Origin of the sequence: Pontibacter sp. HSC-14F20 (assembly GCF_019599265.1) — a bacterium.
Lineage (GTDB): Bacteria > Bacteroidota > Bacteroidia > Cytophagales > Hymenobacteraceae > Pontibacter.
Window position 1 is genome coordinate 1 of sequence record NZ_JAHZTC010000018.1, and the last position, 57,671, is coordinate 57,671.

51 protein-coding genes and 1 riboswitch (1 of these 52 running past the window's edge) are annotated in these 57,671 nt (G+C 49.8%); of the genes, 28 read left to right on the forward strand and 23 right to left on the reverse strand.

Annotation, left to right across the window (positions count from 1 at the left end; genetic code table 11):
• The 4 genes from K3G39_RS16070 to K3G39_RS16085 form a co-directional block, all read left to right on the forward strand.
• Positions 1-1,123, forward strand: a 1,123-nt coding sequence (locus K3G39_RS16070; protein ID WP_220627203.1) for a T9SS type A sorting domain-containing protein, incomplete at its 5' end; no start/stop codon positions are given.
• A 347-nt stretch (positions 1,124-1,470) separates the two neighbouring features.
• Positions 1,471-2,427 carry a hypothetical protein gene (locus K3G39_RS16075; RefSeq protein ID WP_220627204.1) on the forward strand — a complete coding sequence of 319 codons (957 nt, stop codon included), beginning with the start codon at positions 1,471-1,473 and terminating at the stop codon, positions 2,425-2,427.
• A 117-nt stretch (positions 2,428-2,544) separates the two neighbouring features.
• Positions 2,545-3,066 (forward strand): AAA family ATPase, encoded by a 522-nt coding sequence (locus K3G39_RS16080; protein WP_220627205.1) that lies wholly within the window; start codon positions 2,545-2,547, stop codon positions 3,064-3,066.
• 14 nt (positions 3,067-3,080) lie between these two features.
• On the forward strand, positions 3,081-3,956 hold the full coding sequence (locus K3G39_RS16085) for an aldose 1-epimerase family protein (protein WP_220627206.1): 876 nt from the start codon (positions 3,081-3,083) through the stop codon (positions 3,954-3,956).
• Positions 3,957-4,030: 74 nt separating this feature from the next.
• Here the strand turns inward: K3G39_RS16085 and K3G39_RS16090 are convergent, their stop codons facing one another.
• Positions 4,031-4,279: a hypothetical protein gene (locus K3G39_RS16090; RefSeq protein WP_076669363.1), complete on the reverse strand. Its 249-nt coding sequence runs from the start codon at positions 4,277-4,279 to the stop codon at positions 4,031-4,033.
• 232 nt (positions 4,280-4,511) lie between these two features.
• Positions 4,512-4,609: riboswitch (TPP riboswitch) on the forward strand.
• A gap of 62 nt (positions 4,610-4,671) precedes the next feature.
• Between K3G39_RS16090 and K3G39_RS16095 the strand changes: the two genes are divergently transcribed.
• Together K3G39_RS16095 and K3G39_RS16100 are read left to right on the forward strand one after the other, a co-directional pair.
• Positions 4,672-7,149 (forward strand): TonB-dependent receptor, encoded by a 2,478-nt coding sequence (locus K3G39_RS16095; protein WP_220627207.1) that lies wholly within the window; start codon positions 4,672-4,674, stop codon positions 7,147-7,149.
• A gap of 172 nt (positions 7,150-7,321) precedes the next feature.
• The gene (locus tag K3G39_RS16100; RefSeq protein WP_220627208.1) at positions 7,322-8,500 is read left to right on the forward strand and encodes an acyl-CoA dehydrogenase family protein; all 1,179 of its coding nucleotides are present in this window, start codon (positions 7,322-7,324) and stop codon (positions 8,498-8,500) included.
• 212 nt (positions 8,501-8,712) lie between these two features.
• On the opposite strand, the gene K3G39_RS16105 is transcribed toward K3G39_RS16100, so the two are convergent.
• Positions 8,713-9,219 (reverse strand): phospholipase D-like domain-containing protein, encoded by a 507-nt coding sequence (locus tag K3G39_RS16105; protein ID WP_220627209.1) that lies wholly within the window; start codon positions 9,217-9,219, stop codon positions 8,713-8,715.
• Positions 9,220-9,430: 211 nt separating this feature from the next.
• Here K3G39_RS16105 and ruvB point away from each other — a divergent pair, with 211 nt between their 5' ends.
• Positions 9,431-10,474: a Holliday junction branch migration DNA helicase RuvB gene (gene ruvB / locus K3G39_RS16110; protein WP_220627210.1), complete on the forward strand. Its 1,044-nt coding sequence runs from the start codon at positions 9,431-9,433 to the stop codon at positions 10,472-10,474.
• Between the two features lie 249 nt (positions 10,475-10,723).
• Here ruvB and K3G39_RS16115 read toward each other — a convergent pair whose 3' ends face one another.
• Entirely contained in the window at positions 10,724-11,170 is a 447-nt protein-coding gene (locus K3G39_RS16115) for a RidA family protein (RefSeq protein WP_220627211.1), read from the reverse strand.
• 270 nt (positions 11,171-11,440) lie between these two features.
• Here K3G39_RS16115 and queG point away from each other — a divergent pair, with 270 nt between their 5' ends.
• A complete protein-coding gene (queG, locus tag K3G39_RS16120; protein ID WP_220627212.1) occupies positions 11,441-12,388 on the forward strand; it encodes a tRNA epoxyqueuosine(34) reductase QueG in 948 nt (315 codons plus the stop codon).
• Here queG and K3G39_RS16125 read toward each other — a convergent pair.
• On the reverse strand, positions 12,379-12,570 hold the full coding sequence (locus K3G39_RS16125; protein WP_220627213.1) for a hypothetical protein: 192 nt from the start codon (positions 12,568-12,570) through the stop codon (positions 12,379-12,381). The two genes, queG and K3G39_RS16125, sit on opposite strands and share 10 nt — an antisense overlap.
• 289 nt (positions 12,571-12,859) lie before the next feature.
• Between K3G39_RS16125 and K3G39_RS16130 the strand changes: the two genes are divergently transcribed.
• From K3G39_RS16130 to K3G39_RS16145, 4 genes are all read left to right on the forward strand, one after another.
• Positions 12,860-14,299 (forward strand): BatD family protein, encoded by a 1,440-nt coding sequence (locus K3G39_RS16130; RefSeq protein ID WP_220627214.1) that lies wholly within the window; start codon positions 12,860-12,862, stop codon positions 14,297-14,299.
• Complete coding sequence (gene aroC / locus K3G39_RS16135; protein ID WP_220627215.1) at positions 14,296-15,381, forward strand: chorismate synthase; 1,086 nt, start codon at positions 14,296-14,298, stop codon at positions 15,379-15,381. Before K3G39_RS16130 ends, aroC begins: the two co-directional genes overlap by 4 nt.
• Before the next feature lie 89 nt (positions 15,382-15,470).
• Complete coding sequence (locus tag K3G39_RS16140) at positions 15,471-15,806, forward strand: hypothetical protein (RefSeq protein WP_220627216.1); 336 nt, start codon at positions 15,471-15,473, stop codon at positions 15,804-15,806.
• Positions 15,807-16,186: 380 nt separating this feature from the next.
• The gene (locus tag K3G39_RS16145; protein WP_220627217.1) at positions 16,187-16,933 is read left to right on the forward strand and encodes a hypothetical protein; all 747 of its coding nucleotides are present in this window, start codon (positions 16,187-16,189) and stop codon (positions 16,931-16,933) included.
• A 25-nt stretch (positions 16,934-16,958) separates the two neighbouring features.
• Here K3G39_RS16145 and K3G39_RS16150 read toward each other — a convergent pair whose 3' ends face one another.
• Positions 16,959-18,461: a potassium/proton antiporter gene (locus K3G39_RS16150; protein WP_220627218.1), complete on the reverse strand. Its 1,503-nt coding sequence runs from the start codon at positions 18,459-18,461 to the stop codon at positions 16,959-16,961.
• A 251-nt stretch (positions 18,462-18,712) separates the two neighbouring features.
• Entirely contained in the window at positions 18,713-20,104 is a 1,392-nt protein-coding gene (locus K3G39_RS16155) for a sodium:proton antiporter (RefSeq protein WP_220627219.1), read from the reverse strand.
• Between the two features lie 263 nt (positions 20,105-20,367).
• Between K3G39_RS16155 and K3G39_RS16160 the strand changes: the two genes are divergently transcribed.
• Positions 20,368-20,982: a NifU family protein gene (locus tag K3G39_RS16160; RefSeq protein WP_220627220.1), complete on the forward strand. Its 615-nt coding sequence runs from the start codon at positions 20,368-20,370 to the stop codon at positions 20,980-20,982.
• Positions 20,983-21,134: 152 nt separating this feature from the next.
• Here the strand turns inward: K3G39_RS16160 and secDF are convergent, their stop codons facing one another.
• The 7 genes from secDF to K3G39_RS16195 all read right to left on the reverse strand — a co-directional run bounded on the left by secDF (position 21,135) and on the right by K3G39_RS16195 (position 27,769).
• Positions 21,135-24,161, reverse strand: coding sequence for a protein translocase subunit SecDF (gene secDF, locus K3G39_RS16165; protein WP_220627221.1), 3,027 nt, complete (start codon positions 24,159-24,161; stop codon positions 21,135-21,137).
• A gap of 171 nt (positions 24,162-24,332) precedes the next feature.
• On the reverse strand, positions 24,333-24,704 hold the full coding sequence (locus K3G39_RS16170) for an RNA methyltransferase (protein WP_255594417.1): 372 nt from the start codon (positions 24,702-24,704) through the stop codon (positions 24,333-24,335).
• A gap of 43 nt (positions 24,705-24,747) precedes the next feature.
• Positions 24,748-25,440: a TrkA family potassium uptake protein gene (locus K3G39_RS16175; protein ID WP_220627222.1), complete on the reverse strand. Its 693-nt coding sequence runs from the start codon at positions 25,438-25,440 to the stop codon at positions 24,748-24,750.
• A 2-nt stretch (positions 25,441-25,442) separates the two neighbouring features.
• The gene (udk, locus tag K3G39_RS16180; RefSeq protein ID WP_220627223.1) at positions 25,443-26,057 is read right to left on the reverse strand and encodes a uridine kinase; all 615 of its coding nucleotides are present in this window, start codon (positions 26,055-26,057) and stop codon (positions 25,443-25,445) included.
• Between the two features lie 85 nt (positions 26,058-26,142).
• The gene (locus K3G39_RS16185; protein ID WP_220627224.1) at positions 26,143-26,721 is read right to left on the reverse strand and encodes a non-canonical purine NTP diphosphatase; all 579 of its coding nucleotides are present in this window, start codon (positions 26,719-26,721) and stop codon (positions 26,143-26,145) included.
• A gap of 145 nt (positions 26,722-26,866) precedes the next feature.
• Positions 26,867-27,205: a hypothetical protein gene (locus K3G39_RS16190; protein ID WP_220627225.1), complete on the reverse strand. Its 339-nt coding sequence runs from the start codon at positions 27,203-27,205 to the stop codon at positions 26,867-26,869.
• A 54-nt stretch (positions 27,206-27,259) separates the two neighbouring features.
• On the reverse strand, positions 27,260-27,769 hold the full coding sequence (locus K3G39_RS16195) for a phosphoribosyltransferase family protein (RefSeq protein ID WP_220627226.1): 510 nt from the start codon (positions 27,767-27,769) through the stop codon (positions 27,260-27,262).
• Positions 27,770-27,945: 176 nt separating this feature from the next.
• Here K3G39_RS16195 and K3G39_RS16200 point away from each other — a divergent pair, with 176 nt between their 5' ends.
• The 4 genes from K3G39_RS16200 to hemC all read left to right on the forward strand — a co-directional run bounded on the left by K3G39_RS16200 (position 27,946) and on the right by hemC (position 31,771).
• On the forward strand, positions 27,946-28,191 hold the full coding sequence (locus K3G39_RS16200; RefSeq protein ID WP_101444000.1) for a type B 50S ribosomal protein L31: 246 nt from the start codon (positions 27,946-27,948) through the stop codon (positions 28,189-28,191).
• A gap of 175 nt (positions 28,192-28,366) precedes the next feature.
• Positions 28,367-29,572: a GlmU family protein gene (locus K3G39_RS16205; RefSeq protein ID WP_220627227.1), complete on the forward strand. Its 1,206-nt coding sequence runs from the start codon at positions 28,367-28,369 to the stop codon at positions 29,570-29,572.
• Positions 29,573-29,680: 108 nt separating this feature from the next.
• The gene (locus tag K3G39_RS16210; protein WP_220627228.1) at positions 29,681-30,808 is read left to right on the forward strand and encodes a DNA polymerase III subunit delta; all 1,128 of its coding nucleotides are present in this window, start codon (positions 29,681-29,683) and stop codon (positions 30,806-30,808) included.
• Between the two features lie 9 nt (positions 30,809-30,817).
• Positions 30,818-31,771 carry a hydroxymethylbilane synthase gene (gene hemC / locus K3G39_RS16215; protein WP_220627229.1) on the forward strand — a complete coding sequence of 318 codons (954 nt, stop codon included), beginning with the start codon at positions 30,818-30,820 and terminating at the stop codon, positions 31,769-31,771.
• A 101-nt stretch (positions 31,772-31,872) separates the two neighbouring features.
• On the opposite strand, the gene K3G39_RS16220 is transcribed toward hemC, so the two are convergent.
• Positions 31,873-33,432, reverse strand: a complete 1,560-nt coding sequence (locus K3G39_RS16220) for a sodium:alanine symporter family protein (protein ID WP_220627230.1) — start codon at positions 33,430-33,432, stop codon at positions 31,873-31,875.
• Positions 33,433-33,725: 293 nt separating this feature from the next.
• On the opposite strand from K3G39_RS16220, the gene K3G39_RS16225 reads away from it, so the two are divergent.
• From K3G39_RS16225 to K3G39_RS16240, 4 genes are all read left to right on the forward strand, one after another.
• Positions 33,726-34,364, forward strand: coding sequence for a peptidylprolyl isomerase (locus K3G39_RS16225; protein ID WP_220627231.1), 639 nt, complete (start codon positions 33,726-33,728; stop codon positions 34,362-34,364).
• A gap of 174 nt (positions 34,365-34,538) precedes the next feature.
• Positions 34,539-35,447 carry an SDR family oxidoreductase gene (locus tag K3G39_RS16230; protein WP_220627232.1) on the forward strand — a complete coding sequence of 303 codons (909 nt, stop codon included), beginning with the start codon at positions 34,539-34,541 and terminating at the stop codon, positions 35,445-35,447.
• A gap of 121 nt (positions 35,448-35,568) precedes the next feature.
• The gene (locus K3G39_RS16235) at positions 35,569-37,224 is read left to right on the forward strand and encodes a sodium-dependent transporter (protein ID WP_220627233.1); all 1,656 of its coding nucleotides are present in this window, start codon (positions 35,569-35,571) and stop codon (positions 37,222-37,224) included.
• A gap of 322 nt (positions 37,225-37,546) precedes the next feature.
• The gene (locus K3G39_RS16240) at positions 37,547-38,359 is read left to right on the forward strand and encodes a helix-hairpin-helix domain-containing protein (RefSeq protein WP_255594418.1); all 813 of its coding nucleotides are present in this window, start codon (positions 37,547-37,549) and stop codon (positions 38,357-38,359) included.
• Positions 38,360-38,369: 10 nt separating this feature from the next.
• Here K3G39_RS16240 and K3G39_RS16245 read toward each other — a convergent pair whose 3' ends face one another.
• The 3 genes from K3G39_RS16245 to K3G39_RS16255 form a co-directional block, all read right to left on the reverse strand.
• Positions 38,370-38,852, reverse strand: a complete 483-nt coding sequence (locus tag K3G39_RS16245; protein WP_220627234.1) for an NUDIX hydrolase — start codon at positions 38,850-38,852, stop codon at positions 38,370-38,372.
• An 18-nt stretch (positions 38,853-38,870) separates the two neighbouring features.
• Positions 38,871-39,956 carry a S9 family peptidase gene (locus K3G39_RS16250; RefSeq protein ID WP_220627235.1) on the reverse strand — a complete coding sequence of 362 codons (1,086 nt, stop codon included), beginning with the start codon at positions 39,954-39,956 and terminating at the stop codon, positions 38,871-38,873.
• Positions 39,957-40,171: 215 nt separating this feature from the next.
• Positions 40,172-40,903, reverse strand: coding sequence for a hypothetical protein (locus tag K3G39_RS16255; protein WP_220627236.1), 732 nt, complete (start codon positions 40,901-40,903; stop codon positions 40,172-40,174).
• A gap of 218 nt (positions 40,904-41,121) precedes the next feature.
• Between K3G39_RS16255 and K3G39_RS16260 the strand changes: the two genes are divergently transcribed.
• The 3 genes from K3G39_RS16260 (at position 41,122) to K3G39_RS16270 (ending at position 47,187) form a co-directional block, all read left to right on the forward strand.
• Positions 41,122-45,075: an AAA domain-containing protein gene (locus K3G39_RS16260; RefSeq protein WP_220627237.1), complete on the forward strand. Its 3,954-nt coding sequence runs from the start codon at positions 41,122-41,124 to the stop codon at positions 45,073-45,075.
• Between the two features lie 267 nt (positions 45,076-45,342).
• Positions 45,343-46,200 carry a hypothetical protein gene (locus tag K3G39_RS16265; protein WP_220627238.1) on the forward strand — a complete coding sequence of 286 codons (858 nt, stop codon included), beginning with the start codon at positions 45,343-45,345 and terminating at the stop codon, positions 46,198-46,200.
• Positions 46,201-46,317: 117 nt separating this feature from the next.
• Entirely contained in the window at positions 46,318-47,187 is an 870-nt protein-coding gene (locus K3G39_RS16270; protein WP_220627239.1) for an SDR family oxidoreductase, read from the forward strand.
• An 81-nt stretch (positions 47,188-47,268) separates the two neighbouring features.
• Here K3G39_RS16270 and K3G39_RS16275 read toward each other — a convergent pair whose 3' ends face one another.
• Positions 47,269-49,239, reverse strand: coding sequence for a hypothetical protein (locus K3G39_RS16275; RefSeq protein WP_255594419.1), 1,971 nt, complete (start codon positions 49,237-49,239; stop codon positions 47,269-47,271).
• A gap of 384 nt (positions 49,240-49,623) precedes the next feature.
• Between K3G39_RS16275 and K3G39_RS16280 the strand changes: the two genes are divergently transcribed.
• Positions 49,624-49,815: a cold-shock protein gene (locus K3G39_RS16280; protein ID WP_116541469.1), complete on the forward strand. Its 192-nt coding sequence runs from the start codon at positions 49,624-49,626 to the stop codon at positions 49,813-49,815.
• A gap of 72 nt (positions 49,816-49,887) precedes the next feature.
• Here K3G39_RS16280 and K3G39_RS16285 read toward each other — a convergent pair whose 3' ends face one another.
• From K3G39_RS16285 to ricT, 3 genes are all read right to left on the reverse strand, one after another.
• Positions 49,888-50,916, reverse strand: a complete 1,029-nt coding sequence (locus K3G39_RS16285) for an endonuclease/exonuclease/phosphatase family protein (protein WP_255594420.1) — start codon at positions 50,914-50,916, stop codon at positions 49,888-49,890.
• A 276-nt stretch (positions 50,917-51,192) separates the two neighbouring features.
• Positions 51,193-51,669, reverse strand: coding sequence for a gliding motility lipoprotein GldH (locus tag K3G39_RS16290; RefSeq protein WP_220627241.1), 477 nt, complete (start codon positions 51,667-51,669; stop codon positions 51,193-51,195).
• The gene (gene ricT / locus K3G39_RS16295; protein WP_255594421.1) at positions 51,662-53,137 is read right to left on the reverse strand and encodes a regulatory iron-sulfur-containing complex subunit RicT; all 1,476 of its coding nucleotides are present in this window, start codon (positions 53,135-53,137) and stop codon (positions 51,662-51,664) included. The genes K3G39_RS16290 and ricT overlap by 8 nt, the downstream gene beginning before the upstream one ends.
• Positions 53,138-53,499: 362 nt before the next feature.
• Here ricT and K3G39_RS16300 point away from each other — a divergent pair, with 362 nt between their 5' ends.
• Positions 53,500-54,915: a lipopolysaccharide biosynthesis protein gene (locus K3G39_RS16300; RefSeq protein WP_220627243.1), complete on the forward strand. Its 1,416-nt coding sequence runs from the start codon at positions 53,500-53,502 to the stop codon at positions 54,913-54,915.
• A gap of 95 nt (positions 54,916-55,010) precedes the next feature.
• On the opposite strand, the gene K3G39_RS16305 is transcribed toward K3G39_RS16300, so the two are convergent.
• Complete coding sequence (locus K3G39_RS16305; protein ID WP_220627244.1) at positions 55,011-56,174, reverse strand: zinc-dependent alcohol dehydrogenase; 1,164 nt, start codon at positions 56,172-56,174, stop codon at positions 55,011-55,013.
• Between the two features lie 143 nt (positions 56,175-56,317).
• Here K3G39_RS16305 and K3G39_RS16310 point away from each other — a divergent pair, with 143 nt between their 5' ends.
• Complete coding sequence (locus K3G39_RS16310) at positions 56,318-57,196, forward strand: GNAT family N-acetyltransferase (RefSeq protein ID WP_220627245.1); 879 nt, start codon at positions 56,318-56,320, stop codon at positions 57,194-57,196.
• 84 nt (positions 57,197-57,280) lie between these two features.
• Positions 57,281-57,610: a multidrug efflux SMR transporter gene (locus tag K3G39_RS16315; RefSeq protein WP_220627246.1), complete on the forward strand. Its 330-nt coding sequence runs from the start codon at positions 57,281-57,283 to the stop codon at positions 57,608-57,610.
• On the opposite strand, the gene K3G39_RS16320 is transcribed toward K3G39_RS16315, so the two are convergent.
• Positions 57,607-57,671: the end of a hypothetical protein gene (locus K3G39_RS16320; RefSeq protein WP_220627247.1), read on the reverse strand. Its footprint extends 775 nt past the window's final position; only the last 65 of its 840 coding nucleotides appear in the window; the start codon falls outside the window, past its right edge; the stop codon is at positions 57,607-57,609. The genes K3G39_RS16315 and K3G39_RS16320 overlap by 4 nt on opposite strands.

Here is a 57,671-nt window from a genome sequence, read left to right on the forward strand (position 1 = left end):
CGCGACGGGCGTCTTCACGGGCGTATCGGCGGGCAATGGCCTGGCCTGGTCGGTTGCCGACGCCAACGACTGCCCTGCCACTGGCACGATCGACGTCGAATCTCCGAGCGCCATCGTGGCCAGCGCGACAGCAGTAAATCCGACTTGCGAGAATCTTAATGGAGGATCTATTTCTGGTACAATTACAGGTGGGACAGCTCCATACAGAGTAAGTGTCGATGGGTTTGTTAATTATGTTACAAGCAGCGAAGGGAATTATTCTATTCTAAATCTTACTGCTGGTAACTATACTGTGACTGTAAGAGATGCTAACTATGTTAGCTCCGGTGGTTGCGAAGCGCAAGCACCTGCTGTAACATTGACAGCACCTAGTTGCGGAGATTTCACCGGCTGTACTTTAGGTTTCTGGAAAAACTGGCCACAAGCATGGGGTTGCGGATATATTCCTTATGATAACAAAAAACAGAAAATATCTGCATCTAAATTCTTCGTTGATGCCTTCTCTGTTATTACTGATAGAAGGGGCTTGAATAAAAATTTAACTATGATGCAGGCACTTGGACTTGGTGGTGGGGATTATTATAACCTTGCTCGTCAGGCTGTGAGTGCTCTTTTGAATGCGTGTCATCAAAATGTTACCTACGATTACAGCAAAGCTGAAATACAAGCAGCAGTTGTAAGTATGTTTAACTATGGATATGCAACACTAGACGGAATTTACTACTCAAGTGCTGGAGCGTTAGCAGTTGAATTTGATAGAGCTAATAATCAGAATTGTCCTCTTAACAATTCAAATTATGACCCTGGAAGCAATTTTACTGCAACATCTACTAGTACCCTCCAAGGACCAGACCTTGCTAACTCTCACGAACTCCGTGCTTATCCAACTCCATTCACTGACAAAGCGGTGATTGAGTTCACAGTAGCACAGGACGAAAACTTCAGTATGCGACTCTACGACATGCGCGGTGCGCTGGTAAGAGAGCTGAAGTCTGGTGAGGCGAAAGCCGGTATAGTGAACACCGTAGAGGTAGATGGTGGCGGACTGCCGGAAGGTCTGTATATCGCCCGCATGGTGTGTGACTCTGGTACGAAAACGGTTAAACTACTTAAAAAAGAATAACAGCAGGAGGCTGTTAAATAAGGCTGCCGCTAGTGGGGAAACCTGCTGGCGGCAGCTTTTTTATGTATTGGAATGAGATAAATCAAGTCTTTCCATCCTCTCACGTTCTTTCTTAGTTCTTATTACAAAGCCATTCACCCTGGGAATACATTTATTCACCCCTACGTTTATATATAATACAAAATAATATTTAATATATCATATATAATTAATTCCTTGCGCACACCATCTGGCATACGATTGAAAGAAGATTCAACAAAAAATTCAATTACTTCTGCTGTTGAAATTTTCCTCTTTATCAGCTACTCCAATTAACAACCAATACTAACTATAACCCTTAAAAATTTATGAAGAAAGTTTTCAATTACTCGTTTCTGATTTTCCTTTTTGCTTTTGTGGCTTTTGCCTGTTCCAAAGAAAGCGACGAAGTAAACCCCACTGCTTCCCTTGGCAGCGAATCTGTAAGTGAATACCAGGCAACCCTCGGTTGTTATGGTGTTGGTTGTATGAACTATTCTGGTGGCGTTTGGTCCTTTTCGTTAAAAGGCGGCAGTGCTCCCTATGGTCTGAGCCATCTCAACCTGGAACTGTTAGACTGTGATGGAAATCCGTTATACTTAGTTAGTGGAAGTGTTACGAGTGCTAAAATCGTCGTGGCAGGTAAGACTTATGTAGCTGGCACACTCGATACATATGGTAATGGCTTTGTGCTTGAGTACTCTGACGGAAGCTGTACTGCCCCGGGTGTGGTAGAAACAGGTATAGTGAAATTCGAGATGAAAGGCGGTCTGGACGACATCCTGAAAGCGAACAATGCTGTCTTTTCATTCTCGGTTGCTAACGGCGCGCTCCTTAGTGGTGCGAACATACTGGTAAAAACAGGCGGCCCTCGTGAGCAGCAATGTAACAGAGATAGTATAGGTACTTGTGAAGACTACTGTGAACCTGTTGAAGTTTGCTCTTTCTCACAAGGCCGTTATTTCAACAAAGGCAACAAAGGCAAAAACTGGCCAATGGGAGTAGATCATGTCTATGTTGGTACTCGCAAACTGAAAAAAGGAGTAGATACGTTGCCCGCCACTACTGCTGAGGCCAAAGCGCTCTTCCAGGCAGGTGCTTTGGTGTTGAGCGCCATGGAGCAGGGAATCGGCTGGAACGAATATTTAGCCATGCTGCCGGAGCCTGTACGTAATGCCTATGCCTGCATCGCGACCTACTATACAAATGGTTCGACTACCTGCAATCTGCAAACTGCAGCAAGCACCATCGGTAACTGGATTGACGAAAATCACTGCGAAGAATAACGCCGTCAACCAGATTAAAGAAATGAACAGTCGCCGGAGGGTTATCCTCCCGGCGGCTGTTTTTTGTAGCAGGCCCTGTGATGGCGACTTTCAGCATAATTGCCCTACCTTTGCGATATGCTGAAAGTCGCCATCACAGGGCCTGAATCTACGGGCAAATCTACGCTGTCGCAGCAATTGGCCGCGCACTACAACACGGTTTGGGTGCCGGAGTACGCCCGCACCTACATCGAAACCCTCGAAAGACCTTATACCTTGCAGGATCTGGAGCTGATTGCCAGAGAGCAACTGGCATTGGAAGCGCAGATGGAAGGGCAGGCAGAGCGTATACTCTTCTCGGATACCGACCTGCTGGTGATCAAGATATGGAGTGAACATGCCTTTGGTGAGTACCCCGACTGGGTATTGCAAAAACTAAAGCAACAGGACTACAACCTTTACCTGCTCATGGGCGTTGATTTGCCGTGGGAGCCTGATCCGCAGCGAGAGCATCCGCACCTGCGCCAGTACTTTTATGACTGGTATAAGCGGGAACTGGAGGAACTGAAGGTGCCCTATCTGGAGGTCAGCGGACAGCACGAAGACCGGTTTGATAAGGCCACTAAGTACATCGATGATTTGCTCCGGCAACATACCTAAAACTATACCTAGCCATGCTATACTATTTGCAGAATTATAACTTTAAGGTGGGCGTCGAGAGCAAAGGCGCTGAGTTGCAACACTTCGTTAAGCTCGATGAGGGCCTGGAGTTTATCTGGCAGGCCGACCCGCAGATATGGGGCAGTCATGCGCCTAACCTTTTTCCGATCGTAGGGGAGTTGCCCGATGGGACCTATACCTACGAAGATGAGATCTTTGCCCTGAAACGCCACGGATTTGCGCGGCACAAGGAATTTAAGCTCATAGAGGAGGAGGAGGACAAGCTGGTGTTTGAACTAGAGGACGATGAAGAAACCCTGCAGGTATACCCGTTCAAGTTCAGGCTACTGGTTGCTTACAAGCTCGAAAACAACAAGCTGTCAGTTACTTACCAGGTCCTCAACCGCGACAAGAAAGGAATGTATTTTTCCATTGGTGGCCATCCTGGGTTCAATGTCCCGTTTTATGGAGGCGAGCAGTACGAAGACTATTTCATTGAATTTGAGAAGGAAGAGACCCTGCATCGCTACCTGCTCACGGATGCGGGCTTGCAAAGCGGTGACACGGCGAAGGTGCTGGAGCACGATCGGGTACTGCCCTTAAAACACAGTTATTTTGAGAAAGACGCACTGGTGTTCAAGCACTTAAATTCTGATAAACTGTCGTTGGGTAGCCGTACCAACCAGCGGCGCATAGAAATAACTTTTCCGGGGTTTCCATACCTGGGCATCTGGGCGAAGCCGGGGCCGTCGCCTTATGTATGCATTGAGCCCTGGTGCGGTATAGCTGGTCGCGACGGTGAATCCGGCGAACTCGAAAAAAAGGAAGGCATCAACCTGCTCAGTCCAATGCAGGTGTTCGAGCGCACCTTTACCTTAGAAGTACTTTAGCAGAAATAATGCTCTTAAATCAAAAAGTCCCCTGGTCGATTATTCGGCAGGGGACTTTTTGATTTAAGAGCATTTCATTGCAGGGAAGGCTCCGGAAACTTGGGAACCTTGATGCGTCTCAGGTCATAATGCGGTTCATAATCATTGATAGGCAATGATATGCCGGGTGGCAGGTCCAGATCTGGCAGATCGTCGCCAAGTGGCTCGCCTCCATCGTCATCGTTATCAGTAGAGGAAGACCCTCTGAATTTTTTGCGTGGAGCGAAAGCGTAGTATGCCAGTATCGTTAGCAGTGCTAAGGTATACAGTAAGCTGATCATCATCACATTTCTTCTTAAACTCTAAAATTGGTTCAGCCGGCCTATTTTCCTGGCAAATCCTACTTATTATGCATGGATGCTTGAAAACGTGCCTCGTATTGTTTTCAACGTAGTTTGCCCGCCTGTGGTTATCGGCTTTTGTTAAAATAAAATTGTACTTAACTGCTTGATATAGTGGTTTGGCCATAAATTGCCCCTGCTGGTTTTGTTTTGATCAAAAAACGGGTCTACCTTTACAGCAGTTTAGGGGTGCCTTATAACAACGGGCTGAGATCATACCCATTGAACCTGATCCGGATAATGCCGGCGAAGGGAAAAACGCGGGGAAACTATGTAGCAGGCTGCCGGCCCCAGGCAGGTCTGTATGTTTCAACTTATTCTTTTTTTACACCTCCATGAAAAAATTACTGATTGTGATGGCAGTCGTTGTATTGTTGCCATTGCAGCTGCTTGCTCAGTTCAATCTGAGCGGCTACGTAACCGATGCTGCCCAAAACGAAGCGCTGGCGGGAGCCACCGTCGTACTTTCCGGCAGCAACCAAGCCACCGTGTCCGGTCCGGATGGCTACTTCCAATTCAAGAACCTTTCTGACGGCAGCTATACCTTGCACGTATCCTACCTGGGCTACAGCCAACTGAGCAGACAAATACAACTCAGCGCCGACACCGAACTGCGGCTAGCTTTGCAGCCAACCAGTGTGAGCACCGGCGAAGTACTCGTATCATCTACCCGGGCCAACGAACGGACCGGCACTACTTTCACGAACGTGACGCGCGAAGAAATAGCCGAACGCAACTTTGGGCAAGACCTGCCATACCTGTTGGAGCAGACGCCGTCGGTGGTGGTAAACTCTGATGCTGGCGCAGGCGTGGGCTATACCGGTATCCGCATTCGTGGCTCCGACATTACCCGCATTAACGTGACCGTGAACGGTATACCTGTAAACGACTCCGAAAGCCACGGTACTTTCTTTGTGAACATGCCGGATTTTGCCTCCTCTGTAGAAGATATGCAGGTGCAGCGCGGGGTGGGCACGTCCACCAACGGAGCAGGTGCCTTTGGAGCGAGTATAAACATTCAAACTCAGAAAGTGCGCCGTGAAGCCTACGCCGAAACCGACAACAGCTACGGCTCTTTCAACACGTGGAAGAACAATGTGCGCTTCGGCACGGGCCTGATCAACGGAAAATTTGCTTTTGATGGCCGCCTGTCGCACATCAAGTCAGATGGGTATATCGACCGTGCTTTCTCTGACCTGAAATCCATGTACTTCTCAGGGGGCTACTACGGCGATAAAACAACCGTGAAGTTCGTGACATTCTCGGGTCAGGAGCAGACTTACCAGGCCTGGTATGGTACGCCGGAAGCGCTGGTGTATGGCAATGCTGCCGACCTGCAGGCCTACATCGATCGTAACGGCATAGAAGGCAGCGACCTAGAAAATCTGCGCACAGCTGGCCGCAGGTATAACTACTATACCTACGACAACGAAACCGACAACTACCAGCAGGACCACTACCAGTTGCACCTGTCGCATGATTTCTCGCCGGAGCTTACTTTCTCTGGAGCACTGCACTATACCTATGGACGAGGCTATTACGAGCAGTTCCGTACCAACGACAAGTTCTCGAACTACGGTTTGCCCAATGTGGAGGTAGGAGAGGAAACGATCAGCAGGACCGATCTGATCCGTCGCCGCTGGCTGGACAATAATTTCTTCGGTGCCACCTATGCTTTTCAGTACAATCCAACGCCACGCCTGAATGCAACCCTGGGCGGTGCTTGGAACAGGTATGACGGTGACCACTTCGGGGAGGTGATCTGGGCAAGATTTGCCTCTACCTCCAACATCGGCGACCGCTATTACGACAACAATGCCGTGAAGAACGACTTCAACATTTTCGGTAAGGTGATCTATAGTCTGACGGATCAGTTGAGTCTGTTTGGTGACATGCAACTGCGAACCGTGAATTATACCTTCGAGGGCATCGACAAGAACTTTGAGAATCTGGAACAAAACGTGGATTATACCTTCTACAACCCCAAGGCAGGTATAAGCTATGAATTTAAGCCGGGGCATCAGCTCTATGCTTCTTATGCCATCGGCAACCGCGAACCAGTTCGTGACGACTTTACGGAATCTACCGTCGACAGCCGTCCGAAGCACGAGACACTGCGCAACGTGGAGGCTGGCTACCGTGGTCAGTTGGCGCTGGGCGAGCTGGCAGGGCGTGCACTGGGCGCTAGTCTGGAGGCAAACTACTTCTTCATGGACTACAAAAACCAATTGGTGCTGACCGGTGAGATCAACGATGTGGGTGCCTATACCCGCACGAACATTGACCGCAGCTACCGCCAGGGTATAGAGCTGGCCGGAGCAGTTCGCCTGGGCAACTTTGTGAATCTGAGCAGCAACCTGAGCTACAGCCAAAATAAAGTGCGCGATTTTGAAGAGTACATCGACGACTACGACGAGGGAGGCCAGGTAATGAACAGCTACAGCGAAGCCACCATTGCTTACTCTCCGGATTTTGTGTCGGCAACGCAACTGGAGGTAGAGGTGCTAAAAGGGTTGAAGGCCGCCTTTATTTACAAAACAGTGAGCAAGCAGTACCTGGACAATACCCAGAATGATAACCGCATTATACCTGCTTATCAGGTGGGCGACCTGCGCCTGCGTTATTCCACCGGTTTCACGGGCGTGCTAAAAGGCCTGGAGCTTGGTCTGCTGGTCAACAACCTATTTAACGAGCGCTATGCCGCCAATGGCTATACCTATAGCTACCTGGCAGGAGGGGAGCTGACAACCGAAAACTTCTACTATCCGCAAGCCACCCGCAACTTCCTGGCATCTGTAGGCTTAAGATTTTAACATAGATTGATTTTTGATGTTTAAAGGCCTCACCAACTGGTGGGGCTTTTTTTTGATCTTAACCACTTAACAATGTAATCATCCTGAAAATCATTCTTAGTCCAATAAATCCTGATTCAGAAAACTTGTTATATTTGCGTATTACCCTTTCCTTAAAAAAACGAAATAAGCTATGGCCTACGAATCATCAGGAGCCCCTGATTATTATAACATTGACGACCTACTCACTGAGGAGCATATCCTTATCCGCCAGACCCTACGCGACTTTGTGAAGCGTGAGATCTCTCCAAACATCGAGCAGTGGGCGCAGGACGCACACTTCCCTTCCGAAATCGTGAAAAAATTTGGAGATGTAGGCGCATTCGGCCCGACTATACCTGCCGAGTACGGTGGTGGCGGACTGGACTACATCAGCTACGGCATCATTATGCAGGAGATTGAGCGCGGCGACTCAGGTATGCGTTCTACAGCTTCGGTGCAGGGCTCGCTGGTGATGTACCCAATTTATGCCTACGGCTCTGAAGAGCAACGCAAAAAGTACCTGCCCAAGCTGGCAAGCGGCGAGTGGTTGGGCTGCTTCGGCCTCACTGAACCTGATCATGGCTCTAACCCGGGCGGCATGACGACCAATTTCAAAGACATGGGCGACCACTACCTGCTCAACGGTGCCAAGATGTGGATATCCAACTCGCCGGAGTGCCAGGTGGCAGTAGTGTGGGCCAAAAACGAACAAGGTCGTATCAAAGGTCTGATCGTGGAGCGCGGTATGGAAGGCTTCTCCACACCAGAAATCCATAACAAGTGGAGCCTGCGCGCCAGCTGCACCGGCGAATTGGTATTCGATAACGTGAAAGTGCCGAAAGAAAACCTGCTACCCAATATTGAAGGTTTGCGCGGTCCGCTCGGCTGCCTCGATTCTGCCCGCTATGGTATAGCCTGGGGTGCGATTGGTGTAGCCATTGACTGCTACGAATCAGCGCGTAAGTATGCCATGGAGCGTATCCAGTTCGATAAGCCAATTGGTGCTTTCCAGCTCACGCAGAAGAAACTCGCGGAGATGCTGACCGAGATCACAAAGGCGCAGCTATTGGCCTGGAGACTTGGCACCTTGAAAAACGAAGGGAAAGCTACTACGCAGCAGATCTCAATGGCTAAGCGCAACAACGTGGACATGGCCCTGCACATCGCCCGCGAGGCACGTCAGATTCATGGCGGTATGGGCATTACAGGCGAGTACCCGATCATGCGCCACATGATGAACCTAGAGTCAGTGATCACTTACGAAGGTACCCACGATATTCACTTGCTCATTACCGGAGCAGATATCACAGGTATACCGGCGTTTAAATAATAGTAAATTATTATGCGTTGCTCGTTGATCGGGCAGCGAGTAAGGTATAGAAGGGCAGCTGCGCAAGTGGCTGCCTTTGCTGTTTCTGTATACCTAGCGTTATGCAAAACTTCCGCGCGTGTCTTTGATAAACCTGTTATCGCAATGCTTGAAGAAATACAGCAGAAGCTGAAATAGGTATAGGTATAGCTGGTATTGCCGGAGTAATCAGACTACTCTCCCAGCTCCCAAAGCTCCTCCCTGCTTTTGCCTCCGGGGTTGTACTTCATCATATCCTGCCAAAGCCGGTTAAACTCATCGCTGAAGTCCTTTACAATGCTGTGGTTGTCGGTAATCAGGATGTTCTCGTGGTTGTATAAGGCGGCACTACGCGTCCAGTTGTAGCTACCGGTCAGCACTTGCTCTTCATCAAAGATGGCAAACTTGTGGTGCATGTGGTTGCGCGTTTTGTCAATCCGTACCTCCAGCCCTCTGGCAGCCAGTTCTTTTATGTCCGAACCTGCGTCGTGCAGCTTGTGGTTGTCGGTCATTATTTTGATGGCAATACCTCGTTTGTGCGCCCGCACAATGGCGTCCGAAATACGGTTGTCGCTGATCGTAAACACGCATATCTTTACGCTTTCTTCGGCATTGTCCAGGCAGGCAATGATGGCGTTGAGGCAGTCGTCGCCGGGACTGAAGAAGGCGTGGCTGGTGATTTTTTGCTGATGAGTATGCATCGGGAGCTGGTTTTGGCACTCGTAAGGTACTACAGGTATAGCAGATTATTAAATTAATCCCGCCATTTGCTAATATGATTAGATTTTATGCGGAGTACTATAAAATAATTAGCAAAATTTAGTAAATTCGCCTGTAGAAATGGAGCGAAAGCATATCTGAAACTGTTACCTTTAGGTATAGCAGAAAGCGCTTAATCAGAGTGTATTTTTTATGAGAGAAGATTACCTGACTGGCAGTAACGACTACATGTCGCCGGTCGAAAAAGACATAGACAAGGCGCTTCGTCCGCTGAGCTTTGCCGACTTTACGGGGCAGGCCAAAGTGGTGGAGAACCTCAAAATATTTGTGCTGGCGGCCAAAAACCGTGGCGAGGCTTTGGACCACGTGCTGCTGCACGGACCTCCGGGCCTGGGCAAAACTACGCTGTCGCATATCATTGCTTCGGAGCTGGACGCAGGTATAAAAATGACCTCCGGACCAGTACTGGACAAGCCCAGCGATCTGGCGGGTTTGCTGACTAACCTCGACGCGAACGATGTGCTGTTTATCGACGAGATACATCGCCTCAACCCGATCGTAGAAGAATACCTGTACTCGGCCATGGAGGACTACAAAATCGACATTATGCTCGACTCTGGTCCGAACGCCCGCTCTGTGCAGATTAGCCTGAATCCTTTTACGTTGATCGGTGCGACCACTCGTTCCGGCTTGCTAACATCGCCGCTCCGTGCCCGTTTCAGCATTAATTCACGTCTGGAGTACTACGATGCCGAACTGCTTACCTCGATTGTGAAGCGATCGTCGGCTTTATTAGGTGCTCCAATACACGAGGATGCTGCTTTTGAGATTGCCCGTCGTAGCCGTGGTACACCGCGTATTGCCAACAACCTGCTCCGCCGTACCCGCGACTTTGCGCAGGTAAAAGGTAACGGTACCATTACTGTAGAGATTGCGAAGTTTGCTCTGAACGCACTGGATGTAGACCACAACGGTCTGGATGATATGGACAAACGCATTCTGAGCACCATCATCGATAAATTTAAGGGTGGTCCGGTAGGTATCTCTACCATTGCCACAGCGTGCGGTGAAGAATCTGAGACGATCGAGGAAGTTTACGAACCATTCCTGATTCAGGAAGGCTATATTAAACGCACCTCGCGCGGTCGTGAGGCCACGGAAGCTGCTTACCGCCACTTAGGTAAAATTCCGCCGCAGCAGGTAGTAGCTGGTGGTTTGTTTGATCAGGCGGAGTAATAATTTGTTTGTGATAAATGGGAAAAGCAGGCTGTAGGCCTGCTTTTTTTGTTTTTGAAATACCTCAGGTCATACAAGCTAACCTGCTTTATCAACACAAGCTAACTGCTGTTGACACATCCATAAAACAATAGGCAGCAGAAGAGCGCTGTAATTTTGAAGGTATGCACGAAGGCGCGGAAAAGCATAGTTGATAATTGACAGAACAAAGCAAATGTATATTATTCTAAGAATAGGTGGATATAAATGCTACTCCGTCTTTTCAATCTCCACGATCACCTCCACTTCCAGAACAGTATCTTCCTCAAACAGCCTTGAGACCTGAACCCAGGTGGCAGCTGGTGTATGGGTGCCATAATATTTCTTGCGTATAGGCTGGCTTTTCTTGGCTGCCTCAATGTCTGTGGCATATAAGTTCTCTTTTAACACATGCGTCAAGTCAAGTCCGTATTGCTTCAGCGTTAGCTCAATGGTTTTGTATACGTGTTCCATTGCTCGCTCCATGTCGCCTTTCCCGACGGTGCCCGACAGGTATAGCATGTTGCCGCTTCGGTAAGCCTGCGCGTAATTCCATTCCTGTTCCCCTGCGTGATGCAGATGAAAGATTTTACCGTTCTGTAATTTTTGTCCTTGTGCCTGCAGGTTAAAAGTGAAGCCAACCAAAAAGGCGATGAGTAGAAAGCAATGATTTTTCATAGTTGTGAGTTTGTTGTATTTTCTGATTCTATACCCAAGCGTATGCCAAATCCAAAGAGTGCCCGCAGATAGGTTTAAAGGCTTTTATAGCGCTAATGTCAGGTTCTGAAAGTGTTCTAAATAGTACGGCTCTGTCCAATAACGGACAACCCAGGGAGTGCAGATTGTTGAGCTTAGGTATACCCTGGCAAACTTAGGTTCGAATCGGATTTATTTCTCCGTAAATTTGTTCTTCTCCAGGTATAGCTATACCTGAGTGACACGCAAATTTTGAACAAAGCACACAACACATACCTCATCAAGCAGAAAGCACAGGAGCTGGGCTTCATGTACTGCGGCATTTCCAAAGCGGATTTTCTGGAAGAGGAGGCACCACGGCTGGAGAACTGGCTGAAGCAGAACATGCACGGTCAAATGCGCTACATGGAAAACCACTTCGACAAGCGGCTCGACCCGCGTCTGCTCGTGGAGGGTGCTAAATCGGTAGTGTCGCTGCTGCTCAACTATTATCCCGAAAAAGAGAAACAGCAGGCCGGCGAGGATACATACAAAGTATCGAAGTACGCCTACGGTACCGATTATCACTTTGTCATCAAAGACAAGCTGAAAACGCTGCTCAATTACATAAATGAGGAAATAGGGGAGGTCGGTGGCCGATGCTTCGTGGATTCTGCTCCGGTACTCGACAAGGCCTGGGCTTCGAAAAGCGGACTGGGCTGGGTTGGAAAACATACCCTCCTGATCACGCCGCAAGCAGGAAGTTTTCATTTTGTCGCCGAACTGATTATCGATCTGGAACTGGAATACGACGGACCAATCAAAGACTACTGCGGCTCCTGTACGCGCTGTCTGGATGCGTGCCCGACCGATGCGATCGTGGCGCCTTATGTGGTAGACGGCAGCAAGTGCATCTCCTACTTTACCATCGAACTGAAAGATCAACTGCCGCAGGAAATGAACGGGAAGTTTGGCAACTGGATATTCGGATGCGACATCTGCCAGGATGTATGCCCATGGAACCGGTTCAGCAAGCCGCACCAGGAGCCAGCCTTTGAGCCGCACCCGCATCTAAAGGAAATGAAGAAGTCGGACTGGGAGGAAATTACACAGGAGGTCTTTGCGCAGCTTTTCAAGAAATCAGCTGTAAAACGAACAGGTTACAATGGCCTACAGCGCAATATCCGCTTTGTGGAGCAAAGCCCCGGTTCTCATACCTGAGCTCTGGAGAAAACCTTGTTCAGCACGAACAGATACATCTCCGAAAATTTTTCATAGCACCATTGCTTCAGCTGCTTAAGTTCTTCGGGAATCAGCACTTTAAAGGCTTTTCTCAATTCTTTCTCAAACAGCTTTTTGTCAAAGCTCACCTTCAACAAGATCATTTTAATGTACTCCAGCATTTTTGTTTATGGTATTTCGGCATTCTAACTTAATATACGAAATTAGTCTAAAAAGTTGATTCAGGTTTGATTAATTTGTAAAATTTTGAGTTAATTAATTGATTCTGAACACTAATGCCGGGCCGGATTCAGTTGCCTGGCTAGGGATAGAACGCTCGAAAATGGCCTGTATTTTAAAGAAACGGCCAATTAACCTAAAATATGTAGCATGATAAATTCCTGAAAATTGGACTATAATATTCCGATGTATAGCGACAAGAATTTGTAAATTTGCTATTATACCTGAATTATGCGCCCGACTTTTCTACTTGTGCTGTTATACCTGTTGGTATTGGTGCCCGCTTTTGGGCAGCAGGCACGTATTGAGTTAGGTAAAAGTCCGCTGCCTATCAACACCTACTTCACGGTTTCCATCCGGCTGCAGGACCAGCAACTCAGGGATTATTCTCCTTTTCCGGAGATAGAAGGCTTCAAAAAAAGTAATCGCTTCTCGTCTACAAAAACGGTTATAGCAGGGGGCAAAACCACCACCGTGCTCACCATCACTCAAAACTATGCCGCCCTGGCCGAAGGGGACTTTGAGCTCAAACCATTTAACATGACCGTGAACGGACAGGCCTTGAAGTCTGCCGGCATGAAAATTAAAGTGGGGCCAATGGCTGCCGTCAGCCCCCAGGCACCGGATCTGGTTATACCTGAGCAGCCGGAACAGGGCGAAGAGCAGCCGCAGGAGTACGTGGACCAGGAAGACAATGCCTTTCTGACGCTCTATACCGATAAGAAGGAGGTATACGTAGGCGAAGGCCTGAACATTGTGCTATACTTTTACCTGGCCGAAGCAGACCAACGGTTGCTGGACTTTCATGATTTTGGGGACCAGATAACAGGTATACTACGCCAATTAAAACAACCCAACGCCTGGGAAGAAGTGTTCGAGATAGACGAAGTAACACCTGAGCAGGTAATCGTGCAGGGGGAGCCATACCTGCGTTTCAGGCTGTATGAGGCTGTACTATACCCGCTCACCACCGAACCGCTGCAATTTCCGAAGCTCTCGCTGCGCATGCTAAAATACAAAGTAGCAGTCAACCCGACGCTGGTCGAAGATAGGTTGGAGGGCTATAAAACCTTCTTTGCCCGGGAGCGCATTATACCTGTCAAGGAGCTGCCACCGCACCCCCTGCGTGATATGGTACCAGTTGGAGAATATACCTTGCGGGAGGGGCTGTCGAGCCAGTCGGTGCCGCTGAACAAAAGCTTCAGGTATATGTTTGAGTTGGAAGGAGAGGGGAACCTGGCTGCTCTTATGCCACCAAGCCCAAATACTACCGGTACCCTAGACTTCTATCCGCCTGATATGCAACAGGATATTACCTTGCGTGCCGGACGTGTGCAGGGCGTAAAGCGTTTCACTTTTTCAGTGCTCAGCCGCGTGCCAGGCACTTATAACCTGGCAAACGACTTCCAGTGGATCTACTTTAATCCGGTGACTGCTACTTATGATACACTTCGGTCTGAGTTAAGTGTTACGGTAACAGGTATAGCCGAAGCGGGTACCATGGTGCTGGCCCGCGATCTGGGGCCCTTTTATAAGATCATCGAAAACGAAGACCATACCTTGGTTAGCCTCTACCAGGAAAAAGTTATTAAGCGCTATACCAATATCATCATGCTGGTACTCCTGGCTTTGTCAGGATTCATCTTCTTAAAGTATCGGAACATCAAATGAGCAACTCATACGGTAAGATTTTTAAAATAACCACCTTTGGCGAGTCCCACGGCGTGGCAGTGGGCGTGATTGTAGATGGCTGCCCTGCGGGTCTGGAGATCACTGCAGAAGAGATTCAGGCCGCCCTGGACCGTCGCCGGCCGGGCCAGTCCGACATCACAACTCCCCGCAAGGAAGAAGATAAAGTGACGATACTCTCCGGTGTGTTCGAAGGCAAAACCACAGGTACCCCGATCGCAATGGTAGTCGGTAATAAAGACCAGGCAAGCCACGACTATTTGCATGTAGCGCAGGCTTTCCGTCCCTCGCACGCCGACTATACCTATACCGCTAAGTATGGCCTGCGCGACCACCGTGGTGGCGGCCGCAGCTCAGCCCGCGAAACTGTGGCACGTGTGGCAGCAGGTGCTTTGGCAGCCAAATTATTGCAACACTATGGCATCATGGTGCGCTCCTATGTATCGCAGGTGGGAAGTATAAAAGTGCGCAAGCATTACTCCAGAGTCGACCTGTCGCAGATCGATAGCAACAAAGTGCGCTGCCCTGATGGTAAGACAGCCGCCCGTATGATCGGTCTGATAGAAGATGCCCGCGATAGTCTGGATACTATTGGAGGTGTAGTGAGCTGTGTTGTACAGGGTGTTCCTGCTGGCCTGGGTGAGCCCGTATTTGATAAGCTGCACGCGGAACTGGGCAAGGCCATGTTGAGCATCAATGCCGTAAAGGGCTTTGAGTATGGCAGTGGTTTCGAGGGTGTAAAGTTGCGTGGTTCTCAGCATAATGACCAATTCTATACTGATGATGAGGGCAACGTGCGCACCCGCACCAACCACTCAGGCGGTATACAGGGCGGCATCAGCAACGGGCAGGACATTTACTTTAATGTAGCCTTTAAGCCAGTTGCTACTATCCTGCAGCCGCAGCAAACTATTAACGATGCCGGTGAGGAGATCACCCTGCAGGGCAAAGGCCGTCACGACCCTTGCGTACTGCCGCGTGCCGTGCCAATTGTAGATGCCATGACTGCGCTCGTGCTGGCTGACTTTCTGCTACGGCAACGAGGGAACAAGCTAACACCCTGAAATGATAGTGCTGCTTTAACTTAAAATGATTATATTTGTTAAGAGTGATGATAAGCGGTGTTAACATATCTACCTATGCCAGGCCTTTGATGATGGCCTTCGTGTTACTCGTTATTTTGATGAGTAACGGGCATGCGGCATCAGGCTGTGGCGCTCCCCTTCAAATTCAGGTTCTCTCCGAGTCTGTTACAGTTTCAGGAGGCGAAACAGGTCATTTCCTTTCACAGGGGAAGCAGCATTTTTCTCAGGATGCTACTCCGCCTTCCGGTTTGTATTACGGTCTCCAAAAAGCCGGGACACCACTAAAAAGCTTCAGTTTTACCTTCCCTGTTGATGAGGTCATTCCGCCTTATGCAGCAAAAGCCTCTGGCAGAGGCTGTTTTATCAAATATTTTTACCTTTCCATCCAGCCGCAAGCTCCCTGATAAGCATTTCTTTCAGCTAATACCCAATTCTGGCAAGGCGAGCTTACTTCATTCATTAGAGCTATGCCCCTTGCTTTGCACTACCTGTTACGGCAAATTCAGCCGTACCGCATCCTGATTATGCAGCAGCCTGAAATAGTCTGACATTATTGAGCATCCAGCTTTACACTATGTGAATTGACTTGTGCTCCAAGGCTATCGATTCTGAAATCACCCTGTCAGTAAAGGGCTTAGGCAGGTTCGTTAACTTTGCATGTTTGTTTTAATCTGCCTGACTCTGAATGCTGGTTATTGGCAGTGAGTCCATTTATCCGCTGTTAAGCGACTACGTTATTATCCAAATTCTTAATGCTCTGAATGAAATGAGTAATAATTCAACTTTGATCATATTAGAAGATATTGCTACCTGGCCTCAGGATATTATCGATTATATAACTCCGGACATTTTCCGGATCGGTCAGGAGCGTGAGCTGGAACTGACCAAAAACCTGGAGGGAAAGAGCTGGCTTTCTGCTATACCTGACTCCATGTATGTGCAAACCCAGAAGCAGCTAGCCATTATGCTGCGCAGTTACTCCATAAAAGCTTACCACTGTACCAGGCTCATCAATCCTGAAAAAGTACTTAAGACAGGCTTGCTACCACTCAGTAGACAAATGCTGGCGAAAGGACTTTCGAATGTTGCCCCTATTCTTGTATCGACTGAAGATAGTTTCGAGGCAGAAGAAGAGCTGAGAGATTTTGTAAGGAGCGATGCCTTTAAAAACCAGCAGGGGTTGGTGTGGGTATACCTGACGGAAATGCAGACGCAGCAGTATGATTGCCAGGACCTGTCAGAGTATTATGGAGGACGCACATTGCGGGCTGCTTTGTTTAATAAGCGCTATAAGTTTCATCCGCTTCTCAAACGGTTGGGGGTTCCGGTTGTCATTGCCTGTCGCGTTCAAATAGCGGATGCGCCTGCCGGTCAGGTGGAGGAACTGGCCAAACTAATGCTGGACCATTTGCTGAACGATGCAGCCGGATACAGTGCCCGCCCGATCATGGGAGAGCTATCCGTTAACACAGCTATACCTGCCACAAATATTTTTGAAGTGAAGGAGCAGCTACAGGATACATTGTTATAAGTGCAGCAAATGTGCTTTGGTTATTTTACGGTTTGGTTGGGCTTTCCATATTTTGCATGTTTTGCATCAGGGCTTCCAGGTCGTCTGTGATGATGAGCAGTTTGTCGTCTTCCTGCAATACCGTTTTGCCTTTCGGTACAAAATATTTGTCGTCACGTTTCACCATTACGGCGAGGGTTTTATCTGGCAGCGGCAGATCCATCAGGTGATTGCCGTTTGCCAGTGCCTGCTCTGTAATGTTGATTTCAGTTGTGATAGATTTGATTTCATCAGAAAACTCGATATCGAAATCTTTCAGCTTGTGAAGCTCCTTAGGCTTCTCGGCCAGCCCCAACCACACAGCCACCTGCGAGAGTGACGTGCCCTGTACTATCAGCGATATCAATGTGCAGAAGAACACAATATTAAACATAAGTCGGGCATGCGGAACATCTGCCGCCAGTGGCAGAATGGCAAAAATAATGGGCACTGCTCCCCTGAGTCCTACCCAGGATATAAAAGCTTTGTCCTTAACACCCATCTTGCGGAAGGGCATCATGCACAGGAAAACGCTGAGCGGGCGCGTGATGAAAATCATCATGAAACTGATAATAAGACCCGGGATGATGATGGGTACCAGCTCGCGCGGATTTACCAGTAAGCCCAATGTGAGGAACATCAGCAACTGGCTCATCCAGGCCATGCCATCGAAGAAGTTGAGTGATGAGCGTTTGTGTACAAACTTGGAATTACCAATGACAAGACCACCGATGTATACCGCCAGAAAACCGTTGCCTTTGATAAAGTAGGTGGCCGAGAAGATGAAGATACAAACAGTGAAAACCAGTATCGGATAAAGCGAGCTATTGTCGATGTCAACGCGGTTAATGAGGCGTATGGCGAGTCTGCCGAGCACATAGCCTGCAACACCCCCGATAACAAGCTGCATCAGCAGCATACCGCCTGCTGCCCAGTAATTTACCCCGCTTTCCATCAGCACAATCTCAATGAGCGTGATGGTGAGGATATACGCCATCGGGTCGTTACTGCCGCTTTCCAGCTCGAGCATGGGGCGGAGGTTATTTTTGAGGTTCAGGCTTTTGGAGCGGAGAATCGAGAAAACGGAGGCAGAGTCGGTGGAGGACATAGTGGCCGCCAGAAGCAGCGAGGTCGTCAGGCCTATACCTGCAGATTCGATCGTCATGCCTAAAATCCACCAAATGGCAAAGCCCGTCAGCACAGCGGTGAGGAATACGCCAATGGTTGCCAGTACAACCCCTTGCGCCATTACCGGACGTATGTCAGCAATTTTGGTGTCCATACCGCCCGAGAACAGAATAATACACAATGACACTGTGCCTATAATTTGCGCGAGCTGGATGTTTTCGAACTGTATACCTATACCATCGGTACCTGAGATCATCCCCACCGATAGAAATAGCAATAATGCCGGAACGCCGAATTTGTGTCCTGCTTTGCCGGCCAGGATACTCAGGAAAAAAAGGATAGCAATAGCAAATAATATCAGCTCGACATTTATGTTCTCCATATACTAGGGGTATCGGTAAGGTAGGTATACAAGGGTTTGTACAGCCTGAATTCAGATGAAGACAAATATAACGAAAAAACCTAATTTAATGTCGCTAAAAGCACCTCGGGACCAGTTAAATACCTGTATTTTTATATCCCGATTGTAATTTCAGGTATACTTTAGTCCGGTAATCAGGCAAGCGTTTAAATCAAAAGAGCCGCTCCTTTCAACAGGGAGCGGCTCTTTTTGCTGTTGCTATACCTGACGGTTTAGAATAATCTCAAGTGTACTACCAGGAACCAGATCAGCAGGAAGATTGGCAGCAGGAACGGGATAGAGTAGCGCAGCACGTAGGCGAAGAATGAAGGCATTTTCACACCGGCGCTTTCCGCGATCGCTTTCACCATAAAGTTTGGTCCGTTGCCGATGTAGGTAAAGGCACCAAACAGTACGGCTGCCAATGAGATGGCTTCGAGTTGTATGAGTGTTTCCATACCTGCGGCAGAGGTACCGGCAGCAAATTGTCTTACATCTTCCACGTTGCTCTGAGCCAGGTCAAACTTGGCCATGGCCAGCGACAGGAAGTTGGCATAGGTAGGTGCATTGTCCAGGAAGCCTGAAAGCGAACCTGTGGCCCAGTACAGGAAGTTTGGCGTAATGAAGTGGGCATAAGCTGGCGACGAAGCAATTTCGGCAGACAGCTGCAGAGCCGGCATCATGGTAAAGAAGATACCGAAGAACAGGAACACCACTTCCAGAATCGGGTGGAAGTTGAATTGGTTGCCTGCCAGGGCCTCTTTGTTTGAGAAGCGGAAGCACATAAAGGCAGCACCCAACTGAATGATTTCGCGCAGGTATGAGAACTTGTTGCCGTCATAGTAAATGTGCGGCAGCGAATCGATTACGTTCGGGTCGAGGAACACGGCACCGATGATAATGGCCAGCCAGAAAAGATTGCGACGGCCACTGAAACTGAATTCAGTTTTGCCGGAGCTTGGCTCTTCTACTTCGAGTTCAGCTATAATTCCATTGCCCTTGTTGCGGCTGTCCACAAAAAAGAACAGAAGGCAAAGCAAGCCGATTGAAAGCAGCCACGGAATAAACAGGTGCTGCAGTGTCCAGAAGAACGGAACTCCTTTAATGAAGCCAATGAACAGCGGCGGATCGCCGAGCGGCGTCAATAGTCCACCGGCATTACTCACAATAAAGATAAAGAATACGATCTGGTAAGGCTTTAGTCGATGCGAGTTAAGGCGCATGAACGGACGAATCAAAAGCAGGGATGCGCCTGTCGTACCGATAAAGTTGGCTAAAACGGCTCCCACGGCCACCAGCGCCACGTTTATCAGTGGTGTGGCTTTGGCATTTACGTTGATGTATATACCACCGGCCGCAATATAGAGGGAACTGAGCAGTACGGCAAAAGTGAAGTACTCCGCCAAGGTATGCGCTGGCATGTGCACATCGCCTAACACAAACAGGTAGTAGGCCAGTACGGTAAGTCCCAGAACGACAGCTATTTTTTTGTAATTATGCTCCCAGAAATGGCCAAAGAAAATGGGACCACTTGCAATAAGACCAATCAAAAGCAGGAAGGGAATAATCAAGAAACCGGGAACGGCTTGCTGCGCTTGCGCCAGCAGAATGTAGTTATACAGCATGTTAAACGTGCGGTGTGTTTTTCAGGTCAAAAATTTAACTGCGTTACAAAGATACATTTTCTGAGCTAAATAGCTAACCGAATTGTTGTATAGACACTGCTTATATGGCACTTTCCCCGCCCTAATTGAAGGCAAAAGGGCAAGCATTAGGCACTTTTCTAAATTAACACCACACACGGAGCACTATCACTTGTCAGAATAATTGAGTAATTTTGGAAACTTTAAGGCAAAGGCCTAGGTTTTAATTTAAAACGCTGATATCCATGTTAGAAAATAGAGAAAAGACGGTTTCGGTATACGCCGAAGCCAACCCGAACCCCGAGTCCATGAAGTTTGTGATGAACGTAGGCCTTCTGCCAGATGGCCAGAGCGTGGACTACCCGAACTTAGAGAGCGCCGCTGATTCGCCTTTGGCGCAGGAGCTTTTTAACTTCGACTACGTTTCGCGTGTGTTCATTGCCAGCAACTTCGTTACAGTTACAAAAGCTGCCAACATCGAATGGGTGAAACTTATACCTGAACTGCGCACTTTCCTGAAGTCGTATGTAGAGGCAGGCGGACCTATTTTTGTGGAAGGCTTCAAAGCAAACAAGCCTGTAGAAGGTGGCGAAACACATGTAGATGCTACTGAAGAGGATGCCGCTATCTCTAAAAAAGTAACTGACCTGTTGGAAAACTACGTGCGCCCGGCTGTAGAGCAGGATGGTGGTAACATTTCCTTTAAGTCTTACAAAGACGGCGTAGTAACTGTGCACCTGCAAGGCTCTTGCAGTGGCTGTCCATCGGCTACCGTAACGCTTAAGGCAGGTATAGAAAACCTGTTGAAGCGCATGGTTCCTGAAGTTACAGAAGTAGTAGCTGACGGTGTAACCATCTAAGCTGCCTTAGCCATAAAGCAAAAGGGCCGGCTCTTATAGAGTCGGCCCTTTTGTTTCTCAAGGTATAGCTATACCTGCCATACCTATCCCTTGAGAAACAAAAACTCCCGCCCCTTTGCAGAGGCGGGAGTTTTTTTATTTATACCTACTACTTAGGCCACTTTAGCAGAAGCTACCGGAGTTTGCTTCTCTTTCATGGTATCGATTACGATTGGTGTCGCAATAAACAGGGAAGAGTAAGTACCAGCCAGTACACCAATGATCATGGCAAGTGAGAATCCGCGCAATACTTCACCACCGAAGATGAACAGCACCACTACCACAACTAATAAGGTAAGAGATGTGATCATGGTACGGCTGAACGTACTGATGAGCGCCGGGTTCACCAGGTCTCTGATGTGCTTGTTCGGGTTATCGTTGATATACTCACGAACACGGTCAAAGATTACCACGGTATCGTTAATGGAGAAACCAATGATAGTCAGGATAGCGGCAACAAACACCTGGTCTATTTCATAAGATATGCCGATGAGCTCCAGAATAGAGAACACAGCAATAATCATAAGTGCGTCGTGCAGCAAGGCGATTACACCACCCAGTGAGAACTGCCACTTGGTAAAGCGGAGCATCACATAGATAAAGATACCTGCCAATGAAAGCAACACAGCCAGTAGAGCCGTCTTCTGAATGTCGTCGGCCATGGTGGCGCCTACTTTTGACGAGCTCAGCACCTCAGGGTTCTGGTTGCTGTACTGGTCGAGTCCCTGCATCAGGGCAGACAGTACGCGTTCGTCAGCCTGCGTGCTTTCGTCTTCGGCCAGCCAGCTGGTGGTTATTTTTACACGGTTAGAAGCACCGAATGTCTTTACTTCCGTACCGGCAGACTCAAAGTTATCTAACAGGGCAGAACGCAGGTCTGGCGCAGGTATAGCCTGGTCAAACTCCACTACGTAAGAGCGGCCACCTTTAAAGTCAACACCCAGGTTAGGGCCACCGTTGATAAACATGGCTACAAATCCGAGTACGATTATGCTCAGCGAGAAGGCGTAGGCAGGCTTTCTGATCTTCATTACATCAAACTTCACGTTGCGGAACATTTTGTCTGCAATTGAAGTCGAGAAGGAAAGCTTTCCGCTTCTCTTGAAGCTACGCTCGATCAGGATTCTGGAGATAAACACCGATGTGAAGAACGATGTAACAATACCGATCATCAGGGTAATGGCAAAACCCTTTACCGGACCAGAACCGAAGAAGTACAGAATAAAACCAACCAGGAAAGTTGTCACGTTCGCATCCAAGATTGAGCTGAACGCCTTCTCGTAACCTTTGTTGATAATATCGCGAATGCCCAGGCCTTTGGAGGCTTCTTCACGCATACGTTCAAATATCAGTACGTTCGCATCCACGGCCATACCCAGTGTCAGTACGATACCGGCAATACCAGGCAGAGTGAGTGCTGCTCCAAATTGCGCCAATACGCCCACGATAAAGAACACGTTGAATAACAGGGCAAGGTCAGCAATAAAGCCGCCGCGCGCATAGTAAGCAATCATGAAGAGGATAACCAGTACAAGACCGGCTATAGTAGAGATCAGACCCTGGCTGATAGCCTCCTGACCCAGTGAAGGACCGACGATGGCTTCTTCCACGATGCGGGTAGGAGCCGGCATTTTACCGGCTTTCAGGATGTTGGCAAGGTCTTTTGCTTCTTCAATGGTAAAGTTACCTGTGATAGAGGAGTTACCACCTGTAATCTCGCCCTGCACTACAGGCGCAGAGTATACATAGTTGTCAAGCACGATTGCCACCTGACGATTCACGTTATCGCCTGTCAGCTTTGCCCAACGCTTGGCACCAGTTGGTGTCATGGTCATGTTAATCTCAGGGCGACCGTTCTGGTCGAAGTCCTGGCGGGCATCGTTCACGGCATCACCAGTCATCGGTGCTTTGCCGTCACGGCCTTTCTTAATAGAATAGAATTCTACAAACTCCTGGCGGTTGTCGCCTTGTAGCGGCTTCACACCCCACAGGAACTTCATGTTCGGAGGGAAAATGGCACGTACGTCAGGTCTGCTGAAAATCTCGTTGATAGTAGCAGTGTCGCGTACGTTGGCACCAATACCGCCTGGCATCATGGTAAACAGACGGCCCATTACGCCCATCTGCTCATCCTGCAACGCCTGAAGCGCATCAGCAGAGTCAGCTTTGGTTTGATCAGCAGCAGCAAGTGCTGTGGTATCGTTAGCAGCAGCAGCTGTATCGTTAGAAGTGGCGGCAGCCTGGGCCAGCACGTCATCAGCAGCGGCATCCTGTACAGTCGATGGCGTAGTGCCGGCAGCTGTTGGAGCAGCTGGCGTGGCAGAATTGCGAATGTTCAGACGACCGGCTTTCTCTTCTTTGTTAAGGTGATCGCTCAGCTGTGTGAAATAAGGAGACACTTCTTCCGGCGTCCATACTTCCCAGAACTCCAGGTTAGCCATACCTTGCAGGAGCTTGCGCACACGGTCAGGGTTGTCTACACCCGGCAACTCGATCTGGATACGACCACTGCGGCCCAGACGCTGGATATTAGGCTGGTTCACACCGAATTTGTCAACACGGGTACGCAGGATGTTGAAAGAGCGCTCAATGGCTTCCTCTACTTCCAGGTTGATCATGTCTACTACCTCAGCGTTGCTGGACTCGTAGCTGATCTTGCCACGGGTAACAGTGTTCGAGAAAATGCGGCTTAGTCGTCCGTCCGGCTCTATTTCGCGGTAGGCCTCAGCAAACAGGTTCGGGAAACGCTCCTGGCTGTTGCGCTGCATTTCCTGCGCACGGGCAAGGGCTTTGAGGAAGTTAGGGTCTTTGCTGTTGCCGGCAAGCGACTTCACGATCTCAATTGGAGACACCTCCAGCACCACGTGCATACCACCGCGAAGGTCAAGGCCAAGGCCCAGTTCATTTTCTTTTACTTCCTGATAGGTATACTCGGCACCAAGGAAGTTGTAAACAGGCTCTCTCCACACCGAGTCAAGGTATGACTGCTGTTGGGCGTGGTCTACGTTGCCTTGTGCGTCTGTGGCGTATGCCTCAGCGTCTTTCTGCACACTGCGGGCAACGAACGAAAATGACAGGTAGTACAGGCAGAGTGCCGATACTATCACGGTCATAATGATGATGAAATTCTTATTCCGCATGGATTAGTTGATAAAAAAGTATAGTTGAAAGAATGATAATGCTCTGGAAATCACAGCAGTGCTATCTTGTATAAACCAGAAAATGCTGTGAAGCTGTTCCGCTATACCTCAAAATTTCAGGTATGCGCAACAGGGCAGGACAGTATTGGGCCTGCGGGGAAAGGAATACGCTTAGGGAGCGTTGGGTTGAATGGAAATAGGGAAGAAGCGGGTCACAAAACCAGCGCCTGGCGCTCTGGCTGCATAGGCAGGCAGCGCCTCGTCAGTTGGTATGGCAAAGGCAGGTATAGGCGTTGGCTCCAGAGCGTTCTGCTCCAGGTTAAGCACCACAAAGGAGGTCGTGGCCTCCAACATGACCTTTTGCTTGATAACTGTTTTTTCCTGCGGGGCAGTGGCCAGTTGCGAGGCCGACTTAACCGGAGTGCCCTGTGCCGTGTAGGTATACGCCACCACTTCCTGTCCATTGAGCATAAGCGCCCAAAGCAGGGTTACGGTCATCAGAAGATGACGGAAGTGTGGCAATATGTTGGCTGCGTGTGGCATACAGAAAGCAAATGTAAGGCTTTCTTTGAAAAATTAAAACCTGTTAGCGGTTTATATCAATAAATCGCTTAATGTCGTGCTTTTTTCCGATAAGAATCAGAATGTCAGATGGATAGATAATGGTGTCGGCTTTGGGTACGCCGATAATGTGCTCCACCTGCGTTGGTTTGCCGTCCTGTATCTCCTCAAAAAAGCGCTTGATCGTGATCATGTTGAGGTTATACTTCTCACGCAGCGATATCTTGGCCAGGCTTTTATTGGCGATGCCACGCGGGGTGTTAATCTCCACAATCTCGTAGTTGTCGGGCAAGGGGAGGAAGGTGCGGATGTTCGGTTGCAACAGGCGCTCAGCCACGGTTTTGCCAACTTCCCCCTCCGGCGACAGAATTTCCTGTACACCCATTTTTTCCAGAATGCGGCGCTGCTGCTTGTTGGAAGCACGCGTAATTACACGCTTGATGTTGAGCTCTTGCAGGTTAGCCGTAGTAATCAGCAGGGCCTCGAAGTCCTCACCGATGGCTACAATGGCTGCGTCCATGTCCTGCACGTTTTGTGCTTCGAGGGCGCGCAGGTCGGTGGCATCAAGGGCTACGGCATAGGCCACTTCATCCTTAATGGCGTCCACATTGTCTTCGTTGTTATCGATGGCCAGCACCTCAGCACCGCGCTCGGCGAGTGTGCGCGCAATCGAGTTGCCGAATATACCCAGGCCTATTACTGCAAACTTGTGTCGCATCCTTATATTTTGGAGTTAAGAAAAGTGGTCAGTACTTCCAGTCCGCGGTCAAACTTCTCGTTGTTCGGGATGATGATGTCTGCGTCGTTTTTGTACGGTTTGATGTACTTCTCATACGTTGGCGCCACATGGTGGGTATAGCGGTACAGCACATCGTCGAGGTCGTAGCCGCGCTCCACTTTGTCGCGCACGATACGGCGCTGCAGCTTTATGTACTCTTTGGCGTCAATGTATACCTTCAGGTCCAGCAGTTTGGCAATTTCCTCAAAGTAAAAAACGAAAATACCCTCTACGACCACAATAGGCGCCGGCTTGAACTCCAGCTGCTTTGGCACCACATTGGGATTGTTGAAGGTATATTCTTTGCGGAAAACGCTTTCGCCCCGGCTCAGTTTGAGGATGTCCTGTGCATAAGCTTCGTCGTCGATGCAGGAAGGAAGGTCGAAGTTGACAACCCCGTTGAGGTCGCGGGTCTGGTGTTCGCGGTCTTTGTAATAGTTGTCCTGAGAGATAAGACAGATGTTCTCAGGTGAGAAGGACGCCAGTAGTCTATTCAAAAAAGTGGTTTTCCCTGAAGCACTACCTCCTGTAATTCCGACGATAAATGGCTTTTGCATTGGAGATTATAGTTTCAGGCTACAAAATTAGTCTTTTAAGGCTTATCTGACTACTGCCAGCCCTAATAATTTTACCTCCCCAACGCTAAGCTGCCTTCAAAAATTCCACCAGCTTGCGGATGGCCTCTCCACGGTGGCTAATGGCGTTTTTCTCTTCCGGCGTCATCTCTGCAAAAGTGCGGTCGTAGCGCTCAGGTATAAACACGGGGTCGTAGCCAAAGCCCTTGTGGCCTTTCCACTCGGTGGTGATGTGTCCGTTCACGATGCCTTCGAACTGGTGTTCCTGCCCATCCAGGTATAGCGTAATGGAGGTGCGGAAGCGGGCGCGGCGAATGTCGTGGCCTTCGAGGTTTTTGAGCAGGTGGCGGATGTTGTCGGCGTCGTTGCGCTGTGGGCCGGCATAGCGGGCCGAATATACGCCCGGCTCGCCGCAGATGGCGTCCACTTCCAATCCGGTGTCGTCGGCAAAACAGTTGACATTATATTTCTCCCACACATATTGCGCCTTCTGACGTGAGTTACCTTCCAGCGTGTCCTGGTCCTCGGCCAGTTCCTCGTGGCAGCCAATATCTTCCAAAGTAAGCAGTTTATACTTGCCTTCGAGCATGCGGCTCACCTCGGCTACTTTATTTTTGTTGTTAGTGGCGAAGCAGAGTTCTTTCATAGTGTCTGAATAAGAATTCTCAGGATTTTAACGATTCACAGGATTCCTAATAGGGTTGATAAGTATGCCCGGAATTAGTGTTCCGGTCTCAGGCTGAATAGTACGGGTTGAGATATAAATAATAGGATTAGCAGGTTATTTCAGCTTATTCTTTAGTGGCATTAGTCATGGCACGCGAACGCCGTTCTATATTTTTCAGCTCGTTATACCTTTTGGTGTTTGAGTTCCAGTGAAAGGTGTGTATACCTATCCCGATGGCACCGTACATAAAAAGCCTGATCAGGAAGTTAGTAGATATAAAGCTGTGAGTAAGTGCTGCAGTGTCCCAGGCTTTGAGCGCATCCCATTCCTGAAAAAGATTCGAAAAGAGACTGACCAAAGCGCCCCAGAGCAGTCCGCGTGTCAGGATATGTCGCCATTGGCCGCCTTCTTTTACTTTGGCCCATTTGGCTAAAAAGCGTGTTTCCTCTTTGTTTAATTGCATAGCATGCTTTTTAAAGTTTATACTTCCTTTTCCTGCGATAAAGTGGATACGCGCTTAATGCAGGTACGCCGCTACTTCATGTTCTAGCAGCACCACATCTACCCGCTCGCGCAAAGTGGTAGCAAGCGAATAACCGGTATAGGTGGCGGCTACCGGGAACAAGGTATGGTGGCGGTTAACCAGCGTCGCGATTTCCACTTTCTTGGGGTTTTGCGGCAATAGGGCGTTCAGGGTATAGGCCAGCGTTTTGCCCGTGTTCAGCACGTCGTCTACAATAATCACCACGGCCTTCTCAATAGAGGCGGTTTCGGGTGTGATCGCGACAGGAGATTGCAGCGGGGCGGTTTTGTCGAGCGTGACTTGCAGCAGGGTTATTTTAAGCGGTGATATCTTTTCCAGTTCAGCGGCCAGCATACCAGCCAGGGTATAGCCGTTGCGGTGTATACCTGCCAGCACAAGTGTCTGTTCCTCAAAGTTCTGCTCGTATACCTCGTAGGCCATGCGGGTGATCTTCTGCTGTATCTGGTCCTGGTCAAGTATCAGGTTTTGCTGTGGGTGTGTCATGTAGGTATCGGTATAAGGTATGGCGCTGCGCCTGAGACAAATTTAAATAAATATCGTCAGCTACAGCACCCGGCAGCTAATGTTAAAATAATTTGGTTAATAGCGTTTTAATTTCAAAAATACTTGCTAAATTTGCAGTCCGATTCAGAAATTAAGGTTAATTAACGTTTATAATAATGAAAAAAGGCATTCACCCAGAATACAGAGAGGTGGTTTTCCAGGATATGACGAGTGATTTCAAATTCATCACCCGTTCTACGATGAACTCTAGCGAGACAATCACCATGGAAGACGGCAAAGAGTATCCAGTAATTAAAGTGGAAGTTTCTTCTGCGTCTCACCCTTTCTACACTGGTAAAAACATCTTTGTGGATACTGCGGGTCGTGTGGAGCGTTTCAACACACGTTACAAGAAAAAATAAGCAGGTATACCCCTGGTTAAAACGTTTTAACAAAAAAGTCTTTCTGTTACCATACGGAAAGACTTTTTTGCTTTTAACAACTATCCGGATGCCCCGGCAGGTATAGGTATAGCATAAGCTCTGGTGATTGAGGAACCTGCCGCGCATTTCGCCAATACTTTTTATTTTTGCAGCTATGAACATCATTCTCTTCGATGACCCCGTTATCCGGCAATCGCTTTTGCCGCTGACATTTACAAGGCCAGTAGCCGAAATCCGCGTTGGCATCATGACCATTACCGAAAAGTGGCAGATGCAGGCAGGAGCGACAGTGTCGTATCTCACGCAGCCCTACCTCCAGCACAAGTTTCCGGCGCACTACGACACGCACAACGTGTTTGTGAATGGGGCGGTATGCCCGGATGGGGTGCTGGTAGAGCAAGTCAAATCCCTGAAGGTAGGAGAAGGGCTGTACTGCGATGGGCTGCTGGTGGCGCTCAATGCCGATAACCTGGACTTGCACGACGCTGCCGAACTGGTCATGCATTCTTCTTCTAAAAGGCTGGAGTGCCGGCCCGAAAACATCATCCGGGAGGTATGGGAAATTTTCGTTCAGAACGGCAACCAGATCCGACGCGATTTTGAAGTCCTGACCGTAGGGCGCGAAAGCCAACCCATCGGTGACAGGTATACCATGGTGTATGGCGAAGAGAATATTTTTATTGAAGAGGGAGTGAAGATACGTGCAGCCATCCTCAACGCCGAAAACGGGCCGATCTATATTGGCAAGAATGCGCAGATACACGAAGGCGCTATCATCAAAGGGCCCTTTGCGATCTGTGAAGGTAGTAACGTGAATGTAGGTGGCAAAATGCGCGGCGACGTTACCATCGGGCCTTTCTGCAAAATCGGGGGCGAAGTAGCAGCTTCCGTTATTTTTGGCTATACCAATAAAGGCCACGAAGGCTACCTCGGCAATTCGGTGCTGGGCGAGTGGTGCAACTTGGGGGCTGATACCAATACTTCCAACCTGAAGAATAACTACGCGGAAGTAAAAATCTGGAGCTATGCCAAAGGCGGCTTCAAGAGCACCGGACAACAATTCTGCGGCCTGATCATGGGCGACCACAGCAAGAGCGGCATCAACACCATGTTTAACACAGGTACGGTGGTCGGCGTGAGTGCCAATATCTTTGGGGCCGGTTATCCGCGCAACTTTATACCTTCCTTTGCCTGGGGAGGTGCTTCCGGTTTCGAAACCTTCCAGCTACGCAAAGCCAGCGAAGTGGCCAATATCGTGATGGGACGCCGCAACTTGCCCTTCAATGACATAGAAAAGGCTATCTTCGCAGAAATATTCGACCAGACCCAGGAATACAGGGTGTGGGATAGGAAGAGCTAAAGGCGAAATAGTTTGATGGTTAAATTGTTAACTTCGTGAATTGAATTCGATGTACATTATGGAGCAATTCAACAATTTACCCTTCAAACTATTTAACAATACATCAACATGCATTTCTCTCAAATAAAAGGGCATCAGGAGACGAAAACCTTACTGGTTAATTCGGTGCGACAGAACCACGTGGCGCATGCGCAGCTGTTTCTGGGGCAGGAGGGAAGTGCCAATCTGGCTTTGGCGCTGGCGTATGCCACCTACATTAACTGTGAAGACAGGCAGCCCGATGATTCATGTGGAACATGCAACAGTTGCGTGAAAATGAACAAGCTGGTACATCCAGACTTTAACTTCGTGATGCCGGTGACGAGCACGAAGTCTATTACCAAGGATGTGCTGAGCCAGAAGTTCCTGACTGAGTGGCGCCAGTTTGTGCTGAGCAGCCCATATCAGGGACTCAATGAGTGGATGCAGTACATCGGTGCCGAGAACAAGCAGGGCAACATCTCCAAAGAGGAAAGCCGCCAACTGGTAAAACTGGTATCACTGAAGGCTTTTGAGGGCGACTATAAGATCGTGCTGATCTGGCTGCCGGAACTGATGCACCCTTTCGCGGCCAATGCCCTGCTCAAATTGCTCGAAGAACCGCCAGCCAAAACGCTCTTTCTGTTGGTGTCGCAGTCGGCTGACAAGCTTTTGGCAACCATTACTTCGCGTACCCAGATTGTGCAGGTGCGGGTTTTTACCGAAAATGAGGTGATCAGCTACCTGCAGGAGAAACACGGACTCGACGAAACGGCGGCCTACCAGGTGGCGCAGCTCGCAGAGGGTAGCTTGAATGCGGCCTCCAAACTCACCAGCGAGATCAGCAGCGACTACTTCACCTTCTTCACCGACTGGATGCGCAATTGCTACAGTTACAAATTTGATAAGGTAGTAGATGCCAGCGAAGACTTCCAGAAGCTGGGACGCGAGAACCAGAAAAACTTTTTGCTGTACGCGCTTAACCTCTTCCGCAAGGTGATGCTTTATGGCGTAGACGAGTCACTAATCGCCTACCTGCCCCCAAACGAGCTCGATTTCGTACAGAAGTTCTCGAAGCTGATCACAGAAAACAATGCCGATAAACTGGCGCAGGAACTGAACGAGGCACATTATCATATAGAGCGAAACGCCAACCCGAAAATGGTGTTTGTAGACAGCTCGATTCAGATCGCCCAGTACCTGCGCAATGCTAGTTAAGAAGATATCATGGAAAATAATACAATAGTAAAAACCATCAGAATCGGTACGCGCGGCAGCAAGCTGGCCCTTTGGCAGGCAAATGCCGTGGCCGACAAGCTGCAGGCCGCCGGCCTCAATACCGAAATTGTTATCATCAGTACCAAAGGCGACCAGATCCTCGACCGTTCCCTCGTAAAGCTGGGATCAAAGGGCGTGTTTACCGAAGAGCTGGAAGTAGGCCTGCGCGAAGGCACAATTGAAGTTGCTGTTCACAGCGCCAAAGATGTGCAGTCGACTATACCTGACGAACTGGAACTGGTGGCCTTTATGGAGCGCGAGATTGTAAACGATGTGCTTCTTTCTTTCAATCCGGACTTCAAACTTGAGCGCGACAGCAGGGTGATGCTCGGTACATCCTCTACCCGTCGCAGGGCATTGCTGCGCAAGTATTACCCAAACGTGACTACTGCCGAATCGCGGGGCAACCTGCAGACCCGCCTGCAGAAGCTCAAAGAAGGTCCTTTTGAAGCGCTTATACTGGCCTATGCCGGTGTGGTGCGGATGGGCTACGACAACATGATCGTGCATACCTTTCCGGATAATGAATTTGTGCCTGCCGCCGGGCAGGGTAGCGTGGCTGTAGAGTGCGCCCGCGACCTCGATCCGGAACTCAAGCAGCTGATAAAAGATGCGGTTGATCACGCTGATACCCATGTGTGCCTGCTGGCGGAGCGTGCTTTCCTGCGCACAATGGAAGGCGGTTGCAGCATACCTTCGTTTGCGCTGGCAAAACTGACAGCGGAAGGGAATGTCCGCATACAAGGTGGTATTGTAAGCCTCGACGGGCAGCAGCACCTTTCGGAGGTATTTGAAGGAAGCCAGGAAGAGGCTGAAGCACTGGGTGTGCGACTGGCCGAAACAATTCTAAGCCAGGGGGGAGACAAGATACTCCAGGAGATCAGGTCTGAAAGAGAAGAGTAATCTTAGAGAAAAGCCAATTCTAGACAAATAAAAAGCGGGCCGCCTGCGCAAAGCAAGCGGCCCGTTTCTGCTTTAGGTATACGCTCACCTATTAGCTATACCTATGCCTCAGCTTCTAATTGTGCTGCTTCTACCGACTTCTGCGTGAGAGGTCGTTTCGTGCTGGAGCGTGCATAAGTCAGGAAAGCCTGCATCTCGTTTTTGACAACAGGAGCCAGAATAAACAAACCGATCAGATTAGGTATACTCATGGCAAACAGCATGGCATCAGAGAAGGCGACCACACTAATAAGCTGGATCGGGGCACCCAGCACCACAAAAGCGCAGAACAGTACTTTGAATGATATTTTGGCAGTCTGGGAGTTGCCAAAAAGGTATGTCCAGGACTTCAGTCCATAGTAAGACCAGGTGATCATGGTGGAGAAAGCGAACAGAATGACGGCTGCGGCCAGAACAAGCGGGAACCAGTCGATCACTGTAGCGAAAGCAGAAGAAGTGAGTGCAATCCCATCGCCGGTGTCCTGGGTATAGGAGCCTGTCACAACGATCACGAGTGCTGTCATCGTGCAGACGATCACGGTATCGATAAAAGGCTCAAGCGAGGCTACGAAACCTTCTGTCACAGGCATGTTGGTTTTTACGGCGGAGTGGGCGATGGAAGCCGAGCCTATACCTGCTTCGTTGGAGAAAATACCACGGCGCAAACCCTGGATCATCACCCCAACCAAGCCGCCACCAATGGCAGTTGTGCTAAAGGCCCCTTCTATAATGGCCCCGAAAGCGGCTGGTATCTGTGAGAAGTTAACTGCCAGGACTACAAGGCCGGCCAGGATGTAAATGCCGCACATCAGCGGCACTATTTTTTCGGTTACACGGGCAATGCTCTTCACGCCACCCAAAATAACCAGCGCTACCAACAAGGCCATGATCAGGCCGAACAACCAGGCATTGCCGCCTCCGAAGAAAGAAGCCTCTGCTCCGCCTGTAACAGTAATAAACTGCTGCGTCGCCTGGTTGATCTGGAACATATTGCCAGCTCCCAGCGCTCCGCCGATACACATCACTGCAAAAAATGCCGCCAGAAACTTGCCCATACCTGCCATGCCGCGTTCAGCCAAGCCTTTTTTCAGGTAGTGCATCGGTCCGCCAGAAACAGTGCCGTCAGCATGCACGTCGCGGTATTTCACGCCTAGAGTGCAGGACACAAACTTGGTGGACATGCCCAACAGACCTGCCATGATCATCCAGAAGGTAGCGCCTGGTCCGCCGAGTGAGATGGCAATGGCCACACCTGCAATATTGCCGAGGCCTACCGTGCCGGACACAGCCGCCGTCAGCGCCTGGAAGTGAGATAACTCACCGGGAGCTCCGGGCTGGTTATACTTGCCCCGCACAATATCAAATGCATACTTAAACCCTCTGACATTAATGAAACCAAGGTATACGGTGAAGAAAAGTGCCCCTATCAGCAGCCAAACCAGGATTAGCGGTATACCTGCGCCGGCTACCTGCACTTCGTAAAAGATAATATCGGAAATAAACTGGGCGGTAGGAGCTACGGCTGCCTCAATCTTTTCATCGACGGTAAGTTCCGATTTCTGGGCTTGCGCGCTGCCCGATACAGCAAGGCCAAAACCTGTGGTAAGTAGTACTTTTTTCATCAAATAAGGATAGGTAAGTTTAGTCAGCAAGGCTGAATATAATTTTATTTGACGGAAATAGGGAATTAGCATTTAAATTGCTTCTACGGATACAGCATAAAGTTCTTATAGTGCAAGCTATACCTGGTATAAGGTCGGGCTTCCTTCACTTAATGCCATACCTATGGACTTTCCCTTGAATTTGGAGAATTAGCAGAAGCGCGCAGAAAATGCAGCCAATGCGTGTAAAGGAACTAAAAAGGTTTAAATTTGAAATCTAGACCTAATTTACAATCTAAAATCTACCCTTCAACATGAACCTGCTTAGCAAGATAGCCGCTTTCATTTTGGTGCTGGTGCTATGCCCGATGGCCGTGCTGGCTCAAAAGGCGCCCAAAGGCAAAGATCAGTTGGTAACCATCTCCACCCCGCATGGAGACATGAAACTGGTTCTTTACAACGATACGCCGCTGCACAAAGAAAATTTCCTGAAACTGACCCGCGACGGTTTTTATGACGGCACCACTTTTCACCGGGTGATCGATGGTTTTATGATTCAGGGCGGTGACCCCAACACCAAAGACGATGACCCACGCAACGATGGCTCGGGCAACCCCGGCTATACCATTCCGGCCGAAATAAAGCCGAAGTACAAACATGTGCGGGGTGCTCTCGCCGCAGCACGCATGGGTGATCAGGTAAATCCTAAAAAAGAATCGAGTGGCTCGCAGTTTTACATCGTGGAAAACCACCAGGGCACGCCTCAACTTGATGAAGCCTATACCGTGTTCGGACAGGTAGTCGATGGCTTGGATGTGATCGACAAAATTGCTGAACAAGCTGTAGACGGCCGTAATCGCCCGCTTTCTGATATGAAAATGACGGTGAAAGTAGAGGACGTAAAGAAGAAAAAAATAGCTAAGAAGTATAAGTATACCTATCCAGCCGAGTAAGGCCTTGCATACCTGATACTGTACCTGCGTGCTATACCTATAAATAAGTGAATTTGATAAGTGACCACACACTTACATATATAAAGAAAGTGCCGTGCTGGCGCTTTGCTTCATAAACGGGCAGGGTTTAGGCCATGCTTGAAGCATAATACTTGCACACGAGAAACTCAAGAAATGAAAAAGATACTGATTACGGGCTCCAACGGTCTGCTGGGCCAGAAGCTCGCTGCTTTATTACTTCCTCGCACCGATGTAGAATTGCTGGCCACTAGCCGTGGTGAGAACAAACTGGCTGAGGTCTTCCCTACACTGGCTTTTGCCTCGATGGATGTGACCAACCGGGAAGAAGTAGAAAAGGTAGTAGCGGAATTTAAACCGACGCACCTGATCCACACCGCCGCCATGACCAACGTGGACCAATGCGAATCGGACCGCGGAGGCGCGCTGAAGCTTAACCGCGATGCGGTAGCTTATGTAGTAGAGGCCTGCGAAAAACACCATGTGCACCTGATCCACCTTTCCACCGACTTTATTTTTGACGGTGAAGACGGTCCTTATGACGAAGAAGCAGAAGGTAGTCCGATCAGTTTTTATGGCGAAACCAAACTGATGGCGGAGGAAATCGTGAAGCAGGCTAAGTGCAAGTGGGCAATTCTCCGCACGGTGCTTGTGTATGGCGTGGTGCACGACTACGGCCGCACCAACATTGTGCTGTGGGTACGCGACAGTCTGCGGGCCGGCAAGGTGATCAAAGTGGTGACAGACCAATTCCGTACCCCGACGCTGGCCGAAGACCTGGCTATGGGCTGCTGGCTGGCCGCGCAGCACGACGCTGAAAGCATTTATAACATCTCGGGCAAGGAAATGTACACGCCTTATGATATGGCTATGCTCGTGGCCGACTATTTTGAGCTGGACAAATCGCTGATCGATAAAGCCGATGCCAGCACCTTTTCACAAACTGCTAAACGACCGGCACGCACAGGCTTTATCATCACCAAAGCCGAAAAGGAATTGGGCTACAAGCCGCATACTTTCGAGGAAGGTATTGCGATGGTAGCAGAGCAGGCTGATATGTATTAAAAATATTGAATTTAATATGGTGCAATCAGAACCATTGTTTAAATTGTAAGCTTTAAATCCTGATTATCCGTGCCTTTACACTAAACCAACTAATCTAAACTAACCAACCTTTACTCTTTTTATGAGTGCTAACAAAGAATCATGGGGCTCCCGGGTGGGTCTCATTCTGGCCATGGCCGGCAATGCAGTGGGCTTGGGGAACTTCCTCCGTTTCCCGGTGCAGGCGGTGCAGAACGGTGGTGGAGCCTTCATTATTCCATACCTGGTCTGCTTTCTTGTAATGGGTATCCCGCTCCTCTGGATCGAATGGTCCATGGGCCGCTTCGGGGGCAAGTTCGGTCACCACTCCACGCCTTTTATCGTGGATACCATGCACAAAAACCGCCTCTGGAAATACATTGGCGTGTTCGGCATCTGGACCAACATTGCGGTGGCTTCTTACTACTGCTACCTCGAATCCTGGACGCTATCTTACGTGTTTCACTCACTGGGCGGCACTTTCAGCGGGCTTGACCAGATTGGTGTTTCAAAATTCTTTGATGAGTATGTAAGCCTGGGTGAGTCAACCTTCGGCATTCCTTACGAGCCTATCTTCTTCTTTGTCATCTGTTTGCTGCTTAACACCTGGATTCTCTCCCAGGGCCTTGCCAAAGGAGTAGAGCGCGTTGCCAAAATCGGTATGCCACTCCTGATTGTTTTCGGTATGTTCTTGGCCTATAAAGGCTTCACGATCACAGCAGGTGAGAACGGAGCTATTAACGATAGCTCAGTTGGCCTTAACTTCCTTTGGACGCCGAACTTCGATGAACTTTGGTCGCCTACAGTATGGCTGGCTGCGGCTGGTCAGATCTTCTTTACACTTTCGGTAGGTATGGGTACCATACACTGTTATGCTTCTTATGTGCGCTCCAAAGACGATATTGCCCTCAATGCCATGTCAGCCGGTTGGATGAACGAGTTCGTGGAAGTGGTGCTGGGTGCTTCTATCCTGATCCCTATTTCGATTGGTTACCTGGGTATAGATGGGGTTGTTGACCTCGTAAACAGCCAGGGTGGTCTGGGTCTGGGCTTCCGTACGCTGCCATACCTGTTCTACCAGTGGGGTGATGTGCTGGGCGCTGTAGCCGGTGTGATGTGGTTTGGCTTGCTGTTCTTTGCAGGTATTACGTCCTCTTTGGCCATGGGTACACCGTGGATTGGTTTCCTGCAGGACGAGTTTAACTGGCGCCGCAGACCAGCTGCCTGGTCTTTTGGCCTTATCGTGCTGGTACTGGGTATGCCAACGGTGTTGTTCTTTAAGTACGGCGTATTCGACGAGTACGACTACTGGGCAGGTACGGTATCGCTGGTAGTGTTCGCCTTGTTTGAATCCATCCTGTTTGCCTGGGTATTTGGTATGAACAAAGGCTGGAGAGAAATCACCTCTGGTGCTGACATCAAAGTGCCGACCATCTACAAATTCATCATCAAATTCGTAACTCCGCTGCTGTTGCTGTGGGTGTTCATCGGCTCGCTTATCACACCGAAAGGCGGCGACTGGGCAGGCGCTTTCAGCAACGGCTGGGAACTGGATGACAGCTCTATCATTAATAAGATAAAGAACTCGAACCTGAAGCGTCAGCTGGCCGAAGCTACCGACCCCGCCGTGATTGAGCAGCTACAGGATACACTTTTCTTTGTGAATGCTTCACGTATTTTGTTGGTGGTTGTGTTCCTGAGCATTGCAGCGCTGGTATACATTGCGTATAAAAAAAGAGTTAGAGAAGGAAGAATTTAGGAAACTATGAATACATCTGCACTTGTTGTCATGCTCAGCACCATGTTATTAGTAACTGGCGCTATGGGATACTTTTTTTACAGGGTGCTTAATACGCCACCCAAACCGGAACCGGATTCTTATCTCGACAATGACGACGAGATAGAGCGGCAGGCTCCTCGGGCTTAAACGATTTATGAAAAAACTGAGGTACTGGATTCGACGCAACTTTGGCTTTTAGCAGCGCGAAGTAAACGGGTTTCTGGTACTGATAGGAGCAATGGTGCTGCTAACGGCAGCACCATTGCTGTTTAAATGGTTTTCGAAACCTGAAACTGCTACCATGCAGAGCAGCCCATCTGACAAACAGTTGCTCGACAGCCTGGTGGCGCAACTCGAAGCCAGGCAGCCAGAGAAATCAGGCCGGAAGCAGGTATACCAATTGCCGGTGGCGCTGCAGCCTTTCAACCCCAACCACCTGAGCGAGGTGCAGTGGCAGGAGCTGGGTATACCTGCGTACATGGCAAAACGCATTCTCAACTATCGCAACAAAGTCGGCGATTTTACTTACAAAGCACAGCTTGGCTCTATTTACGGTTTGCCCGATTCCGTTTTTCAGAAGCTATATCCTTACATTCAACTTCCCGAAACCAAGCCTGACAGGTATAGACGCAACCAAGGTATAGCCGGCAACGCACGGACTGCACCCAACCCGAACTGGGCCAACAATCCACGCCCGCGCAAGCGTTTTATACTCGCACCTTTCAACATCAACTCAGCCGACACCACCGCTCTGAAGCAGATCCGGAGGATTGGCAGCAAGCTTTCGGCGAGAATTGTAAAGTACAGAGATGGTCTGGGAGGCTTTCACAACATGGCGCAGTTGCAGGAGGTATATGCCTTGCCGCCAGCCGTAGTAGATAGTTTGCACAAGTATACCTTTGTGCCGAAAGCCACCACCTTGCAACAATTGTCCCTCAACCAGGCGAGTGTCGAACAGTTAAGCGCACATTCGTACATCAGCTCGAATGTGGCGCGTGCCATAGTCGCCTACCGGGAACAGCATGGCGAGTTTAGCAAAGTAGAGGATGTCCGGCAGATAAAGATTGTAACGGCAGCGCTGTTTGAGAAGATAAGTCCATACCTGGAACTGTAGGTACAGCGCGTTATTTTTTGAGGGTGTTCAGCAGATGCTCGGCTTTTTCCAGTGCCTGCCGTTCGCTTTTAAAAGAAAGCAATGCTTTGGCCGCCTGCAAATCTACCCAGCGGGCTTCGTTCACTTCCCGATCGTGCTGGCCGATATCTCCGGACTCAAAGGCGAGCAGGAAAAAATGCACGAACTTATGAAAACGAACCCGCTGCCCGGCCTTGTTGCCTGCATACCAGTACTCAATCGTGTCCATCTTTTCAAGCAGCCTGCCAGTCACGCCGGTTTCTTCCTGCACTTCGCGTACTGCGGTTATTTCGGGTGTTTCGCCGGGGTCTACTATACCTTTGGGCAGTTGCCAACGCTCCGGCTTTCCTACCGATATCAGCGCGACTTCTATGCCTGAAACTCCGTGCCGGAACACCACACCACCCGATGATACTTGTTCATGCGTAAGTATAGCGGGTTTGGCGTGTTCGTCTTTTTTAGGAGCTTCCGGCATAGGTTTAAGGAGAATGAATTACTGCCCGGCTACAGGTGCAGGAGTGACTATTTTTTTCTGCTGTTCGTTCAGCCAAAGCAGACCGGGGTTGTAGGCCATGTCGTGCTGCCCTACAAACAAAACAAGTCTGACGTTGGCCGATTCGCGCATAAACACCACGTTCGGGTCATTTACACCAAAATATTTATCGCGGGTGGTCGCGCCTTCCATTCCTTCAGGCAGGTCCTGCTCTTCAAGTATGTAGTCAATATTTTTTTGAGAGATCGTGTCGGCTGGGTTGGCCAGTATGTTGTAGGCCCTGATGGAATGGTCTGGCGGAACGAGCACATCGACCGTGCCATGGGCCAGGAAAATAGGAACATCTTTGGCATTGTGGATGTAGGTGCTCGGGCTGCGGCGTTTGGCTTCTTCGGCGGCCGGTGTGCCAGGTATAGGTTTGCCTCCGCAGGCGGTCACAATGTGGGTATTGTAGTCGCGGTGCGGATAGTTCTGGCTGAAAGCATACCAGTCAACCAGATCGAATACAGGAACCCAGGCCACTACGCCCGCCCAGATTTCAGGATGCCGCCCCGCCGCGACCAGTGCCGTCATGGCACCGCCAGACGATCCGAGGATGTAAATCCGCGATTCGTCAATTTCGGCGTTTGCTTTGGCATAGTTCACAGCATCAACCAAATCCTGTATCGCCAGGTCTGAGGCCATGGCTTCTGGTTTGTCGAATTTGCCGCGGTAGTTAGGATGAATGAAAGCCCAATCGTATTCCTTGCTCCAGAGTGCATACGGGATGCTTTTTACCTGCAAATACTCGCTGCTCCAGCTGTGCAGCATTACGAGCAGAGGTCTCGGGCCGGTTGTTTCGGATGTAAAGAACAGGGCCGGTTGTTCGGCGCCGTCAAGCGTGGACTTAATACTGACTTTCTGTATCTCCGGAACCTGCTCTTTCCATTTCTCGAGGCTCTCGTCAGTAAACTTAAAAGGGTACTTCTTGGAGGTCGTGAACTCATCCATGCGGGCTACTTCTTTCTCTACGCGCTCTTTGCGGCAGGAGGTCAGCAGCGTAAGGACCAGCCCAAGGTACAGAAGCAGATTGATAGGCTTTTTCATAGTAAATGTTGATGCAAACAGGATGCAAGCTACGGCATGCGCGTGACACTACAACTGCTGTCCGGCTGAAAATGTTGTAAGGTATAGCGGAGCACGGAAGCACAAAATAGCTTGACCAGAATTTCTTACTCCATACGGTTAAATATACCCGGCAGGTTGAATAGCTGCCCTGCCTTTTGAATTTCATGCAACAATTGGTAGAGCTATATTTATCCCTATTCCAGGTGTGAAGCGCTCCTGTTGTAAGGCATCAGGAAGGCGTAAAAAATGAAGCTGACGAGCAAGAGCTCCTGAATCTCCCATTTTTTTCCGTCGCTGATGAGTAGCAGGTTGCAAAAAAGCAAGGTATAGAGCAGTGCCTGCAGGGAAGTTGGCAAAGGAAACCTGATCTTATCCACCAGCCGCCTGAACCACCGCATGCGCCGGTATAGCACCGGGAAGGCCAGAAAATAAATGAACACACCCAGGTACAGTAACTTGCCGAAGATAAGTTTGTTCAGATTGACGCCATTGAGGTGGATGTTGTGAAAAGTGAGTTCGCTTTGCGAATTGATGTTCTCCAGATTTTTCGGTACTGAAAAGCCCAGGATGCGCTGCCCCCAGGAAATCTCTTCGCCGAAGCCAAAGAAAAAAACCGCAGCCGCTCCGTAATAGAACGCCATCGGCCATTTTCCATCCATCCTGGGAGCTTTGTACAAGCAGTAGAGGGATGTGGCCAGTAAAAAAAATGAGGTGAAGTACTCGATGTAGCCGTCTTCTGTGGTATACCTGTAAAAAAGGTTTTTATCCTGAAAATAAAACGCGATGCCTGCTATAACATGCACCAGCGTGAAGGTATACAGGACAGGACCCAGCAGGGTGGTTTTGCTGAGGTCAACAGACCCTACGCGCTCATCGGCAGCAGGAAAAAATAAACTGATTGATTTTAATTTTCTGATCGGATTCATAGGTATTGGTCTTGCGCGTAGGTATAGGGTCTGCTGATGTTATACCCTGTTTATTAACAGATATTTATGAATATTTCTACGGATTCGTTTCCAGAACGATGGCTGACTTGTCGTTTCCAAGTCCACTAAATTCATGCTAACTTGCCGTTTTGCTAGCCACTTGCCGTATAGCTACAGACTATTCTGCAATTCCATCCGTTTTCGGAGCAACACACTTTATGAAATCCATTCTCAAAAGCTATCGTCATCGTCTGCTTAACCTGAGCGCCGGCAACAGGGCCCTGTTGCTGTTGCGGCTTTCGCGTGAGCTGCACCTGGATGTAAACGAGCTGGATTTCATCAATAACAAGCCTGCTTTCCATATATTGGAGAAAGTGATCAGTGGCAAAACCGCTGTGCTGGCTCCTTTTGCCGACAGTCGCTATGCCCCCGTAACGCCCGTCAGTCAGCGACTGCGTTTTATACGCCGCAAAGCCGACATGATTTTGGAAGAACGCGGAAGCCGGGAGCTATACCTGGGCTGGCCTTTTGTGCATGGCAAGTTCGCTGATGGCACTACGATTCGGTGCCCGCTGCTTTTTTTTCCGGTGCAGCTGCAGGTAAACGGCAAGCAGGAATGGGAGCTTATACCTGACACATCGCAGCCCGCGCAGATCAACCAAAGCTTTGTGCTGGCCTATGCACACTACATGGGCACGCCGCTGGCCGAGCCGCTGCTGGAACTCGACCTGAGCACACTGCCCTCGCACCCTTTGGAATTCCGCACGCAGGTATACGAGCTCCTGAAAGAAAACCAGCTGACTATAAACGCCGGCCGCGAATTTTTTACCGATAAACTCAAGCCGTTTCACGATTTCCGAAAAGCCGATTACGAAACTGACCTCAAGCCTGGTCAGCTATACCTGGAGCAGGAGGCTGTGCTGGGTCTATACCCGCAGGCTGCCTCTTATTTGCTAGGTGATTACGACGAGCTGTTGCAACGCAGCGGCTTACAGGAAATGGAAGACCTGTTTACAGGACCCGACACAGGTATAACACAATCCACCACACAGGCGCAGCATACCTTTACCGCCTTTGCCATGGATGCGTCGCAGGAGGCAGCTTTGCAACAGGTGAAGCAGGGGCGTTCGCTGGTGGTGCAGGGGCCGCCGGGTACGGGCAAGTCGCAGCTCATCTGTAACCTCGTGTCGGACTTTACGGCCCGTGGCAAACGGGTGCTGGTGGTGAGTCAGAAACGCGCCGCCCTCGACGTGGTGCACCAACGCCTCTCATCAGCCGGGCTCGGTCAATTTGCCGCTCTAATACATGACATCAACGCCGACCGTAAAAGCATCTACCAGCAACTGCTCCTGCAGATAGACCAGTTGGAAGAATATAAAAAACAGAACAACGCCCTCAACAGCATTTACACCGACCGCACTTTCCTGGAAGTAAGCCGAGGCATTAACCAGTGCCTGCAAAAGCTGGAAAGTTTCCGCACCGCCCTGTTCGACAGCAGCCGTTGTGGCTGGTCACCCAAAGAGTTATACCTGCGCAGCAGTTTGCAACAGCCCCATGTGCAATTGTCAGAAGTATTCAAGCAGTTCACAGCCGCAACGGTTAATGACTTTTTGCCTCGTTTGCGGGCCAGTCTGCAGCAGGGCATCGTGCTGGAGAAGTCCGATTTTATCTGGAAAGAGCGGCACAGCATGCAGGGCTTTGGCTGGCCGCAGCAACAGGAAATGGAGCGCACCATCGAGTCGCTGCCCGAGCAGTACCGCGCCATGCAACAAGGTATAAGCGAGCTGAGCGGTGCTGATTTTGAGCTGAGCAGCCTGGAACGCTTCCGCACCGCCTACGACACCCTGGACGAACTGCAGCACTTGCTCGATCGGGAAGGCGTGGTCGAAACGCTGCAACCACTGCTGCGCAAGGAGGCCAAAGCTTCAGAATTAAAAAAACTGGTACGCCAGCTCAAAGCGCTATACCTGGTGTATCCCGCTCCGGACGCCGCTATACCTATTGAGCAACTGACGCTGGTGAAATCTGCGATCATGGTCTTTGAGGCGAAGAAGCAGGATTTCTTTAAAGGGATAAGCTGGTATTTTTCACAAGACAAGAAAGTGCTGCAGCAGGCGCTAGGGAAGTATAAGCTTGAACTGACTCCTAAGGGTGTAGGCGAATTGCAGCGCCGCATTGAGTTGCGGGAGCAGGCACAAGGGCTGATCAAATCCATCAACAACATTCGCTATACCTTGCGCCTCGAAGACAACCCAACCCCGATGCTGCAAAAGCTGGAGGTGGTGGAACAGGCCCTGGAGGCGCACCAACTGCTGAAGCAACTACACCGGGAGCGGGTGCTGCATGAAAAGATGTGGTTGGAGAAAAACCTGCCAAGCCACCTGCAAGCACTGGCGCAGGCGCTGCAGGTGTTTGAGCAGCGCTACGGCGAGTGGGAGCAATGGCTGCCGAAAACGCATATCGAAAAACTGGCAGAACAGGAAGATTACAGCATTAAATTGCAGGAAAGCCTGCGTCAGTATTTTGAGCCGATGGTGGCTTACGATGCGCTGCGCAGCACACTTTCGGCTGCTGAGCAGGAAGTTTGCAGGCAGGTGCTGCACGAAGGTATAGCCACCCCCCAACTAGGCGAGGTACTATTTCTGAACAGTTTATACCTGGCCTGGTTGCACGAACTCGAAAGCCAGTGGCCCGAACTGCGCATGCCCGATAGCGGCGAACTGGACCGTGTTGAAGCTGATCTCCAGAACCTGCTGCAGCAAAAGCAGGACCTGAGTCAGGAAATCGTGCTGTCGCGGTTGCGCGAGCAGACTTACCGGAACATGGAGTACAACCGCCTTGGCAATGCGGTGACCTATCGTCGTCTGCATGCACAGGTCAGCAAAAAACGCAGCCTGTACCCGATCCGCAAACTATTCGAACTTTTCAGTGATGAGATCCTGAACCTGGCCCCCTGCTGGCTGGCTTCGCCTGAAACAGTATCGGCGGTGTTCCCGCTGGAGCGCTGCTTTGATCTGGTAATTTTTGATGAGGCCAGCCAATGTTTTGCCGAAACAGGTATACCCGCCATGCTGCGCGGGCAGCAGGTGGTGGTGGCCGGCGACGAGCAGCAGCTGCGCCCATCCGACTTGTACCGCTCCCGCTGGGGCGGCAACGGCAACGAAGAACCAGAGGAACTAACTGCAGAATCGCTGCTGCAACTTTGCGGGCTATACCTGCCACAGACCATGCTCACGCAGCACTACCGCAGCCGCTTCCCGGAGCTGATCGATTTCTCAAACCGCCACTTTTACCGCAACCGCCTGGAGCTTATACCTGAGCGACAGGACGTGAACGCCTGCCAACCTGCCATCCAGTTTGTAAAAGTACAGGGTTTGTGGCAGCAAAACAGCAACGTGCCCGAAGCCGAAAAAGTGGTGGAACAGGTATGGCAGTTCGTGCAGAGCGGCGTAGAGGATGTGGGGGTGATCACTTTCAACTACAATCAGCAAATGCTGGTGCAGGACCTGCTGGAAGAAAAAGCCCAATTGCAAGGTATAGCCTTGCCGCCAACCCTAACGGTCAAAAACATCGAGAACATGCAGGGCAATGAGAAAGAGGTGGTGATCTTGTCAGTCGGGTATGCGCCGGATGCGAAAGGCAAAATGGTGATGCAGTTCGGTAGCCTGAACCAGGCCGGTGGCGAAAACCGGTTGAATGTGGCCATTACCCGTGCCAAGCAACTAGTGATCGTGGTGAGCAGTGTGCGGAGCGAACAGTTGCAGGTAGAAAACGCACAGCATGCCGGTCCGAAGCTGCTGCGCGATTATCTGCATTATGCCCAGCAGGTCAGTCGTCGCTATTTCAAGTATGAGCCCCAGGCGCTGCCCATGCCATCGCAGGTGCCGATGCTTAAAGAGCAGTTAGCCCGGGCAGTTCCTGCTTTGCAAGCCGCCGTTCCTTTTGCTGACCTGACTGTAGTGGAGGAGGGGAACTACAGCAGTGTCGTGCTGACCGATGATGACCTGTACTTCAACAACCTCTCCGTGCGCCACGCCCACGCCGACATCCCCAAACTGCTCCTGCAAAGAAACTGGCCATCCCAAAGAATCTACAGCCGACAGTTCTGGTCGAACAGCAAAGCGGTGCTGGATAAGTTTAAGAATCTGGGAGTGAAAGAGTTTGGGCGTTGAGGATTTTGTAAGGTATATCCCATAGGATCACCTTGCGACCTGACCAAATCGTGCCTAGTACACAATACTGAAAGCTTAAATGCTATTGTGCTATTTTTACCTTCGGGAGATAATTCAAACATGACCAAAACGGGAGAATAATCCGGAGCTCTCATTTCATTTGGGATGACAATTCTGTACCTCATTCCTCAAGTTGAAGGCACTAGGCTACAGCATGACCAATCGTGCACCGGCAACAATAAACAAATAGCTATCAACAATAAATAAATGCTCATCAAGCTTTTCACCCTGTATGTATACCTGCAAACGGCACTGTGTGGCTGCGGACCAGACAGGCGCAACAGCGATTTTGAGCGGCTGCGGAAAGACTACAAGGTGAGCGTGCAGCGCATCAGCCGACTGGATACCCGTATCAGGGAGAGCTCCGGGCTGGCCCATGCTACTGACAGCACTTTCTGGACCCATCCTGACAGTGGCTCACCAGCAGAGCTATACCTGTTCAACCTGAAGGGGGAGTTGTTGAAAACTGTACCGCTACCTATACCTAACCGCGATTGGGAAGAATTGGCGCAGGACGATAAAGGCAGTCTCTACATCGGTGACTTCGGCAACAATGCCAATGCCCGCCGCGACTTGCGCGCCTTTAAGTTGCAGCAGGAGGGGATGATCGAGCAGGATACAATTCTATTCAGCTTTGCCGACCAGCAGGATTTTCCACCGCCGGCGCAGCAGCGAACCTTTGATCTGGAGGCTTTCTTTTACCGTGCTGACAGTCTGCACCTCTTTACCAAAAGCCGGGCCCGCAAAGGCATTACCCGCCGCTATACCTTGCCTGCCACAACTGGTCCCTATACCTTATCGCCGCAGGAAGAATTGCGTGTTAGCTCAGCCATCACAGCTGCCGATAGCGCGCCTAATGGAAAAGATTTTGCACTGCTGGGGTATGGGCGGCTATACCTGTTTGAGCCCGAAAACGAGCAGGTGCAGTTTACCGGTAAGCGCTATTGTCTGCCGCTGGGCCGCACAGGACAGGCCGAAGCGGTGCTATACCTGTCGCCAACAGAACTGCTCATCAGCAACGAAAACGGGAAGCTATACCTGGTCAGTTTTGAGTTGAAGCCCTAACGCATATCACCTGCATTAACCTAGCGCCGGCCAGATCAGTTTATAAGTATACCTACACGTGACACGGCAAAAGGATTGTGCACGTATAGCTACCATACCCTCAAAACAGATAAAACTATGCGACAAACGATATTGGTAACTGGCGCTACAGGTACAGTAGGCCGGGAGATTATAAAACAGCTTGCCATGCAGAATGCCACGGTGCGAGCCGGTGTGCACTCCGTTATCAAAGGCGAGAATCTGAAGCGATTGCCCGGTGTTGAGATTGTGGAGATCGACCTTAATGACCCCGATTCACTGCACGCCGCTTTCACCAACGTAGACCAGCTTGTGCTCGTCACGCCTCTCTCTGAAAACCAATTGGAAATGGCACGCAACCTGGTCGAAGAGGCCAAAAAGCAGGAGGTAAAGTATATTGTGAGGCTCTCAGCACTGGGAGCGGGGGCCGAGCCAGGTATACAGTTGGGCCGATGGCACCGGGAGATGGAAACGTATGTAGAAGAAAGTGGAATCCCTCATACCATTCTTCGACCTGCAGGCTTTATGCAAAACCTGGTCACCTACAGTTCTGAATCTATAAAACGTGAAGGCAGATTCTACATGCCGGTAGGAGAGGGCAAGGTCAGTTACATCGACACCCGAGATATTGCATCAGTAGTTGTGGAAGTACTCATGTCTTCTGACGAACATCAGGGAAAAATCTACGATCTGACTGGACCGGAAGCACTTTCGCATCAGGAAATAGCGACGCTGCTCAGCGAGGCTACAGGTAAAAAAATTGACTTTATGAATGTACCGGAAGAAGCGGTTCGGGAAGCCATGCTGGCCCAGCATATACCGGACTCAATAACCGATGCACTTTTAGAATTATATGCTGTTTACAAAGCTGGAAAATCTGCCAAGGTAACGGAGACAGTGCAGGAACTAACGGGTCGTCCGCCTCACAGCTTTCGGCAGTTTGCTCGTGACTACCAGGAGTGTTTTTAAAGCTTCAGGTATAGCGGAGCACCAAAAAAAGCGGGCCTTCCCTGAATCAGGAAAGGCCCGCTTGCTTTAAATCAAGTCAGATTAGTCAAGATCACGGTAACGGTCGCTTCTTCTTGTTTCGAAGTTGCTGTCATCGTCATAGTTGGAGCGTCCGCGCTGCGAAGAATCCTGGTTTCCCATGCCGCTGCGATAATTTTCGCGCGAAGAGGATCCTTGGTTATCGCTGTAATAAGAGGTGCTGCTGTCCATAGAGCCATAAGGACTCTGGTCACCTCCTCGTCCGCCCTGGCCGTAACCACCTTCGCGGTAGCCGCTCTGGCCATAGCCACTCATGCCGCCGCTTCTCTCGGAACCACCATAGCCGCCACTACCCATAGAGCCGTAGCCGCCTTGTGATCTGCCCTGCGAACCGTAATCGCTCTGTGATGAAGAACCGTAGCCACCGCGGTTGCTCATAGAGCCATAATTTCCCTGTGAAGAAGAGCCGTAGCCACCTTGCGAGCCTTGGCGCGAAGAACCGCCGTAGCTGCTTTGTGAACCATAATTGTCACCATAAGAGCTTCCGCCACGGTTGCGATCCTGAGACGAACGGTACTCGTCGTTGTAAGAGCCACCGCGTGAGCCATAGCCGCCCTGCGAACCGTAGCCACCTTGCATAGAGCTCTGGGAGCTGTAACCTCTTTGTGAACCATAATCGTCGCTGTCGTACTCGCTCATACCTCTGGATGAACCATATCCCATGGAACCGTAACGGTCACGATCGCCGTAGCTGCCTTGTGATCCGCTCTGCGAACCGTAGCTTCCCTGAGAAGAAGAACCGTAGCCACCGCGGCTGCTCATAGAACCGTAGTCGCCTTGCGAGGATGAGCTGTAGCCGCTGCTGTCGCCGTAGCCGCGCTGCATACCGCTACCGCTACCCTGCGATGAGCCGTAGTTACCTTGAGATCCACGCTGACCATAATCCCCTTGTCCGTAGCTCTGCTGATAACTGCCCTGGCTACCGTAGCCGCCGTGCATGTTTGTTCTGGATGAGCCAGAACCTGTCATACTGGAGCCATAGCCTTGCTGGCCGCTGCTGCCGTAGCCACCCTGAGATGAGCCAGAGCCACCAAAGTTGCCTGGGTTGCTGCTGCGGTAGCTACCGCCTTGCTCGTATCCACCACGACCGCTGTCGTAACTGCCATAGCCACCTTGGTTGGAGCCGCTGCCCTGCATGCCGAAAGAGCCCTGCGAACCACCGTAGCTCTGGCCACCGATGTTATCGCCTTCTCTGTCCTGCATGCCGCCCTGCATACCACCTCTCGAAGCACCATAGTCCTGGTCCTGGAAGCGGGTGCGGTTACCTTCCATACCACCTTGATTGCCATAGTTATAACCACCTTGTGAACCTCTGTCGGACTGCGAAGAACCTCCGTAATTGCTTTGTGAGGACGAGCCGTAGCCGCTGCTGTCGCCGTAGCCACGCTGCATGCCACCGCCTTGTTGCGAGGAGCCATAATCACCCTGATAACCATAGCCGCTCTGGCCGCCGTAGCCGCCGCTGTTTTGTGAGCCATAACCATAGCCACCCTGCGAGCCATAGCCCCCCTGCTGACTTTCACCATAGCTTTGGCCACTTTGCTGTGAGCCATAGCCGCCCATACCGCTTTGCTGCTGGTTGCCAGAGTTCTGCTGCGAGCTGCTTTGGCTACCGTAGTTCTGGTCGCTGCTGCCCATTAAGCTGCTGCTATCAGATCCTTTGTTACTGCTGCCTCTGGAAGAAGTAGAAGAAGATTTTGCTGATTTTGAGTCTGAAGTTTTAGCAGACGTTTTAGTGCCTGATTTAGCTTTAGTACCTGTCGACTTGCTATCAGAAGAAGTTGATTTGCTGCTGCTCTTTGATGTAGGATTAGAGCTGGAACTAGACGAGCCCATGCCGGAGCTTCCTTGGTTCATCGAGTCCATATTAGAGCCACCTTGATTAGAGCCGCTTTGGCTGGAGCTACCCGATGACAGGCCGCTCGACATGCTTCCAGACTGGCTGGATGACTGATTTTTTTCGTTTTCTTTCATAGTTCTGATCTCCTCAGTTTATAGTTATAGATTAATTGGAATAGTAAAGGCTCGCTTAAAATCGACATCGCCGCTGCACAGCACAAATTGCCGGAACAGAGGCAAGGCCTTGTTCAAGCCACATCAAAAGATGGTGATTATACCTAATTAGTTAGTGTAACTGAACGTTTTAGCTATACGGACCTCACGTAGGAGGGTTATTAGACGGGCAGCAGGTGAAAGTGTAGTTGAAAATGCCGGAACAGCTTGCATCAAGATGCCTTAAAGGGCTGTGAGATCCGGCCTATGTTTCTGAGTCAGATAGGTTTATTATATTTTTCTGAATTTGGTTATTTATAAGAACTAATTTTTTACCTTTGCCTCTATTATTAACAATTATTTATCATGCAAACAGGTAAAGTAAAATTCTACAACGTATCTAAGGGCTTCGGCTTCATCGTAGCTGACGATACAAACCAAGACATCTTCGTTCACCAGACTGGTCTTGTTCACGAAATCCGTGAAAATGACCGTGTTTCTTTCGAAGTGAAAGATGGCAAAAAAGGATTGAATGCAATTAACGTAGAGCGTATCTAAGTTAACGAACATATAGCCCTTTAGGCAGGGCATTCATCTATTTTGACCCGCTCAGTTTACTGAGCGGGTTTTTTATTTACCACCGTTTTCAGCCTCTTTTTCCCCGTTGCGTTCCTCGCCTTTTTCCAGACCTTCCTGTATTAGTTCATTGGCTTCTTCATGGTCTTCGGCGTCAGCTTTAGGAGCAGGCTGCTCTTCTTCATGCTTCGGTTCATAATTGAGCGTGATCAGAATAGGAAAGTGATCGGAGCCGAACTTAGACAGCCGTTGCATGTGCACCAGCCTAAATGAGGGGTCATAGAAAACATGATCCAAGGGGTATCGGAAAAGTGGCACAAAGGCATTATATGTATTATAAAAACCACGACCAACCCGTGGGTCCAGCATGCCGCTTATCTGCTTGAACAGCTTCGTGGTGCTCGACCAGGCCACATCGTTCAGGTCTCCGGCTACAATGGAAGGGTGTGGGGATTTCTTTACAGCCTTTGCAGCAATCAGGAGTTCTGCTTCGCGGGTTTCGGTGTTTTTCATGAGCCGTGGCGGTTGTGGATGCACCGTATACAAGTCAAATAAGAGGCCACTTGGCATTTCGACAACCGTGAAAAACGAAGGTATGTCGTCCTCTACCATAAACCGGATTTCACTATCCAGGAGCTTGAACTTACTATAGAGCAGCATGCCGTACGTATTCTCCAGCGGCTTTTTGATAGCATAAGGGAAGCGCTTGTCCAGTTCCGGTTGCAGATGCTCGTGCCATGCCTGGTTGGGTTCATTGATCAGCACAATATCAGGGTCGGTGCGCAGGATGAGCTTCAAAAACTTTTCATACTTCTTGTTGGTCATGCGCACGTTCGAAATCATCAGGCTAACGGCGTTGGCGGGCTCCTTCATTTCTGTGCGCAGGGCCTCTTTTGGAGCAAGTGGCGTAAAGTAGTACACGTAGCGCATTTCGTTCACAATGGCCAGTACCCAGAGCACGAGCATCGCAATCTCGCCAGCGCCGCCTGTCATATCGTAAAGTGTGACGTATGCCACCAGTACGCCTGTCAGCAGGATAGCCACATGCAAGCGGGGAAAATCAAGCACTCTGATCCACCACAAGGGAGATTTGATGAGGGGTAGGAAAGAAAATAGCGTCAGAACGAATCCAGCTATCTGGAGGGTGAGCTTCATATTATTGCAAGCAAATAGGTATAGAACAGTAAGATATACTGCATACTTTCAACAGTAATTTTTTGTTGTAAGAGCCTGCGGTTTATTGTCAGGGTATAAAGCGTTCGCTATAAAGTATAGAATGTAGGTGCGCACAAGTAACAATAAAAATGGCCGGAGCTAAGGTATAGCTCCGGCCATTTTTATTGTTACTTGTGCTCGGTATTAATTTACAGCTTCTTCCACACGCACGCCCACTGCCACAATATTCGGAAGCGGATCGCGGCGCATGTACTGCGTCAGCTGCAGGCGGTAAGTACCTACCTGCGGGAATGCGACTTCCTTCAGCGCAAGCGACTGCATATCATAAATGTCGCTCGAACCTTTGCCTTCGGGTTTTCCTGTTTTGGCATCCATCAGGTGCAGTTCGTGCAGCGACGACGATACCTGGCTGCTGTCCGGTGCCGTAAGGCGGTGCTGTAGGTATAGGTTATAGTAGTCGTAAGCCAATGAGTAGCGCACATTAAAGTACACATTATACCGCTTGGTAGTATCCTCAATGGCAAACTCAAATACAGGTGCATTGTCTACTGTCCAGTTTTTATCGGGCAGTTCGATGTTCTGCTCATATACCCGCAACGGGTCGCAAGCCGACAGTAGAAAGGTGCCCACTACTGCCAGCATCAGCATCATGTTACGCATCAGACGAAGGTGTATTAGGTTGATTTGGTTTAGGGCCACGGTTTGGTCTGCGCGACTTTTGTCGTCTGGGCTGCTGGCTGCCATCACCTTGCGGTTGCTGAGCACCCGGTTGTCCTTCCGCACGTGCCGGCCTTGGCTCGCGTGGCTGCTTTTCGTCTCCTCTTGGCGGTCTGTCCTCCCTGTTCTCACGTCCCTCACGATTGCCGCGGTTGCGTGGCGGGCGCTGCTTTTTAGGTCGCTGGCCTTCGGCAGGTGCTGCTTCAGTTCCGGCTGCTGGCCCTGCCGCATTTACCAGTTGCTGGTCAACAGGTTTTGCCTCGCGTGGACCTCTGTCACGACCGCGTCCGTCACGCTGGCCTCTGCCTTCGCGTGGACCTCTGTCTTCACGAGGTGCGCGCGGCTCCCGCTGCTCACGGACTTCTGTCTCCTGCGTGCGATTTCCGGGTGTGCCTTCTGCCTTCTCGCCAGCTGACTTTTTCTTCTTTTTCTTCTTTTTCTTGTTCTTGAACTTGTCGTCGAGTCGCTCAAGGCTACCCTCTACCTGTGCTACAAATTCGTTCTGCTTCGGTTCGTTTACAGGTTCCTCTACCAGTGTTTCAGGTATAACGCCCTGGCTGTTCATTTTCAGGATTTCGTGCACACGCTCTACCGGTACCGGGTACCAGTTGTTGTCACCTCTGTAACCAAACCACATCATCTTTTTGAAGATATCGGTTTTCTGCAGCATGGCATCGCCCTGCTTGGTCTGCAACGGACGTGACACGGTAGGTATGTCCTTGAGCGCCTCCATATAAGTTTCTAGTTCGTAGTTGAGGCAGCACTTCAGGCGTCCGCACTGTCCTGACAGTTTGCTCGGGTTGAGCGACAGGTTCTGATAACGGGCAGCTGTAGTGGACACACTCTTAAAATCGGTGAGCCAGGTAGAGCAGCAGAGTTCGCGTCCGCAGGAACCTATACCTCCCAGGCGGCCAGCCTCGTGACGCAAGCTGATCTGACGCATTTCGATACGCACCTTAAACTCCTCGGCCAGTTTCTTGATCAGGTCACGGAAGTCTACACGGTCATCGGCAGAGTAATAAAAGGTTGCTTTGGAGCGGTCAGCCTGAAACTCCACATCTGAGAGTTTCATTTTGAGGCCGGTCTGCTGGATGATCTCGCGTGAGCGGTACATAGTAGCTGCTTCCTGCTCCTGTACTTCGCGCAGCTTCTCCAGATCGCGCTCGTTGGCGATGCGGTAAATGGTGCGGATCTCTTCGTTGTTGTCTACCTTTTTCTTGAGCATCTGCAGGCGCACGAGCTCGCCTTTCAGCGATACGGTGCCGATGTGATGCCCATTGGGTACGTCTACTACTACCGGATCACCGGTCGTCAACTCAATTCTGTTTATGTTGCGGAAGAAGTCTTTGCGTCCTCCCTTGAATCTTATTTCTACGATGTCGAACTCCTCAAACGCGGTTGGTATTTCCATATCGCTGAGCCAGTCGAACACGTTTAAACGATTGCAGCCTCCTGTGCTACAACCGCCGTTGCTTTTGCAGCCGCCTGGCTTTTCGCCGGTGCTGCATCCGCCACTAGAACATGAACTACATCCCACTGTTTATATCTCCTATATAGCCGTGAAGCTTCTTGTTTTCTTATTGTCTGAATTAACAAATATACTAATTTTTTGAGCTTATGCTCAACTCGAACGCTTTTGTGTGCGCCGTTTGTAACAGTCCGAAGCATAAATTAGTGCTTTTACGGGAGTTAAAATAGTAGGGGATAATACGATTTCTGAAAATGAATTCTGCCAGGCATGGCTGGGAAGAGATTATCAGCTAATTTTAGAGAATGCTCCGAAAGCTCCTGTCACATGCTGTTATCTACGGCTTGTCTGCTCAGATTCCCCGTCTGGCAGGCGTACTGGCCCTGCCGCTGATCACCCAGCACCTGACCACCATTGACTATGGGGTGGCAGGCGTAGTGACGGCCTATTACAGTGCGCTTATTATGCTGCAGTCGCTGGGCTTTACGGTGGTGATGGAAAATAGCTTTGCGCGGCATCCCAGCCGTTTCCAATGGATCTGGCGCCAACTCTATGGATTCCTGACCAGTTGGTCGCTCGTGTACGGCCTGCTCTGTATAGGGATAATATATCTGGCGGTGCCTGCCGATGCGCAGGATAACCGATTGCTCATTGCGTTGCTTGTCGGGGCCCCTATGCTCTTTTTTGTTGTCACCGATTTGTTAGGGGGGATGTATTGTCTGCATACGCAGCAGCCTTTGCCTATTGCACTGCGTTCTTTTTTGATGGGAGGCGTGAACGTTGTCCTCACCATTTATTTTATTGCAGAACTGCAGATGGGGTATATGGGCTGGTTTTATGCCAGCACTATCTCGGCGGCGGTGGGCTTTGTGGTAAGTCTCTTTGTTATAGCCAGGCAGCGGCTCTGGCCTATCTTCAATTTTAAATGGTACCGGATCCGGCATAGTCTTAAAGTTTCGCTGCCGGCCGTGCCGCATGGCTTTTCTTTTTTTATGCTCGATACCTCTGATCGTCTTGTGCTGGATGTGGTAGGTATACCTGTCGGGCGGATCGGCCTTTATAATGTAGCTTCGAATTTCGGCATTTATTTCGCATCGGCCAGTAATGCGGTCGTGAACTCGGCCACGCCCTTTTACATGAAGCTTTATGCGCAGACCAGAAGTATAGAAGCCGCGCTGCAGGCCCGTCAAATGACCTATACCTTGCAGGTGCTCTTTTTCGCGGCAACCTTTACCGGGAGCCTTTGGATGAAAGAGATTTTCGGTTTTCTGATCCGCAACGAAGAACTACAACAGGCTTACCCATTGGCCATTGTCATTCTGATGGGGTACAACTTCAGGCCGATGTACATGGCTGTGATTAACCTGCTCACCTTCCACGAAAGAACAAGTAAATTATGGCGCATCTCCACAGTAGCAGGAATAGGCAACATCTTGCTCAACCTGATTTTAGTGCCACTTTACGGCTTTCAAATGGCAGCCTATACCACTTTTGCGGCCCTGATGTACATGGGCTATGCTGGCTTCTACTTAAAGGCATATAAAGAATTGACCCAGGTCCGCTACCATGCCATTTGGTGGCTGTTGGCCACTATCGTATTACTGGTACTAGCCTATCAGATGCGGGAAGTGGAGGTATGGCAAAAAATTGCGATTACGCTTCTGAGCTTGAGCGCAGGTATAGTAGCTTTCTGGAAATATAGAAGCAAGGGGCAGGTTTAAAAGGATTGTAGCTGTAGCTTCTGAATATTTTTAAGCAAAAAACCAGCAGCAAGGTATAGGCCCGCTGCTGGCTTTTTGCTTAAGTGGTCTCCAGATTATGGCTTCAGTACTACCTTCAGACAGTTGTCTTCTTTTTTGTTGAAGATGTCGTACATGCGGGAGGCTTCTGCCAATGGTACGGTATGCGTAATGATGTCGTCCAGCTTCACCTTGCCTTCCTGCACCAACGAAATGAGGTGATCGATGTAGCGATGTACCCAGGCCTGACCACCTCGCAGGGTCAGACCCTTGTCGAACCACTTGTAAAGCGGGAAATTGTCGTATGGCGAACCATAAACCCCAACCACAGTCACAGTACCCGCGCGTTTAACAGAGTCCATGCATTTTTCCAGTACTTTCATAGTGCCTTTCTCCATCTGCACTACGTTCATGGCTTTTTCGAGCATGGTGCGGTCGGCCTCCATACCTACGGCATCTACGCACACATCGGCACCATAGCCACCGGTCATATCACGTATCACCTGCACGGCATCTACTTCCGAAGCGTTTATTACTTCAGCATTTGCGGTGGAGCGGGCTTTTCCGAGGCGGTAAGGCTGTATATCTATACCTATTACCCGCTTGGCGCCTTGCAACCAGGCCGATTTCATGGCCATGATGCCAACCGGCCCGCAGCCCCAAACGGCTACTGTTTCACCGCCTTTCAATTGTGCCCAATCAATGGCTGCCCAGCCGGTCGGGAAAATATCAGTTAGAAAAAGTACTTGCTCATCGGTGAAGTTGTCCGGCACTTTGCGAGGGCCGTAGTCGGCGTAAGGTACGCGCACGTACTCCGCCTGCCCGCCATTATACCCTCCGTAAATGTCGGTATAGCCAAAAAGCGCTGCACCAACGCCTTTCATTAACGGTACTTCCCCTTCAGGGCCATAATTATCCGGGTTGGAGTTTTCGCAGTGCGTGGGCAGCTGCATGTTGCAGAAGTGGCAGGTACCGCACGAAATAGGGAAGGGCACCACCACACGGTCTCCTTTTTTCAGGTTTTTCACGTTGGTGCCAACTTCCTCGACAATGCCCATAAATTCGTGGCCCATCACCATATCGCGTAGCTGGGGTACCATGCCGTTGTAAATGTGCAGGTCGGAGCCGCAAATGGCCGTAGAAGTTACACGAAGTATACAGTCGCGGGCATCTTCTATCCTGGGGTCATCAATGGTCTCCACCTGAATGTCTTTCATTTTGTGGAATACTGCTGCTTTCATAGTTTATTTTTTAGGTTTTCGTATCAGCTTCTAAAAGCTTTTGTATTTTTCAGTACTTCAGTTAACGGCAAGCAGTAGAGGCGGGTTATTTCAGAAAGCGTGTGCTGGCTGTGCTAAGTTGTTGTGATTTAAATCTATACCACATGCAAACTCAGGCTTCTTATACTTTCTCGTTTTTAAGCGAACACGATGTTCCTGCACTTTACAATACCTTCGTGGCCGCTTTTGCCGACTACATCATCCCGATTAAAGTAAGCAGGGAGGAATTTGCTATGAAATTTAAGCGGGAAGGAGTGGAGCCCACCTTTTGCGTAGGTGCTTACCTCGGCGGGCAGTTGGTAGGCTTTATACTGACAGGATTGGGGGAATGGCAGGGCAAACCTACTGCTTACAACGCGGGCACTGGCGTTATACCTGGGCACCGGGGGCATCAGCTTACAAAGCGACTTTATAATTTTCTGTTACCTAAATTGCGCGAAAGTGGTATTGAGCAATGTTTGCTGGAGGTTATTGAACGCAATGCAGCTGCTTTTAAGGTATACCGTTCTATTGGTTTTGAAGTAACCCGTGCGCTGGACTGCTATAGGAGTCCGGTTGGTGAATTACTGTTGTCAAGCGAAGAGCCGGAGCCGGTTTTGGAAATTAAACAGGCAGCCAAACCTGATTGGAGCGCCTACGCCACTTTCTGTGATAACAGGCCAGCCTGGCAAAATACCGGAGAGGCTTTTCGTCGAAGTACTGACCAGAAAAAATTGCTGGAAGCTTATGCAGAGGAACAATTGGTGGGTTATGTGGCTTTCTTTCCGCGTACAGGCGCTATTGTCCAGCTGGCGGTGCAGCAAGGAAGCCGTAACCAAGGTATCGCCAAGGTGCTACTGAAAGAAGCGATAAAACAAATACAGGCGCCTGCCCTCATGATGCTAAACTTAGATCATACAAGCACCACACTGGCTGCTTTTTCAGAGCGGATTCATCTCAGGCACTTTCTGACACAGCACGAAATGCTCCTGCCATTGCAATAGGTATGGCTATACCCTTTTATCTCCCTAATTTGCAGCTTAATTTTTCATTACCAGAGCTTTCATGCTCTTCAAAAACTTAACGATATGAGTACTGCGTGGTTTTACCTGATATTGGCAGGTATATGTGAAATTGGATGGGCCTTTGGTCTGAAATACAGCGAAGGCTTTACAAAACCTTTGGTGAGTATAGTAACGGTCATCGTGATGATACTGAGTTTTATACTGCTGTCTCAGGCCATGAAAACACTGCCGCTTGGTACCGCTTATGCTATCTGGACAGGTATAGGCGCTGCCGGTACTGCTTTATTAGGTATGTTTTTCCTGAACGAGCCCAAAGACCTGATGCGGATACTTTGTCTGGTGATGATCGTGGCTGGTGTAGTGGGGTTGAAATTCTTTGCCGAAAGCAATTAACGCCTCAGATGGAACACCTCGGCTTGCTCTTTGGTGAACAGGTATAGCGTATTGCTGCTGA

Bases quoted from the DNA above. Each gene is read 5' to 3' on its own strand.
- K3G39_RS16075 (WP_220627204.1), top strand. From the start codon at position 1,471: ATGAAGAAAGTTTTCAATTACTCGTTTCTGATTTTCCTTTTTGCTTTT.
- K3G39_RS16080 (WP_220627205.1), top strand. From the start codon at position 2,545: ATGCTGAAAGTCGCCATCACAGGGCCTGAATCTACGGGCAAATCTACG.
- K3G39_RS16085 (WP_220627206.1), top strand. From the start codon at position 3,081: ATGCTATACTATTTGCAGAATTATAACTTTAAGGTGGGCGTCGAGAGC.
- K3G39_RS16090 (WP_076669363.1), bottom strand. From the start codon at position 4,279: ATGATGATCAGCTTACTGTATACCTTAGCACTGCTAACGATACTGGCA.
- K3G39_RS16095 (WP_220627207.1), top strand. From the start codon at position 4,672: ATGAAAAAATTACTGATTGTGATGGCAGTCGTTGTATTGTTGCCATTG.
- K3G39_RS16100 (WP_220627208.1), top strand. From the start codon at position 7,322: ATGGCCTACGAATCATCAGGAGCCCCTGATTATTATAACATTGACGAC.
- K3G39_RS16105 (WP_220627209.1), bottom strand. From the start codon at position 9,219: ATGCATACTCATCAGCAAAAAATCACCAGCCACGCCTTCTTCAGTCCC.
- ruvB (WP_220627210.1), top strand. From the start codon at position 9,431: ATGAGAGAAGATTACCTGACTGGCAGTAACGACTACATGTCGCCGGTC.
- K3G39_RS16115 (WP_220627211.1), bottom strand. From the start codon at position 11,170: ATGAAAAATCATTGCTTTCTACTCATCGCCTTTTTGGTTGGCTTCACT.
- K3G39_RS16125 (WP_220627213.1), bottom strand. From the start codon at position 12,570: ATGCTGGAGTACATTAAAATGATCTTGTTGAAGGTGAGCTTTGACAAA.
- K3G39_RS16130 (WP_220627214.1), top strand. From the start codon at position 12,860: ATGCGCCCGACTTTTCTACTTGTGCTGTTATACCTGTTGGTATTGGTG.
- aroC (WP_220627215.1), top strand. From the start codon at position 14,296: ATGAGCAACTCATACGGTAAGATTTTTAAAATAACCACCTTTGGCGAG.
- K3G39_RS16140 (WP_220627216.1), top strand. From the start codon at position 15,471: ATGATGGCCTTCGTGTTACTCGTTATTTTGATGAGTAACGGGCATGCG.
- K3G39_RS16150 (WP_220627218.1), bottom strand. From the start codon at position 18,461: ATGGAGAACATAAATGTCGAGCTGATATTATTTGCTATTGCTATCCTT.
- K3G39_RS16155 (WP_220627219.1), bottom strand. From the start codon at position 20,104: ATGCTGTATAACTACATTCTGCTGGCGCAAGCGCAGCAAGCCGTTCCC.
- K3G39_RS16160 (WP_220627220.1), top strand. From the start codon at position 20,368: ATGTTAGAAAATAGAGAAAAGACGGTTTCGGTATACGCCGAAGCCAAC.
- secDF (WP_220627221.1), bottom strand. From the start codon at position 24,161: ATGCGGAATAAGAATTTCATCATCATTATGACCGTGATAGTATCGGCA.
- K3G39_RS16170 (WP_255594417.1), bottom strand. From the start codon at position 24,704: ATGCCACACGCAGCCAACATATTGCCACACTTCCGTCATCTTCTGATG.
- K3G39_RS16175 (WP_220627222.1), bottom strand. From the start codon at position 25,440: ATGCGACACAAGTTTGCAGTAATAGGCCTGGGTATATTCGGCAACTCG.
- udk (WP_220627223.1), bottom strand. From the start codon at position 26,057: ATGCAAAAGCCATTTATCGTCGGAATTACAGGAGGTAGTGCTTCAGGG.
- K3G39_RS16185 (WP_220627224.1), bottom strand. From the start codon at position 26,721: ATGAAAGAACTCTGCTTCGCCACTAACAACAAAAATAAAGTAGCCGAG.
- K3G39_RS16190 (WP_220627225.1), bottom strand. From the start codon at position 27,205: ATGCAATTAAACAAAGAGGAAACACGCTTTTTAGCCAAATGGGCCAAA.
- K3G39_RS16195 (WP_220627226.1), bottom strand. From the start codon at position 27,769: ATGACACACCCACAGCAAAACCTGATACTTGACCAGGACCAGATACAG.
- K3G39_RS16200 (WP_101444000.1), top strand. From the start codon at position 27,946: ATGAAAAAAGGCATTCACCCAGAATACAGAGAGGTGGTTTTCCAGGAT.
- K3G39_RS16205 (WP_220627227.1), top strand. From the start codon at position 28,367: ATGAACATCATTCTCTTCGATGACCCCGTTATCCGGCAATCGCTTTTG.
- K3G39_RS16210 (WP_220627228.1), top strand. From the start codon at position 29,681: ATGCATTTCTCTCAAATAAAAGGGCATCAGGAGACGAAAACCTTACTG.
- hemC (WP_220627229.1), top strand. From the start codon at position 30,818: ATGGAAAATAATACAATAGTAAAAACCATCAGAATCGGTACGCGCGGC.
- K3G39_RS16220 (WP_220627230.1), bottom strand. From the start codon at position 33,432: ATGAAAAAAGTACTACTTACCACAGGTTTTGGCCTTGCTGTATCGGGC.
- K3G39_RS16225 (WP_220627231.1), top strand. From the start codon at position 33,726: ATGAACCTGCTTAGCAAGATAGCCGCTTTCATTTTGGTGCTGGTGCTA.
- K3G39_RS16230 (WP_220627232.1), top strand. From the start codon at position 34,539: ATGAAAAAGATACTGATTACGGGCTCCAACGGTCTGCTGGGCCAGAAG.
- K3G39_RS16235 (WP_220627233.1), top strand. From the start codon at position 35,569: ATGAGTGCTAACAAAGAATCATGGGGCTCCCGGGTGGGTCTCATTCTG.
- K3G39_RS16240 (WP_255594418.1), top strand. From the start codon at position 37,547: ATGCAGAGCAGCCCATCTGACAAACAGTTGCTCGACAGCCTGGTGGCG.
- K3G39_RS16245 (WP_220627234.1), bottom strand. From the start codon at position 38,852: ATGCCGGAAGCTCCTAAAAAAGACGAACACGCCAAACCCGCTATACTT.
- K3G39_RS16250 (WP_220627235.1), bottom strand. From the start codon at position 39,956: ATGAAAAAGCCTATCAATCTGCTTCTGTACCTTGGGCTGGTCCTTACG.
- K3G39_RS16255 (WP_220627236.1), bottom strand. From the start codon at position 40,903: ATGAATCCGATCAGAAAATTAAAATCAATCAGTTTATTTTTTCCTGCT.
- K3G39_RS16260 (WP_220627237.1), top strand. From the start codon at position 41,122: ATGAAATCCATTCTCAAAAGCTATCGTCATCGTCTGCTTAACCTGAGC.
- K3G39_RS16265 (WP_220627238.1), top strand. From the start codon at position 45,343: ATGCTCATCAAGCTTTTCACCCTGTATGTATACCTGCAAACGGCACTG.
- K3G39_RS16270 (WP_220627239.1), top strand. From the start codon at position 46,318: ATGCGACAAACGATATTGGTAACTGGCGCTACAGGTACAGTAGGCCGG.
- K3G39_RS16275 (WP_255594419.1), bottom strand. From the start codon at position 49,239: ATGAAAGAAAACGAAAAAAATCAGTCATCCAGCCAGTCTGGAAGCATG.
- K3G39_RS16280 (WP_116541469.1), top strand. From the start codon at position 49,624: ATGCAAACAGGTAAAGTAAAATTCTACAACGTATCTAAGGGCTTCGGC.
- K3G39_RS16290 (WP_220627241.1), bottom strand. From the start codon at position 51,669: ATGCGTAACATGATGCTGATGCTGGCAGTAGTGGGCACCTTTCTACTG.
- ricT (WP_255594421.1), bottom strand. From the start codon at position 53,137: ATGGAAATACCAACCGCGTTTGAGGAGTTCGACATCGTAGAAATAAGA.
- K3G39_RS16300 (WP_220627243.1), top strand. From the start codon at position 53,500: ATGCTCCGAAAGCTCCTGTCACATGCTGTTATCTACGGCTTGTCTGCT.
- K3G39_RS16305 (WP_220627244.1), bottom strand. From the start codon at position 56,174: ATGAAAGCAGCAGTATTCCACAAAATGAAAGACATTCAGGTGGAGACC.
- K3G39_RS16310 (WP_220627245.1), top strand. From the start codon at position 56,318: ATGCAAACTCAGGCTTCTTATACTTTCTCGTTTTTAAGCGAACACGAT.
- K3G39_RS16315 (WP_220627246.1), top strand. From the start codon at position 57,281: ATGAGTACTGCGTGGTTTTACCTGATATTGGCAGGTATATGTGAAATT.